Origin of the sequence: Nocardioides sp. Root190 (assembly GCF_001428565.1) — a bacterium.
Lineage (GTDB): Bacteria > Actinomycetota > Actinomycetes > Propionibacteriales > Nocardioidaceae > Nocardioides.
The window spans coordinates 857154-911121 of sequence record NZ_LMIA01000010.1 but is presented as its reverse complement, the minus strand read 5'-3'; the positions used below and the strand labels follow the sequence as shown (position 1 = coordinate 911121).

Annotated in this window: 60 protein-coding genes and 1 riboswitch (1 of these 61 running past the window's edge); of the genes, 26 read left to right on the top strand and 34 right to left on the bottom strand. The window is 71.1% G+C overall.

What is annotated here, in order from left to right:
• Nucleotides 1-161 precede the first annotated feature (161 nt).
• Complete coding sequence (locus ASE01_RS17145; RefSeq protein ID WP_056754620.1) at nucleotides 162-803, top strand: hypothetical protein; 642 nt, start codon at nucleotides 162-164, stop codon at nucleotides 801-803.
• A 36-nt stretch (nucleotides 804-839) separates the two neighbouring features.
• On the opposite strand, the gene ASE01_RS17140 is transcribed toward ASE01_RS17145, so the two are convergent.
• Together ASE01_RS17140 and ASE01_RS17135 are read right to left on the bottom strand one after the other, a co-directional pair.
• Entirely contained in the window at nucleotides 840-1172 is a 333-nt protein-coding gene (locus ASE01_RS17140) for a 4a-hydroxytetrahydrobiopterin dehydratase (RefSeq protein ID WP_056754618.1), read from the bottom strand.
• A gap of 28 nt (nucleotides 1173-1200) precedes the next feature.
• Nucleotides 1201-3051, bottom strand: coding sequence for an amino acid transporter (locus ASE01_RS17135; protein ID WP_235536062.1), 1851 nt, complete (start codon nucleotides 3049-3051; stop codon nucleotides 1201-1203).
• A 101-nt stretch (nucleotides 3052-3152) separates the two neighbouring features.
• On the opposite strand from ASE01_RS17135, the gene ASE01_RS17130 reads away from it, so the two are divergent.
• The 3 genes from ASE01_RS17130 to ASE01_RS24835 are packed head-to-tail and all read left to right on the top strand — an operon-like array spanning nucleotide 3153 to nucleotide 5399.
• On the top strand, nucleotides 3153-4205 hold the full coding sequence (locus tag ASE01_RS17130; RefSeq protein ID WP_056754613.1) for a DUF4118 domain-containing protein: 1053 nt from the start codon (nucleotides 3153-3155) through the stop codon (nucleotides 4203-4205).
• A complete protein-coding gene (locus ASE01_RS17125; protein ID WP_056754610.1) occupies nucleotides 4202-4885 on the top strand; it encodes a response regulator in 684 nt (227 codons plus the stop codon). Before ASE01_RS17130 ends, ASE01_RS17125 begins: the two co-directional genes overlap by 4 nt.
• Before the next feature lie 37 nt (nucleotides 4886-4922).
• Complete coding sequence (locus ASE01_RS24835; protein WP_056754608.1) at nucleotides 4923-5399, top strand: acyl-CoA thioesterase; 477 nt, start codon at nucleotides 4923-4925, stop codon at nucleotides 5397-5399.
• Between the two features lie 11 nt (nucleotides 5400-5410).
• Here ASE01_RS24835 and ASE01_RS17115 read toward each other — a convergent pair whose 3' ends face one another.
• From ASE01_RS17115 to ASE01_RS17105, 3 genes are read right to left on the bottom strand one after another with little or no spacing between them, the layout of a single operon-like run.
• Nucleotides 5411-6475, bottom strand: a complete 1065-nt coding sequence (locus tag ASE01_RS17115) for a PDR/VanB family oxidoreductase (protein WP_056754604.1) — start codon at nucleotides 6473-6475, stop codon at nucleotides 5411-5413.
• Nucleotides 6472-7362: a metal-dependent hydrolase gene (locus ASE01_RS17110; RefSeq protein ID WP_056754602.1), complete on the bottom strand. Its 891-nt coding sequence runs from the start codon at nucleotides 7360-7362 to the stop codon at nucleotides 6472-6474. The genes ASE01_RS17115 and ASE01_RS17110 overlap by 4 nt, the downstream gene beginning before the upstream one ends.
• On the bottom strand, nucleotides 7359-8228 hold the full coding sequence (locus ASE01_RS17105) for an alpha/beta fold hydrolase (protein ID WP_056754599.1): 870 nt from the start codon (nucleotides 8226-8228) through the stop codon (nucleotides 7359-7361). The genes ASE01_RS17110 and ASE01_RS17105 overlap by 4 nt, the downstream gene beginning before the upstream one ends.
• Nucleotides 8229-8307: 79 nt before the next feature.
• On the opposite strand from ASE01_RS17105, the gene ASE01_RS17100 reads away from it, so the two are divergent.
• On the top strand, nucleotides 8308-9495 hold the full coding sequence (locus ASE01_RS17100; RefSeq protein WP_235536061.1) for a zinc-binding dehydrogenase: 1188 nt from the start codon (nucleotides 8308-8310) through the stop codon (nucleotides 9493-9495).
• Between the two features lie 12 nt (nucleotides 9496-9507).
• On the opposite strand, the gene ASE01_RS17095 is transcribed toward ASE01_RS17100, so the two are convergent.
• The 5 genes from ASE01_RS17095 to ASE01_RS17075 form a co-directional block, all read right to left on the bottom strand.
• A complete protein-coding gene (locus ASE01_RS17095) occupies nucleotides 9508-10119 on the bottom strand; it encodes a TetR/AcrR family transcriptional regulator (protein WP_157537430.1) in 612 nt (203 codons plus the stop codon).
• Nucleotides 10116-10844 carry a DUF4184 family protein gene (locus ASE01_RS17090; RefSeq protein ID WP_056754593.1) on the bottom strand — a complete coding sequence of 243 codons (729 nt, stop codon included), beginning with the start codon at nucleotides 10842-10844 and terminating at the stop codon, nucleotides 10116-10118. The genes ASE01_RS17095 and ASE01_RS17090 overlap by 4 nt, the downstream gene beginning before the upstream one ends.
• Nucleotides 10845-11134: 290 nt before the next feature.
• Complete coding sequence (locus ASE01_RS17085; RefSeq protein ID WP_056755007.1) at nucleotides 11135-11440, bottom strand: DUF1905 domain-containing protein; 306 nt, start codon at nucleotides 11438-11440, stop codon at nucleotides 11135-11137.
• A gap of 20 nt (nucleotides 11441-11460) precedes the next feature.
• The gene (locus tag ASE01_RS25030; protein ID WP_235536060.1) at nucleotides 11461-12720 is read right to left on the bottom strand and encodes an ankyrin repeat domain-containing protein; all 1260 of its coding nucleotides are present in this window, start codon (nucleotides 12718-12720) and stop codon (nucleotides 11461-11463) included.
• Complete coding sequence (locus tag ASE01_RS17075) at nucleotides 12717-13700, bottom strand: SMP-30/gluconolactonase/LRE family protein (RefSeq protein ID WP_056754590.1); 984 nt, start codon at nucleotides 13698-13700, stop codon at nucleotides 12717-12719. Before ASE01_RS17075 ends, ASE01_RS25030 begins: the two co-directional genes overlap by 4 nt.
• A 111-nt stretch (nucleotides 13701-13811) precedes the next feature.
• Between ASE01_RS17075 and ASE01_RS17070 the strand changes: the two genes are divergently transcribed.
• Together ASE01_RS17070 and ASE01_RS17065 are read left to right on the top strand one after the other, a co-directional pair.
• Nucleotides 13812-14993, top strand: a complete 1182-nt coding sequence (locus ASE01_RS17070) for a sensor histidine kinase (RefSeq protein ID WP_056754587.1) — start codon at nucleotides 13812-13814, stop codon at nucleotides 14991-14993.
• On the top strand, nucleotides 14990-15616 hold the full coding sequence (locus ASE01_RS17065) for a response regulator (protein ID WP_056754584.1): 627 nt from the start codon (nucleotides 14990-14992) through the stop codon (nucleotides 15614-15616). The genes ASE01_RS17070 and ASE01_RS17065 overlap by 4 nt, the downstream gene beginning before the upstream one ends.
• Before the next feature lie 5 nt (nucleotides 15617-15621).
• Here ASE01_RS17065 and ASE01_RS17060 read toward each other — a convergent pair whose 3' ends face one another.
• On the bottom strand, nucleotides 15622-15912 hold the full coding sequence (locus tag ASE01_RS17060) for a hypothetical protein (RefSeq protein WP_056754581.1): 291 nt from the start codon (nucleotides 15910-15912) through the stop codon (nucleotides 15622-15624).
• Between the two features lie 70 nt (nucleotides 15913-15982).
• Nucleotides 15983-17044 (bottom strand): oxygenase MpaB family protein, encoded by a 1062-nt coding sequence (locus ASE01_RS17055; protein ID WP_056754578.1) that lies wholly within the window; start codon nucleotides 17042-17044, stop codon nucleotides 15983-15985.
• A gap of 52 nt (nucleotides 17045-17096) precedes the next feature.
• On the opposite strand from ASE01_RS17055, the gene ASE01_RS17050 reads away from it, so the two are divergent.
• Genes ASE01_RS17050 through ASE01_RS17040 form a run of 3 tightly spaced genes read left to right on the top strand, consistent with a single transcriptional unit; the run spans nucleotide 17097 to nucleotide 18670 of the window.
• Nucleotides 17097-17717: a TetR/AcrR family transcriptional regulator gene (locus ASE01_RS17050; protein WP_056754575.1), complete on the top strand. Its 621-nt coding sequence runs from the start codon at nucleotides 17097-17099 to the stop codon at nucleotides 17715-17717.
• Nucleotides 17714-18220, top strand: a complete 507-nt coding sequence (locus ASE01_RS17045) for a GNAT family N-acetyltransferase (protein ID WP_082606168.1) — start codon at nucleotides 17714-17716, stop codon at nucleotides 18218-18220. Before ASE01_RS17050 ends, ASE01_RS17045 begins: the two co-directional genes overlap by 4 nt.
• 57 nt (nucleotides 18221-18277) lie before the next feature.
• Entirely contained in the window at nucleotides 18278-18670 is a 393-nt protein-coding gene (locus ASE01_RS17040; RefSeq protein ID WP_056754998.1) for a VOC family protein, read from the top strand.
• On the opposite strand, the gene ASE01_RS17035 is transcribed toward ASE01_RS17040, so the two are convergent.
• Entirely contained in the window at nucleotides 18637-19296 is a 660-nt protein-coding gene (locus tag ASE01_RS17035) for a dihydrofolate reductase family protein (protein WP_235536058.1), read from the bottom strand. The genes ASE01_RS17040 and ASE01_RS17035 overlap by 34 nt on opposite strands.
• A 46-nt stretch (nucleotides 19297-19342) precedes the next feature.
• Here ASE01_RS17035 and leuE point away from each other — a divergent pair, with 46 nt between their 5' ends.
• Nucleotides 19343-19999, top strand: a complete 657-nt coding sequence (leuE, locus tag ASE01_RS17030; RefSeq protein WP_056754995.1) for a leucine efflux protein LeuE — start codon at nucleotides 19343-19345, stop codon at nucleotides 19997-19999.
• Nucleotides 20000-20002: 3 nt separating this feature from the next.
• Here the strand turns inward: leuE and ASE01_RS17025 are convergent, their stop codons facing one another.
• Both ASE01_RS17025 and ASE01_RS17020 read right to left on the bottom strand, forming a co-directional pair.
• The gene (locus tag ASE01_RS17025; protein ID WP_056754569.1) at nucleotides 20003-20926 is read right to left on the bottom strand and encodes a cation diffusion facilitator family transporter; all 924 of its coding nucleotides are present in this window, start codon (nucleotides 20924-20926) and stop codon (nucleotides 20003-20005) included.
• Nucleotides 20926-21300 carry an ArsR/SmtB family transcription factor gene (locus ASE01_RS17020; protein ID WP_056754566.1) on the bottom strand — a complete coding sequence of 125 codons (375 nt, stop codon included), beginning with the start codon at nucleotides 21298-21300 and terminating at the stop codon, nucleotides 20926-20928. Before ASE01_RS17020 ends, ASE01_RS17025 begins: the two co-directional genes overlap by 1 nt.
• 203 nt (nucleotides 21301-21503) lie before the next feature.
• On the opposite strand from ASE01_RS17020, the gene ASE01_RS17015 reads away from it, so the two are divergent.
• Genes ASE01_RS17015 through ASE01_RS17005 form a run of 3 tightly spaced genes read left to right on the top strand, consistent with a single transcriptional unit; the run spans nucleotide 21504 to nucleotide 25023 of the window.
• Nucleotides 21504-23651, top strand: coding sequence for a putative bifunctional diguanylate cyclase/phosphodiesterase (locus ASE01_RS17015; protein WP_162260306.1), 2148 nt, complete (start codon nucleotides 21504-21506; stop codon nucleotides 23649-23651).
• A complete protein-coding gene (locus ASE01_RS17010; RefSeq protein WP_056754560.1) occupies nucleotides 23648-24208 on the top strand; it encodes a diguanylate cyclase domain-containing protein in 561 nt (186 codons plus the stop codon). Before ASE01_RS17015 ends, ASE01_RS17010 begins: the two co-directional genes overlap by 4 nt.
• Nucleotides 24209-24231: 23 nt before the next feature.
• Nucleotides 24232-25023, top strand: a complete 792-nt coding sequence (locus tag ASE01_RS17005; RefSeq protein ID WP_056754557.1) for a hypothetical protein — start codon at nucleotides 24232-24234, stop codon at nucleotides 25021-25023.
• On the opposite strand, the gene ASE01_RS17000 is transcribed toward ASE01_RS17005, so the two are convergent.
• A complete protein-coding gene (locus tag ASE01_RS17000) occupies nucleotides 25011-25637 on the bottom strand; it encodes a TetR/AcrR family transcriptional regulator (protein WP_056754554.1) in 627 nt (208 codons plus the stop codon). The two genes, ASE01_RS17005 and ASE01_RS17000, sit on opposite strands and share 13 nt — an antisense overlap.
• 144 nt (nucleotides 25638-25781) lie before the next feature.
• Between ASE01_RS17000 and ASE01_RS16995 the strand changes: the two genes are divergently transcribed.
• From ASE01_RS16995 to ASE01_RS16980, 4 genes are read left to right on the top strand one after another with little or no spacing between them, the layout of a single operon-like run.
• Nucleotides 25782-26582: an SDR family NAD(P)-dependent oxidoreductase gene (locus tag ASE01_RS16995; protein WP_056754551.1), complete on the top strand. Its 801-nt coding sequence runs from the start codon at nucleotides 25782-25784 to the stop codon at nucleotides 26580-26582.
• Between the two features lie 2 nt (nucleotides 26583-26584).
• The gene (locus tag ASE01_RS16990; protein ID WP_056754549.1) at nucleotides 26585-27727 is read left to right on the top strand and encodes a DUF5938 domain-containing protein; all 1143 of its coding nucleotides are present in this window, start codon (nucleotides 26585-26587) and stop codon (nucleotides 27725-27727) included.
• A gap of 11 nt (nucleotides 27728-27738) precedes the next feature.
• On the top strand, nucleotides 27739-29289 hold the full coding sequence (locus ASE01_RS16985) for an acyl-CoA synthetase (protein WP_056754546.1): 1551 nt from the start codon (nucleotides 27739-27741) through the stop codon (nucleotides 29287-29289).
• Between the two features lie 31 nt (nucleotides 29290-29320).
• A complete protein-coding gene (locus ASE01_RS16980; protein WP_056754543.1) occupies nucleotides 29321-30298 on the top strand; it encodes a zinc-binding dehydrogenase in 978 nt (325 codons plus the stop codon).
• Nucleotides 30299-30318: 20 nt separating this feature from the next.
• On the opposite strand, the gene ASE01_RS16975 is transcribed toward ASE01_RS16980, so the two are convergent.
• From ASE01_RS16975 to ASE01_RS16950, 6 genes are all read right to left on the bottom strand, one after another.
• Nucleotides 30319-31254, bottom strand: a complete 936-nt coding sequence (locus tag ASE01_RS16975) for a hypothetical protein (protein WP_157537428.1) — start codon at nucleotides 31252-31254, stop codon at nucleotides 30319-30321.
• 113 nt (nucleotides 31255-31367) lie between these two features.
• A complete protein-coding gene (locus ASE01_RS16970) occupies nucleotides 31368-32276 on the bottom strand; it encodes an amidohydrolase family protein (protein ID WP_082606132.1) in 909 nt (302 codons plus the stop codon).
• Nucleotides 32273-32914 carry a (2Fe-2S) ferredoxin domain-containing protein gene (locus ASE01_RS16965; protein WP_056754539.1) on the bottom strand — a complete coding sequence of 214 codons (642 nt, stop codon included), beginning with the start codon at nucleotides 32912-32914 and terminating at the stop codon, nucleotides 32273-32275. The genes ASE01_RS16970 and ASE01_RS16965 overlap by 4 nt, the downstream gene beginning before the upstream one ends.
• The gene (locus tag ASE01_RS16960; RefSeq protein ID WP_235536057.1) at nucleotides 32914-33723 is read right to left on the bottom strand and encodes an ABC transporter ATP-binding protein; all 810 of its coding nucleotides are present in this window, start codon (nucleotides 33721-33723) and stop codon (nucleotides 32914-32916) included. Before ASE01_RS16960 ends, ASE01_RS16965 begins: the two co-directional genes overlap by 1 nt.
• Complete coding sequence (locus tag ASE01_RS16955) at nucleotides 33720-34799, bottom strand: FecCD family ABC transporter permease (RefSeq protein ID WP_082606131.1); 1080 nt, start codon at nucleotides 34797-34799, stop codon at nucleotides 33720-33722. Before ASE01_RS16955 ends, ASE01_RS16960 begins: the two co-directional genes overlap by 4 nt.
• Nucleotides 34799-35788: an ABC transporter substrate-binding protein gene (locus tag ASE01_RS16950; RefSeq protein ID WP_056754536.1), complete on the bottom strand. Its 990-nt coding sequence runs from the start codon at nucleotides 35786-35788 to the stop codon at nucleotides 34799-34801. The genes ASE01_RS16955 and ASE01_RS16950 overlap by 1 nt, the downstream gene beginning before the upstream one ends.
• Before the next feature lie 59 nt (nucleotides 35789-35847).
• Nucleotides 35848-36056: riboswitch (cobalamin riboswitch) on the bottom strand.
• A 36-nt stretch (nucleotides 36057-36092) separates the two neighbouring features.
• Here ASE01_RS16950 and ASE01_RS16945 point away from each other — a divergent pair.
• On the top strand, nucleotides 36093-36608 hold the full coding sequence (locus tag ASE01_RS16945) for a dual specificity protein phosphatase family protein (RefSeq protein WP_200958869.1): 516 nt from the start codon (nucleotides 36093-36095) through the stop codon (nucleotides 36606-36608).
• Nucleotides 36609-36629: 21 nt separating this feature from the next.
• Here ASE01_RS16945 and ASE01_RS16940 read toward each other — a convergent pair whose 3' ends face one another.
• Entirely contained in the window at nucleotides 36630-37322 is a 693-nt protein-coding gene (locus ASE01_RS16940) for a DUF305 domain-containing protein (RefSeq protein WP_162260305.1), read from the bottom strand.
• A gap of 89 nt (nucleotides 37323-37411) precedes the next feature.
• Here ASE01_RS16940 and ASE01_RS16935 point away from each other — a divergent pair, with 89 nt between their 5' ends.
• Nucleotides 37412-38935 carry an LVIVD repeat-containing protein gene (locus tag ASE01_RS16935; protein WP_056754529.1) on the top strand — a complete coding sequence of 508 codons (1524 nt, stop codon included), beginning with the start codon at nucleotides 37412-37414 and terminating at the stop codon, nucleotides 38933-38935.
• 32 nt (nucleotides 38936-38967) lie between these two features.
• On the opposite strand, the gene ASE01_RS16930 is transcribed toward ASE01_RS16935, so the two are convergent.
• The 3 genes from ASE01_RS16930 to ASE01_RS16920 form a co-directional block, all read right to left on the bottom strand.
• Nucleotides 38968-40605 (bottom strand): hypothetical protein, encoded by a 1638-nt coding sequence (locus ASE01_RS16930; RefSeq protein WP_056754526.1) that lies wholly within the window; start codon nucleotides 40603-40605, stop codon nucleotides 38968-38970.
• Between the two features lie 27 nt (nucleotides 40606-40632).
• On the bottom strand, nucleotides 40633-40857 hold the full coding sequence (locus ASE01_RS16925; protein ID WP_056754523.1) for a hypothetical protein: 225 nt from the start codon (nucleotides 40855-40857) through the stop codon (nucleotides 40633-40635).
• Between the two features lie 69 nt (nucleotides 40858-40926).
• On the bottom strand, nucleotides 40927-41412 hold the full coding sequence (locus tag ASE01_RS16920) for a CAP domain-containing protein (protein WP_056754520.1): 486 nt from the start codon (nucleotides 41410-41412) through the stop codon (nucleotides 40927-40929).
• 155 nt (nucleotides 41413-41567) lie between these two features.
• Between ASE01_RS16920 and ASE01_RS16915 the strand changes: the two genes are divergently transcribed.
• Complete coding sequence (locus ASE01_RS16915) at nucleotides 41568-42248, top strand: hypothetical protein (RefSeq protein ID WP_056754517.1); 681 nt, start codon at nucleotides 41568-41570, stop codon at nucleotides 42246-42248.
• A gap of 1 nt (nucleotide 42249) precedes the next feature.
• Here ASE01_RS16915 and ASE01_RS16910 read toward each other — a convergent pair whose 3' ends face one another.
• Nucleotides 42250-43473 carry a PucR family transcriptional regulator gene (locus tag ASE01_RS16910; RefSeq protein WP_056754515.1) on the bottom strand — a complete coding sequence of 408 codons (1224 nt, stop codon included), beginning with the start codon at nucleotides 43471-43473 and terminating at the stop codon, nucleotides 42250-42252.
• A gap of 107 nt (nucleotides 43474-43580) precedes the next feature.
• Here ASE01_RS16910 and ASE01_RS16905 point away from each other — a divergent pair, with 107 nt between their 5' ends.
• Nucleotides 43581-45065: a flavin-containing monooxygenase gene (locus ASE01_RS16905; RefSeq protein ID WP_056754513.1), complete on the top strand. Its 1485-nt coding sequence runs from the start codon at nucleotides 43581-43583 to the stop codon at nucleotides 45063-45065.
• Nucleotides 45066-45081: 16 nt separating this feature from the next.
• Here the strand turns inward: ASE01_RS16905 and ASE01_RS16900 are convergent, their stop codons facing one another.
• Nucleotides 45082-47121 carry an MMPL family transporter gene (locus ASE01_RS16900; protein ID WP_056754510.1) on the bottom strand — a complete coding sequence of 680 codons (2040 nt, stop codon included), beginning with the start codon at nucleotides 47119-47121 and terminating at the stop codon, nucleotides 45082-45084.
• Between the two features lie 70 nt (nucleotides 47122-47191).
• On the opposite strand from ASE01_RS16900, the gene ASE01_RS16895 reads away from it, so the two are divergent.
• Nucleotides 47192-47656, top strand: coding sequence for a MarR family winged helix-turn-helix transcriptional regulator (locus tag ASE01_RS16895; protein WP_056754506.1), 465 nt, complete (start codon nucleotides 47192-47194; stop codon nucleotides 47654-47656).
• A 15-nt stretch (nucleotides 47657-47671) separates the two neighbouring features.
• On the opposite strand, the gene ASE01_RS16890 is transcribed toward ASE01_RS16895, so the two are convergent.
• Nucleotides 47672-48139 carry a winged helix-turn-helix transcriptional regulator gene (locus ASE01_RS16890; protein WP_056754505.1) on the bottom strand — a complete coding sequence of 156 codons (468 nt, stop codon included), beginning with the start codon at nucleotides 48137-48139 and terminating at the stop codon, nucleotides 47672-47674.
• An 87-nt stretch (nucleotides 48140-48226) separates the two neighbouring features.
• On the opposite strand from ASE01_RS16890, the gene ASE01_RS16885 reads away from it, so the two are divergent.
• A complete protein-coding gene (locus ASE01_RS16885) occupies nucleotides 48227-48916 on the top strand; it encodes an SDR family oxidoreductase (RefSeq protein ID WP_056754503.1) in 690 nt (229 codons plus the stop codon).
• Here the strand turns inward: ASE01_RS16885 and ASE01_RS16880 are convergent.
• The 3 genes from ASE01_RS16880 to ASE01_RS16870 form a co-directional block, all read right to left on the bottom strand.
• Complete coding sequence (locus ASE01_RS16880) at nucleotides 48906-49292, bottom strand: VOC family protein (protein WP_056754499.1); 387 nt, start codon at nucleotides 49290-49292, stop codon at nucleotides 48906-48908. The genes ASE01_RS16885 and ASE01_RS16880 overlap by 11 nt on opposite strands.
• A 146-nt stretch (nucleotides 49293-49438) precedes the next feature.
• The gene (locus tag ASE01_RS16875; RefSeq protein WP_056754496.1) at nucleotides 49439-49675 is read right to left on the bottom strand and encodes a hypothetical protein; all 237 of its coding nucleotides are present in this window, start codon (nucleotides 49673-49675) and stop codon (nucleotides 49439-49441) included.
• Nucleotides 49676-49820: 145 nt separating this feature from the next.
• Nucleotides 49821-50660 (bottom strand): sigma-70 family RNA polymerase sigma factor, encoded by an 840-nt coding sequence (locus ASE01_RS16870; protein WP_056754980.1) that lies wholly within the window; start codon nucleotides 50658-50660, stop codon nucleotides 49821-49823.
• 129 nt (nucleotides 50661-50789) lie between these two features.
• Here ASE01_RS16870 and ASE01_RS16865 point away from each other — a divergent pair, with 129 nt between their 5' ends.
• Both ASE01_RS16865 and ASE01_RS16860 read left to right on the top strand, forming a co-directional pair.
• Nucleotides 50790-52184, top strand: a complete 1395-nt coding sequence (locus tag ASE01_RS16865; protein ID WP_056754493.1) for an APC family permease — start codon at nucleotides 50790-50792, stop codon at nucleotides 52182-52184.
• Between the two features lie 9 nt (nucleotides 52185-52193).
• Complete coding sequence (locus ASE01_RS16860; RefSeq protein ID WP_056754489.1) at nucleotides 52194-52697, top strand: hypothetical protein; 504 nt, start codon at nucleotides 52194-52196, stop codon at nucleotides 52695-52697.
• Between the two features lie 24 nt (nucleotides 52698-52721).
• Here the strand turns inward: ASE01_RS16860 and ASE01_RS16855 are convergent, their stop codons facing one another.
• Together ASE01_RS16855 and ASE01_RS16850 are read right to left on the bottom strand one after the other, a co-directional pair.
• Complete coding sequence (locus tag ASE01_RS16855; protein ID WP_056754486.1) at nucleotides 52722-53288, bottom strand: dihydrofolate reductase family protein; 567 nt, start codon at nucleotides 53286-53288, stop codon at nucleotides 52722-52724.
• A gap of 55 nt (nucleotides 53289-53343) precedes the next feature.
• On the bottom strand, nucleotides 53344-53968 hold the 3' portion of the coding sequence (locus ASE01_RS16850) for a hypothetical protein (protein WP_056754480.1). Its footprint extends 305 nt past the window's final position; 625 of the gene's 930 nt are visible here — the last part of the coding sequence; its start codon lies beyond the right edge, outside the window; its stop codon occupies nucleotides 53344-53346.

Genomic DNA, 53968 nt, shown 5'->3' with positions numbered 1-53968 from the left:
CCACGACGAGAAACCCCGCGTCAGCACTGACGATTCTCCACCATCGTGCCGCATTCCGTGGTCGGGGTGATGCACATCGCCCCGGCGGACGGTCCCGAAGAGTCCTCTCCTCGCCGGGGTGCGTGCGAGAATCGCCCTTTGCCGATGACAGGAGCCCCCGGATGTCCACCGAGGCCGCTGCCGTGCGCTATCCCATGCCGACCGTGATCAAGACGGCCGACATCCTGGCCAAGGGTCTGCTCGTCCTGCTGCTGCTGCTCGCACTGGTCGACCCCGACGGCAGCAACCTGCGCAACAAGGCCGCCGAGGCACGCGCGATCGGCTACCCCTTGGCGTCGTTCACGATCCCGATGATCTGGTTGCTGGTCTGGAAGGAACGCGCGTCGTTCCCCTGGCTGCCCGACCTGCTGGTCACGCTCACCTGCTTCACCGACATCCTCGGCAACCGGATGGACCTCTACGACAAGATCGTCTGGTTCGACGACCTGATGCACTTCGCGAACACCGGCCTCATCGCCGCAGCGGTGATCCTGCTGACGCTGCACCGCACCGCTCCCCGCTACCGCGTCGTCGAGCGTGCGCTCGCCGTCGGCGCGACGGCGGCGATCGCCTGGGAGGTCGCGGAGTACTACGCCTTCATCAACGGGCACGCCGAGCGCGCCTTCGCCTACACCGACACCCTGAGCGACCTCGGCCTCGGCGTGATGGGCTCGGTCGTCGCCGCGCTGGTGATCCACGCCCTGTGGAGCCGCGGCCACCTCTCCGAGACGGCCCCCCAGCTCGAGCACAACGGGCTGCGCTGACCAGACCGCGCTGACCCGATCGCGCTGACCAGACCGCTACCAGGACTGGACGGCGGACGGGTCCGCGCCCACACCCAGCTCCGCGGCGGCCGCCGAGATGGCGCGACACAACGCGACGTCGGCCGTGGTCAGCGACCTCGTGTCGTGGGTCGAGAGGCGCACCTCCACGACGGCGTACCGGAGGATGACGTCTGGATGGTGGTCGGCCTCCTCGGCGAGCCGGCCGATCTCGTTGACCAGGCGGAGCCCGGTCGCGAAGTCCCCCGTGCGGAACAGGCCGAACGCCTGCTCCTCCAGGGCCCTCCAGTCCCCGAGACCCTCCTCGTTGCTGAACTGCGCAGCGCTGACGACTTCATAGTTGCGGCCCATGCACCGAACCTACGCCGCTACGACGCAGCTACCCAGCGTGGATGTGTGGTCGACGGCGGTGGTCGGGCTCCGCGCGCCGCAGGACCTCACGGGTCAGCGGCGCGACCTCCCCCGCACCGAACAGCAGGAAGCGGGCGAACTGGGTGAGCGGGTTGCCCTCGGTCCACTCGAAGTAGACGTGCGGTCGGACTCCGGACTGCTCGCGCAGGTCGAGCGCCAGTGCGGCCAACGCGTTGGGGATCGTCGAGGCCCGGACCGTCAGCACGCGGTACTCGCCGTGACGGACCGAGCCGACGACCTCGATCCGGCTCTCGAAGTCGGAGTAGTCGTCGACCACGACCTCGACGAAGACCAGGTCGCCGCCGTTCGCCAGGTCGTGCGCATCGACGATGTGGCGGACCTTCGCCCGGTAGGCGCCCGCGTCGGCATGTGCGGGGTCGTGGGCGACGAGCCGGAGGGTACGCCGTGCGCAGTCGCGCACGAAGACCTCCGCCCGGGCGTCGTAGGTGATCTCGGTGGTCCGGAGCTCGAGGGACCGGGTCAGCCGCGACAGGAGCGAGACGACGACGATCGCGGCGATGAAGCAGGCTCCGATCTTCAACCCGTCCGGGCGCTCCTTGATGTTGTCCAGGGTCGTGTAGGTGAAGACGAGTGCGATCGCCGTGAACGCGACGGTCCAGCCGCGTTGGCGCGCCTTGCGGGCGGCCAGGGCGACAGCGACGCTGGCGGAGGTCATCAGCACCAGCACCCCGGTCGCATAGGCACCGCCCTGTGCGTCGACGTCGGCGTCGAAGATCCAGGTGATGAGGAAGGCCGTCGCGGTCAGCACGCAGACCAGCGGGCGCACGGCACCGGCCCACTCCGGCGCCATGCCGTAGCGCGGAAGGTAGCGGGGGATGAGGTTGAGCATCCCGGCCATCGCCGAGGCGCCGGCGAACCACAGGATCAGGATGGTCGAGAGGTCGTAGGCGGTCCCGAAGACGTCACCGAGGCGGAGGTGCGCCAGGTAGGCGAGCGCGCGCCCGTTGGCCTGGCCGCCCTCCTCGAACTCCGCGGTCGGGATCAGCAGCGCGGTCACGAAGCTCGAACAGATCAGGAAGACGCTCATGATCACGGCAGCCGTCGTCAGGAGGCGCTTGGTGTTGCGGATCCGTTCAGCCGGGCTCATCGGGTCGTCGTCCGGTGAGCCGCGCACATGGCTCATCACCGCGACTCCCGTCTCGAAGCCGGACATGCCGAGCGCGAGCTTCGGGAAGAGGGTGAGCGAGACCGCGATCATCAGTGCGATGTTGCCGTGCTCGGTGGTGAGGGCAGCCGTCCAGTCGGTCACCACGTGGCCGTTGCGAAGGACCTCGACGATGCCGACGCCGATCACCACGACGTTGAGCGACAGGTAGACGATCACCAGCGCGACGGCCAGGCCGATCGCCTCCCGGAATCCCTTGAGGAAGACCGCCCCCAGCAAGGAGATCAGGCCCAGCGTGATCCACAGCTCCTGCCCGTGCAGCGCCTCCGGGACATGGGGGTTCTCCACCACGTGGGCGCTGGCGTCGGCCGCCGACAGGGTGATCGTGATGATGAAGTCGGTCAGCGCGAAGCCCAGCAGCGCGAGCACGAACACCTTGCCGCGCCACCGCGGGAGGAGCCGCTCCAGCATCGCTATCGAGCCCTGACCGTGGGGACTCTCCTCCGCCACCCGCCGGTAGACCGGCAGGGCACCGAGGAGGGTCAGCAGGACCAGGACGACGGTCGCGAGCGGGCTGAGCAGTCCGGCGGCGAGGAAGGCGATCCCTGGTTGGTAGCCGAGGGTCGAGAAGTAGTCGACACCGGTCAGGCACATCACCTGCCACCAGGGGCGGGTCGTCGTGGAAGTGGTCACCGGCCCATGGAACTGCCGTGAGGAGCCCCGCGGGCGTGGCCTAACAGAGCCCTAACGCCGACGTGGCGCACCCATCACCCGCGACCCAGCAGAATGGCTGGGTGAGCACCCTGAGCCGACGACGCCGGTTCACCGGCTTCGCCGCAGCCGTCGGCGCGCCGATCCTGCTCCTGCTCGTCCTGCTGCCGCTGCGCGACGACCTCAACCTGGCCAGCGACGTCGCGCTCTTCCTCGTCGTGGTGGTGCTCTCCGCGCTGGTCGGTGGCCTGCGGCCGGCTCTGCTGGCAGCGCTCGTCGGGACGGTGGTGCTGAACTTCTGGTTCACCGCACCCTTCCAGACCTTCACGATCAGCGACCCCAACAACGTCGTGGCCCTCTTCGCCTTCGCCGGGGTCGCCGCGATGGTCGGCTGGGTCGTCGACCTCGCCTCCCGGCGGGCGGCAGCGGCCGCCGCTGCTGCGGAGATCGAGGCCGCGGACCGGCTCCGGACCGCACTCCTCGCCGCCGTCGGCCACGACCTCCGCACGCCGCTCGCCGTCGCGAAGGCCTCGGTGTCGGGCCTGCGCAGTCCTGACGTCTCCCTGGATCGCGCCGACCGGGACGAGCTGTTGGCCACGACCGACGACGCGCTCGACCGGCTCACCGGCCTGGTGGGCAACCTGCTCGACATGAGCCGGTTGCAGGCAGGGGCGATGCCGGTGCGACCCCGCTCGGTCGCTCTCGGCGAGGTCCTGTCCCGGGCACTGGACGACCTCGGCGTGGCACCGCGCGGGGTCGTCCTCGACGTCGCCGACGACCTCCCCGCCGTGGTGAGCGATCCGGGCCTGCTCGAGCGGGTGCTGGTCAACGTCATCGCCAACGCGCAACGGTTCAGCCCGCCCGACCGGCCGCCGCTGCTCCACGCCGTCGCGCACGAGGGCCGGGTCGAGGTGCACGTCGTCGACCACGGTCCCGGCATCGCGGCCGAGGACCGCGAGCGGGTGTTCCGGCCGTTCCAGCGTCTCGGCGACACCGACAGCACCACGGGGATCGGCCTGGGCCTGGCCGTGGCGCGCGGCCTGACCGAGGCCATGGGCGGGACGCTGACCCCACGGCGTACCGACGGCGGAGGGACCACGATGGTGCTCAGCCTCCCTGCGGAGCCGTCGTCGTGAGCCGGGTCCTCGTCGTCGACGACGAGCCGCAGATCGTCCGCGCCCTCGGGATCCACCTGCGCGCCCGCGGCTGGGAGGTCCTCACCGCCGGCGACGGCACCGAGGCCCTGGCGATCGCCGAGTCGACGCAGCCCGACGTGGTCGTCCTCGACCTCGGACTGCCCGATCTCGACGGTGTCGACGTCATCGCCCGGCTGCGTCGCCGCTCCGCCGTACCCGTCCTCGTGCTGTCCGGTCGCAGCGACAGCATCGACAAGGTGGACGCCCTCGACGCAGGTGCCGACGACTACGTCACCAAGCCGTTCGGGATGGACGAGCTGATGGCTCGCCTCCGTGCGCTCGTACGTCGTGGGCAGGCCGAGGACCAGCCGGCGGATGCTGCTGCAGTGGTGTTCGGCGACGTCACGGTGGACCTGCTGGCGAAGCGCGCGAGCATCGCCGGCGGCGAGGTGCGGCTCACCCCGACCGAGTGGCACCTGCTGGAGGTGCTGCTGCGCAACCCGGGGCGGCTGCTCAGCCAGCGCCAGCTGCTCACCGAGGTGTGGGGGCCCGGCTACGAGACGGCGCACGGCAACCTGCGGCTCTACATGGGTCAGCTGCGCCGCAAGCTGGAGCCTGACCCGGCCCGACCGGTGCACTTCCGCAACGAGCCCGGGATGGGCTACCGGTTCGAGCCCTGAGCGGCAGCGCCCCGGTCGGCACTGGGAGGATGCGGTCGTGAGCAGCGTCTTCGAGTGCGAGATCCAGTCGCGTCTTCGCGACGTCAACCTCGGCGGCCACGTCGACAACGTCGAGGCCCTGCGGGTGCTCGACGAGGCGCGACTGCTGTTCTTCCGCTTCGCACCCCTGACCGACGACGAGCGTCCCGGACTGTTCCGGGACGTGCCGGCCGGGATCGCCGAGCTCGTCGGCTCCCAGCGCATCGACTACAACGCCGAGATGCGCTTCGTCGCCTACCAGCCCTTCCTGGTGCGGATCTGGGTCAGCCACGTCGGCCGGTCGTCGTTCTCGATCTCCTACGAGCTGCGCGTCGCACCCGACCACGAGCCGGCGATCCTCGCCGAGTCGTCCCTCGTCTTCTGGGATCCCGCTGCGGGCTCGTCGTGGCCGATCACCGATGAGGTCCGGGCCACCCTCACGGCGTACTCCGCCGCGCCGGTCACCCTGCGCAACCGGCCCACCGACCCGGCCTGAAGATCCGGGGCCTAGAGATCGAGCGTCAGGGTCCCGCGGGCGCGTGAGACGCAGGCGGCGAGCTGGTTCTCGCGCTGTTCGGCGCCGAAGCGGTCCCGGTGCTGGACCTCGCCGGAGACGACCTGCACCGGACAGGTGCCGCAGAAGCCCTGGCGACAGGAGTACGCCGTCGCCGGCCGCACCTCCAGCAACGCCGCCAGCAGGGTCTGGTCGCCAGCGACCTCGAAGGTCTCGCCCGTGCGCGCGAGCTCGACCGTGAACGGCTCGCCGCCGACCACCGGCGGCGCGGAGAAGCGCTCGGAGTGCAGCGCCTCCACGTTGTCGGCGGGCACCTCGGCCCGCAGGGCGTCGATCATCGCGGGCGGGCCGCAGCAGTAGAGCGCAGCGCCGGCGGGCGCGCGGGCGACGATGGCCCGCGGGTCGGGAACGCCGCGCTCGTCGTCGGGCCAGATCTCGACGCGGTCGGGGAACGTCACGGCCAGGGCCTCGACCTCGGCGAGGAAGGCCATCGAGGCGCGGTCGCGGCCGGCGTACACGAAGCGCCAGTCGTCGCCGTGTGCGACGGACAGCCGCACCATCGGCAGGATCGGGGTGATCCCGATCCCGCCGGCGACGAAGAGGTACGACGGCGCGGCGATGAACGGGAACGCGTTGCGCGGACCCTTCAGCACCAGTTCGTCGCCGATCTTCAGACCGTGCACCTCGGACGAACCGCCGTCCCCGTCGGGGATCCGGCGCACCGCGATGCGGTAGCGCGACCGGTCGGCGGTGTCGCCGGTGAGGGAGTACTGCCGCAGCAGCCCCGACGGCAGGACCACGTCGACATGGGCGCCCGCCTCCCAGGCGGGCAGGCGCGGCCGGCGCTCCGGATGGGCGGGCACGAGATCGAGGGAGAGCACCCCGTCCGCCTCGAGGGCGCTGGCCTCGACGCGCACGAGGATCCGGCGGTCGACCGCGTCCACCTCCGGGCGGCGCTTCGCGGTGAGGCGCAGCATCCGGATCCAGCCGTCCGTCAGGTGCTCGACCGCGCGGTAGAGGCTGCTGTCGGGGACCGGCGGCTCGGTGCCGAGGGTCATCGCCCGTCGGCAGCGAGCGCCGCGGGGGAGGTCGCGAGGTAGGCGACGGCCTGGCTGGTGGAGCCCTCCTGCCGCGGGTGGTAGGTCGGCTTGGCGTAGCGGAGGATCGGGATGACCAGCCCGCCGATGCCCGGCAGGATCCCGCGCCGCGCCCCGGACATCCAGCTGCGCACGACCGGGAGGTCCCGGTCCTCGAGGGTCGGGTCGTTCTCGATGAGGTGCCGCACGCTGCGGATCCAGAGGTAGAAGATCCCGAAGACCGCCAGCCCGTAGGCCCGCATCCGTCGTACGTAGCGGCCGTCGAGGTGGTCATAGAGCTCGAAGGCGACGTGGCGGTGCTCGACCTCCTCGGCGCCGTGCCACCGCAGCAGGTCGAGCATCCGCGAGTCGGCGCCGGCCTCGTCGAGGGCCGGGGAGTTGAGGATCCAGTGTCCGAGGAAGGCAGTGATGTGCTCGATGCCGGCGATCAGCGCAACCTTCTCGACCAACCACTCCTCGGCCTGCGCGCCGGTGAGGTCGCGGTCGCCGAGCAGCCGGTTGAAGACGTGCTCGATCTCGCCGACCATGTCGGTCGTGTCGAGACCGTGGGCATCGAAGTAGTCCGCCACGCCCTGGTGGGCACTGGCGTGCATGCCCTCCTGGCCGATGAAGCCGAGCACCTCCTCGCGCAGGCGCTCGTCCTTGATCATCGGCAACACCTCGGTGAAGGTCTTCACGAACCACCGCTCGCCCTCGGGCAGCAGGACGTGCATGACGTTGACCAGGTGAGAGGCGAAGGCCTCGCCGGGGATCCACCGCAGCGGCAGGCCGGCCCAGTCGAAGACGACGTCGCGGGCGTGGAGCGCGACCTTCTCCGGCTCGCGCAGGGCCTCACGGCGGGCACTCACGCCGACACCTCGGCCCCGATGAACTCGCGGACCAGGCCGGCAACGAGCGCCGGGCGCTGGGAGACCACCCAGTGGCTGCCGGTGACGTGGTGCACCGTCAGGTCGCGGACGTACGGCGCCGGGGCGCCCGCCTGGAGCTCGGGCCGCACGTGGTGGTCGCGCTCGGGCGCGATGACCTGCACCGGCAGGTCGACCTGCGGCGGCACCGGCCGCAGCATCCGGCGAGGGAAGTTCGCGCGGTACAGCTCGATGCCGTTGACCGTCTCGGCCTCCCCGCGGTCCTGCTGGGCCGTCGTGGGCGGCTGGACCTCGCGGTCGGCAGCGGCCGAGTGGTCGACGAGCCGACCGATGACGCCGCGCCGGGCGCAGAGCTCGGGCAGCACCGGGGCCATGAAGAGGCCGACGTAGTAGGACGCCAGCAGCTGGCGCAGGCGCGGAACGGCGCCCGCGGCGTTGTTGCGGAGCCAGGCCGCGGCGTGGTCGAGGGAGGGTCCGGAGATGCTGGTGAAGGTACGGATCCGGGGCCCGAGCCGGTCGGCGGTGAGTCCGTCCCAGACCTGGATCGAGCCCCAGTCGTGGGCGACCAGGTGGACGGGGGTGTCGGGGCTGACCGCGTCGATGATCCGACCGAGGTCGTCGACGAGCTGATCGATGCGGTAGCCCCGGCGCGAGGTCGGGACCCCGGACTCGCCGGATCCGCGCACGTCGTAGGCCACGACGCGGAAGTCGGTGGCCAGCTCGGCCATCACGCCGTCCCACACGTGGTGGTTGTCCGGGTAGCCGTGCACCAGCACGACGGTCGGCGCCTCGGGGCGGCCCTGTTCGAAGACCGCCAGCTGGAGGCCGTCGCTCGTGTCGACTCTCATGGACGTCTCGCTCCTCGCATCACCGGACAGTTATATTGCTACGGAAGCGTAGCAATGGCGTGAGGTCAAGGGGACTGTGATGCAGATCAAGGCCGGCACAACGAGCTCGAACCCGACGATGCGGGCAGCGACCTGTACCGGCGGCGAGTTCGCCGTCGAGCAGGTCCCGCTCCCCGAGCCGGGGCCCGGGCAGGTCCTCCTGCGGGTGGTGCGCACCGGCATCTGCGGCTCCGACCTGCATGCCCGCCAGCACGCCGACCAGCTCGCCGACGTGGCCGACGCCCTCGGCTACCCGACGCTGATGCGCCCGGCGGACCGGGTCGTGATGGGCCACGAGCTGCTCGGGGAGGTCGTGTCCTACGGGCCCCGCACCCGCGGCCGCTGGAAGCCCGGCACCCGGATCGTGGCCCTGCCGATGGTCCGCAACGGCGAGGACATCCACATGGTCGGCTTCGACACCCGCTCCCCCGGTGGCTTCGCGGAGTACGTCCTGGTGCAGGAGGTCTTCGCCTTCGCCGTCCCCCGCGGCGTGCCCGACGACCTCGCCGCCTTCACCGAGCCCCTCGCCGTCGCCTGGCACGCCGTGCGGCGCGGAGCGGTCGGGCGCAACCAGCCCGCGCTCGTGATCGGCTGCGGGCCGATCGGCCTCGCCGTGATCCTGATGCTCAAGGCCAAGGGCGTGAAGACCGTCATCGCCTCCGACTTCTCGCCGGTACGACGCGACCTCGCCCGCCGCTGTGGTGCGGACGTGGTCGTCGACCCGCGCGTGGACGAGCCGTGGACGGCGTACACGCTCGAGGGACCGGTGGGCTCGCTGCCCGACTACGCCCGCTTCGGGATGGACGCGGTCGGGCTGATGCGTCGCGTCCCGCTGCTGCCGTGGGGTCGGCTGATCCGGGCCGGCGAGACGCTCGGCGTCGCGCCGAGCGGTCCGGTCGTGTTCGAGTGCGTCGGGGTGCCCGGCGTCCTCGACGAGATCTACGCGAAGGCGCCGCTGCGCAGCCGCGTGGTCGCCGTCGGCGTGTGCATGGAGCCGGACACGGTGCGGACCGCGTTCGCACTCAACAAGGAGCTCGAGGTGCGCTACGTCTTCGGCTACGACCCCGAGGAGTTCGAGCACGCCCTCGACCTGATCGCCTCCGGGAAGGTCGACCCGTCGCCCCTGCACACCGGCACCGTCGGGCTGCGCGACCTCGCTGCGGCCTTCGACGGCCTCGCGGGCGCCGAGGAGCACGCGAAGATCCTGGTGGACCCGACCCTCGTCTGAGCCCCGGACGAGTCAGGCCTCGAGGACCGAGCGGACGATCTCGACCGCGAAGTCGCTCATCAGCTCGGCCGTGTAGTCCTCGGGCCGGTCGAGGATCAGTCGCGCGCCCATCTCCATCGCGCCGACGAACAGGTGCGCCAGGAGCACCGGATCCATCGGTCCCGAACGGCGGAAGTCCATCGCCCACTCACACAGCACCGTGAACTGGGCGATCATGAAGTCGCGGGTCTCACTGAACCGCAGCCGCGCGCCCTCGGGCAGGTTGTCCGGGGTCAGCAGGAGCCGCCAACGGATCGGGCTGTCGCGAACGCCGGCGAAGAAGGTCTCCACCCCGGTCCTCGCCAACGCCACCGGGTCATCGGTGTCGGTGTCCGTCGGGAGCGAGTCCAGCATGAGGGCGAGGCCTCGGTCCTGCTCGCGGTCGATCAGCGCAGCAAGGACGGCGTCGGCGTTCGGGAAGGCGCCGTACACGACCGGCTTGGTGACCTTCGCGGCCTCGGCGACGGCCTCCATCGTCACGCTCGCCACGCCACCGGTCGCCGTGAGGGCGAGCGCGGTGTCGAGGATCTGCTCGCGCCGTTCGGCCGGAGGCATCCGCGGGGCATAGCTCCGGCGACTCCTCACGGGGCGGACACTACCGGGCGCGCCACCCAGGCGACCGCGACCGCGAGCACGACCACGCCGAGCGAGACGATCCCGACGACGGCCGCGTGAAAGGCCGCCAGACCGAAGGGTTCGTCGAGGATCCGGCCGACGAAGGTCGCCACCGAGCACACGCTCGCGAGCCCGACCGCGGCCGGGAGGGTGAGCACCGGGAGCCGCCGGGGCCTGCTGGGTCCGAGCACGGGCCGGCGCAGGATCACCAGGATCGCCGAGCCGAGAACGACGACGCCGATCGCGCCACTGGCGTACTGCGCCCACTGCTCACCCCGCAGCGAGCCGTGCTCCTCCTGCAACCACGGGATCAGCCGCACCCCCCAGCGACCGCTGTGGGTGAAGGCGTCCCACACGACGTGCGTGATGGAGCCGACCACTGCCGCCAGTGGGGCCAGGATCCAGGCCTGCCGGCCGATCCGCGCCCGCCCCGGCAGGCGGTCCCGGAACGCGGACGGCGAGGTGTCGACGAGCGCATCGCGTCCCCACAGGTCCCAGAACGCCAGGAGTACGAGGGCGATCGCGAGGTCGACGGTGAGGATCCCGAGCACGCTGTGCGTGAAGCCGTAGATCCCCCACGACTGCGAGAACACGGGGAGGTCGGGCGCCATCGAGCCGATGACCATCGCCGACAGGGGGAGTCCGAGCCCGCGCAGGGGCAGGACGGCCGCCGGGTGGGCGATGGTGACGGGCACGCGGTCAGGGTAGGTGACGGCAGGCGTCGATCCCGCGCCTGTCGTTGGTCGAGGAGGTCGCTCAGCGACCGTCTCGAGACAGGGTGACCCGGTGCCGGAACCCGGACACGAGCAGGCGGGTGCAGCACGGCCAGGGGTCTCGAGACGGCCGCGGGCGGCCTCCTCGACCAACGGTGGCTGGTTCCGGCACCGGGTCACCGGGTCTCGAGACGGCCGCGGGCGGCCTCCTCGACCAACGGGCCACGACAGCACAACCCGCCCTCCGCCGTACCTCCTCGTCGCTGCCTCGCTCAGGTGCGGCGAACCAGACCCATCGACGCGGTCAGCACGTCACCGAGCTCGATGCCGGCAGCGCGTCGTACGACGACCTTCAGCGGCACCAGGTAACGCCCGTCCTTGGGGAACAGCGCGGTCGTGAAGTCGACGTCGCGGATGCGGACCCGGACCGCGACCTGGCCCCAGTACTCCTGGCCGCGCGCGGCCTCCTTGACGTCGTCGCTGTCCTCGACGGGTACCTCGAGGAAGTAGAACGGGGCGGGGCCGCGCCACTCGACGACCGGGCCGGTGACGGTGAAGTCCAGCTGCTCCGACGACATGGGGACCATCATCGCCCAGGTCACCCCCTCAGCAGGGCGACGATCGCGTCGTACCCACGCTGCTCGGCGTGCTGCAGCGGCGTCACCCCGACGTGGTCGGCGATGGTCCGGTCCACGCCGGCGGCGAGCAGGATCCGCACGATGTCCTGGTGGTCCTTCCCGCCGTCGCCGAGGATGATCGCCTCGAGCAGTGCGGTCCAACCGAGGTCGTTGACGTGATCGAGGTCGACCGCCGTCTCGACGACGCGGCGCACGTAGCCGACGTGCCCGCGCTCGCTGGCCGGGATCGGTGAGAGCCCGCCGAACCGGTTGCGGATGGTCAGGTCCGGGTTCGCAGGGAGCAGGGCCTCGAGCATCGCGACGCTGCCGGTGACGCCCGTGACCAGCCACGGGGTGTCGTGCCGGTCGTCGAGGGCGTCGGGATCGGCGCCCATCGCGACCAGGACCTGCGCCACGGCGACGCGATCGTGCGTGCTCGCCAGCAGGAGTGCGGTGCGCTGGTGCCCGTCACGCGCCTCGATGTCGGCGCCGGCGCGGAGTGCCACCGCCACACCGTCGGCGTCGCCGCGCTCGGCGGCACGCAGGAGCGCGGCGTCCGGATCGGCAGGGGGTCGTGCGTCCGTCACGGTGCTCAGGATCCTCTCCAGTCGGTCGAACCCGCGCTCGCGGGCCATCTGGAGCGGCGTCAGTCCCGCCGACGGCGAGACCCGGTCGAGCTCGACGCCGCCTGCCGCCAGCACCCGCACGGTCGTCGCGTACGACGCCGTGTCCGCGCCGAGCCACACCGCCTCGTGGATGGCCTGGTAGCCGATCCGGTTGACGTGGTCCCGCTCGATGCCGGCGCGCAGCAGCTCGCCCACGACCAGTCCGTGGCCGCGTTCGGCGGCCCGGATCAGGCCGGTCCCGTTCCAGCTGTCCTTGTCGTCGATGCGGGCGCCGTTGCGCAGCGTCAGCCGCAGGAGGTCGAGGTGGCCCTCACTGGTCGCGACGAGGTACGCCGACTGGCGGGTCGCGTCCTGGGCGTTGACGTCAGCCCCCCGGCGGACCAGACGCCGGGCCAGCGGGACGTCGTCGGCCCAGGCCGCCTCGCGCAGCTGCCGGTCGAGGTCGGCCTGCTCGGCGGGTGCCGGTGTCGGGTCCGCGGCCTGACTGCTGGCCGGGCGCCCCGCCGGGCGCCCCGCAGGGCGATCCGCCTCCCGCTCCACCGCCGCCGGATCGCCACCGCCGCACGCACCCAGCACCAGTGCCAGCGGCAGGGCCGCCAGGGCCGTCCGCCTCATCGCGTCGGATCCGTGATGACCTCGTACGGACCCGACGCCACCGCCTCGTCGAACTTGCTGTCGACGTACAGGATCCGGCCCCGCAGGGCCTTCGCGGTGGTCAGCACCCGGTCGGGCGAGGTGGCGCGTTGGGCGACCAGGACCGCCCGACGTCCGTCGTGGGTGAGCCGGAGGGTCGCGATCATGCGGCTGAAGTTGCGCACGACGCTCAGCTGGTTGCCACGGCGGACCAGTCCGTCGGCGTCGACCAGGTCGGCACCGCCCGTGCTGACCTCGGTGGCCGTGCGGGTGCGGACGTCGAAGCGCCACAACGTCCCGACGTTGCCCTGGGCCACGACGAACGCGCGGCGGTCGGCACTCAGCACGATGCCGCCGAGGTTGAAGCCCGCCCGGCGCTCGACGACGTCGGTCGCGTCGGCCCACAGGCTCGCCTGCCAGCCACCTCGTCCGGGCGCGACGCGGAAGACCTGGGCGTCGTTGGAGTTGGTGAAGTAGGCCGCACCGTCGGGGCCGATCGCCACGTCGTTGAGGAAGACGTCCGTGCCGGGCGCCCGCAGCGCAGCGAGCAGGTCGCCGTCCTTGCTGTAGACCCACAGGTCGGGCCGACCCGTGCCGATGCCGTTGGGCCCGCCCGCGACGTAGACCCGGCCGAGCCGGTCGACCGTGATGCCACGCGCGGTCCAGCGACCGTCGGTGCCGTCACCGGGGATCCACTCGCGGGTCTGCGCGGTGCCCACCGAGCCGCGGTGGATCTCCCCGCCGGTGACCTCGCTGACGTAGAACCGGCCGCGCAGCTCGTCGGCCCCGATGCCCTCGAACTTCGAGCCGGCCGGGTTGACGGCGCTGACCGCGTCCCCCGTGAGGTGGTACGACGAGGGGCTGGCCAGTCCCAGGGAGCTCGCGGACGTCGTACCAGCGAGGCCGACACCGGTCGCGACGGCGGCGAGGAGGAGGGGCGTGAGGAGGTGGTTTCGCTTCATGGCTCCACCCTGCGCGGCCGCGGACCCTCCGGTCGTCGGGCAGCTGGCCACTCCGCGATGGCCAATTGGCTGATGCCGGGATCCGCCCCGGCTCCCTAGGCTGGCCGGATCATGTCCCTCCCCACCCGCCCCGGCGAGCACGGCATCCTCGCTCCCGCCGCCCGCCTCGACCGCTGGCTGCTCGCCGTCCTGGTCGTGCTGCTGGTGACCTGCGCAGCGAGGTACGTCGACCGGCACGACCTCGACCCCACGGGGGTCGCCGTCCTGACGGGTGCCGTCGTGCTCGCCGCCGCCTATGCGACGCGCGGCCTGCTGGCCGGACGGCCCTGGTGGCCGACCGCCTGGGTGCTCGCCATGGTCGCGCTGTGGAGCGCCCTCACCGTCGCGGCGCCGTCGTTCGCCTGGTGCGCGGTGCCGGTGGCCTTCGCGGTGCTGCAGGTCCTCGCCTTCGAGTGGGCCGTGGCGACCGTCGTCGCGATGACGGTCCTGCTGAGTGCCGCGTGGGGGCGGATCACCGACGGCACGGACCCGGTGCAGGTCGCGGGGCCGATCGGCGTCGCCCTCGTCACCGTGCTGGCCTACCGGGCGCTGGACCTGGAGTCGCGGGCCCGTCAGCGCGCGCAGGCCGAGCTCGGCGCCCTCGCCGAGCGCACCCGACTCTCCCGCGAGATCCACGACTCCGTGGGACAGGGACTCTCCAGCATCAACCTGCTGCTGCAGGCGGCCGACCGGGCCTGGGAGTCCCAGCCCGCCGCGGCCCGTGGCCACGTGCAGACGGCGGCCGCCACAGCACGCGACGGCCTCGACGAGGTCCGCCGCGTGGTGCGCGACCTGGCGCCGGCGGACCTGACCGACGACACCAGCGGCGCCGCCCTGGTCGACGCCCTGCGCCGGGCCGCTGCCGAGTCGGCGCTGGGACTCGACGTGGCGGTGCGGGTCCACGGCGACACGGTGCCGGTCGTCCCCGACGTCGCGGCAGCACTGGTGCGCACCGCTCGCGGCGCACTGGCCAACGTCCGCGAGCACGCCGACGCCGGTCGCGTCGCGCTGACGTTGACCTACCAGGTCGACGAGGTCGTGCTCGACGTCCGCGACGACGGCCGCGGCTTCGACCTCCCCGCTCCCGACCGGCCGGTGCGGGCCGGCGGGACACGCGGCCGCGGGCTCGCCGGGATCCGGGAGCGTGCCGCCGCCCTCGGCGGACGCGCCGAGGTCGAGAGCGCGCCCGGCGAGGGCACCACCGTCTCGGTGAGCTTCCCGCTCGACGAGTCCCCCCGAGGAGGACGCCCGTGATCGGGATCGTGCTGGTCGACGACCACCCCGTGGTGCGCGCCGGCCTGCGCGCACTGATCGACGGCCAGGCCGATCTCTCCGTGGTCGGCGAGGCCGACGGCCTCGACGCGGCCCTCGCCGTCGTCACCTCCGAGGGGCCTGACGTCGTCCTGATGGACCTGAGCCTGGGCACCGGCAAGGCCGGTGGTGCCGCGGTGACCGCCGCACTGCGAGCCCTGCCCGCACCCCCTGAAGTGCTGGTGCTGACGACCTACGACACCGAGTCCGACATCCTGCGTGCGCTGGAGGCCGGCGCCCGCGGCTACCTGCTCAAGGACGCCCCGCCGGACGAGCTGTTCGCCGGGATCCGGGCCACCGCGCGGGGCGAGACCGTGCTCTCGCCGTCGGTCGCGGCGACCCTCGTGCGTCGTACGACGCCGGGGGCCACGACGATCACCGAGCGCGAGGTCGAGGTGCTGGAGCTGCTCTCCCGCGGCCTGGGCAACAAGGAGATGGCGCGCGAGCTGTTCGTGTCCGAGGCGACCGTGAAGTCCCACCTCTCGCACATCTACACCAAGCTCGGCGTCGACACCCGGGCCGGTGCGGTGGCCGCTGCGATCGAACGCCGGATCATCCGCACCTGAGAGGGTCAGCCCTTCTCGACCGCCGCGAGCACCCGGTCCAGCGTGGCCTTGAGCTCAGGGACCTCGTCGAGCAGGACGAGCTTGTCGTTGAGGTCGCCGAGCAACGTCTGGACCTGGGTCAGCACGTCGCGCGTGTCAGCCAGCGTCGCGTCGACCGTGGCGAGCTTGGTGTCGACACCACTCAGCGTTCCGCCCACCGTCACGAGGGTCGTGTCGACGTTGACGAGGGCGACCTCGGCGTTCTTGAGCACCTTGTCGGCACGCTTGAGGACGTCGGCGACGGGGTTGAGGCCCACGGGTTCTCCTTGGGTACGACGGCAGGGTCGGCGCCACTGTGTCAGGCCCGGTCCCCGCAGCGGGGGATCTTCAGGCCAGCTTGCCCAGGACGCTCTCGGATTCGAGAAGTCCGGCGTCGCTCGGGGCCTCGCCACGACCGAAGACCTTCTCGTGCTGCTTCGCACGCCAGGCGAGGTGGGCCTCGGCGGGCCTGTCGTAGCCGTACCTCGCGCGTGCCTCGGCGGGGGTGAGCAGCTCGGGGTTCGTCGGCGCGATCCCGAAGAAGGCAGGTGCGACGACCGGCACCGTGCTCGGGGAGAGCAGTCCGAGGACCCGCAGCTGCAGGCGCTTGCTCAGCGACATCACCGCGAACGTCGCACGGAGGACCGGGCGCGCCAGCAGGTCGAGCGCCCGCGGCTGCTGCACGTCGCCCATCTCGCGCATCCATCGCGGCAGCGTCGCGATGACGCCGGCCCGGAAGAAGGTGCCAACGACCCAGCGCACGGGCCTGAGGACGAGCGGGACCTCGTCGATGAGCTGGTTGACGTCCATCAGGTGCGACATCGCACGCTGCGCGATCGGCGACCCGGACATCACCGGACGCATCCGCTCGTAGTAGGCGTGCAGCTCCGCGCGGGAGCGCGGCACGTCGGCCGGGTCACAGGTCTGGAACTCGGCGGCCAGGGCGCACTCCGCCCAGTACTGCGCCTCCTCGGCCTCGGACAGCTTGCCGGGGCCGAACATCTCGTAGGCCTTGAGCACCGAGTGCCAACCGGTGACGAGGATCCACAGCTGCGAGTCGGGGTCGTTGGCGTCGTACCTGCCGCCGCCGTAGGGCTCGATGCCGATCGCCTTGCTGTGCACCTTGACCAGGACGTCGGCGACCCGGCTGGTCGTGCGACTGTCGCCGAAGGCGATCAGAGCGAAGTAGTGGATGGTTCGGTCGTACCTCGTCCTGGGCCGCAGGTAGATGTCCTGCGTGCGGTCGACGGAGGCGACAAGGTTGGGGTCGAGCTCCTCCACGACCACCGCGCGACTGAAGCCGATGGTGAGCGAGGTCGGGTAGCCCCAGACCTTCCAGGCCACGGACTCGGGTCCGAAGAAGCCGTAGTCCTCGAGCGGGGTGATGTCCCGGTGGGTGCGAAGCGCCATGGCACCAGAATGCTACAGTTGTGTAGTAAATGGAAGACCCTAAGGTTCAGATGTGACAGCGTCCGAGACGACGGCCCGCAAACGGCGGCCCTACGCCGCCCGCGTGCCCATGGCCCAGCGCCGCGAGCAGCTGCTCGACGCGGCGCTGGCCATCATCGACCGCGACGGCTACGACCGGATCTCGATCGACGCGATCGCCAAGGAGGTGGGGGTCACCCGGCCCGTCGTGTACGGCGCCTTCGACGACCTCGGCCAGCTCCTCGGTGCTCTGCTCGACCGTCAGCAGGAGCGCGCGATCACCCAGCTGTACGCCGCCCTGCCGCTCGATGCCGTCGGCAGCTCCCCCGTCGAGCTGGTCGAGCGTGCGGTGCCGGCGCTGCACGCGATGCTGCTGGCCGACCCGATGACCTGGCGCGCCATCCTGCAGTCCGGCTCCGGTGTCCCCGAGGCCGTCGGCCGCCGTGTCGACGGCGACCGCACCCGGGTGCTCGCCACCGTCGAGCTGATGATCTCCTCCGCGTTGCCGCAGGACTACGACGCGGAGCTGCTCGCCCATGCCGTGATCGCGCTGCTCGAGCACTTCGGCCGCCTCGTCCTGGCCGACCCGGAGCACTTCACCGCCGAGCGGCTCGCCACCAGCGCGCGCACGATGATCGGCGCGTGGCTCCCGTGACGGCGCCGGAACCCGCGACACCAGCGGTCCGGCTGGCCGGGCCGCAGGACGCCGCCCTCGTCGGTCGACTGCTCTTCGACTTCAACACCGAGTTCGAGACCGCGACCCCCAGCGCGGAGGAGTTCGCGGACCGCTTCGAGGACCTGCTGGCGCGCGAGGACGTGCTGGTCGTGCTCACCGAGGACCCCCGGGCGAGCGCGGGCACGGCGACCGGGTTCGGCTACCTCACACTGCGCCCCACGCCGTACGGCGACGGCCCGCTCGCCCAGCTCGAGGAGCTCTACGTCGTCCCCGCCCTGCGTGACCGCGGCATCGGCACGGCGCTGCTGACCCGCGCCGTCGCCGAGGTGCTCGCCCGCGGGGCGATCGAGATCCACATCAACGTCGACGAGGTCGACACCGACACCCGCCGCTTCTACGAGCGGCACGGCTTCACCAACATCGAGCCCGGCGAGGACCACCGGATGCTCTGCTACCTGCGCGAGCTCGACCCGCCCGGCTGACAGTCTCGACGGACGGTGCCGACCTACGGTGTCGGCGCTCGGGTGCACGCTGGCCCCATGACCACCTCCACTGGCACCTCCCCCGTCACCGAGCTCCTCGCCTTCTGCATCGACACCCCCGACGCAGCCCGGCTCGCCCGCTTCTACGCCGACCTCACCGGTGGCGAGGTCACCGGCGAGTACCCCGAGTACGGCTACGCCTCCGCGGCCGTGCTCGGCAGCACCCTGAACTTCCAGACCGTCGCCGACTACTCGCGTCCGGAGTGGCCCGGCCAGGAGCACCCCCAGCAGTTCCACCTCGACCTGCGCGTCTCCGACCTGGACGCGGCGACCGAGCTCGCGGTCGGTCTCGGGGCCTCCGTGGCACCGGTGCAGTCCGAGGACGCCACCTGGCGGGTCATGGTCGACCCCGACGGTCACCCGTTCTGCCTGTGCCCGCCCGCCGAGTAGGTCAGGTGGGTGACGTGCGGGGTGTGCCGCACGCTCACCGGCACCAGGCCGATCGCCGGCACCCCCTCGAACAGCCGTGACCCGCCCGCCGACGCCGCCAGCCCGGAGGTGTTCGGCGTGACGTGGTGGCGCAGCTCGTCGAGCAGGCCCGCCGCCAGGTAGGCGTTGACGGTGGAGGCACCGCCCGCGATCGAGACGTTGCGTTCGCCGGCCGCCTCCCGCGCCCGGGCCAGAGCAGACTCGATGCCGTCGGTGACGAAGTGGAAGGTCGTGCCGCCGTCCATCTCGAGCGGCGCCCGCGGGTGGTGGGTGAGCACGAAGACGGGGGCACGGTACGGCGGCTCCTCGCCCCACCACCCCCGCCACGCGAGGTCCCAGTCGCCCCGGCCGGGACTGAACATGTTGCGCCCCATGACGTAGGCACCCGCGTCGAGGATGGCGCTGACCTCGGCCCGGTTCTCCTCGCCGTGGTCGAACATCCAGGCATGCAGCGGGCCCTGGTCGAAGTCCCCGAACGGGCGCTCCAGGCACTGGCCGGGACCGGCGCCGAAGCCGTCGACGGTGGTGGAGATGTCCGCGCACACGATGCCCATGCCGGGTCGACCCGGCGCCGGCGGCAAACTCATCGCCCAGTCGGATCCTGCGGCGGATCCTGCGTGGGAGGATCGACTCGTGCTGGGCATCACCGACCTGTCGACGTACCTCGTCGGGCTGATCCTGATCATCCTGCTGCCCGGCCCGAACTCCCTCTACGTCCTGTCCGTCGCCGCCCGTCGCGGCAGCCGCGACGGCTACCGCGCCGCCGCCGGCGTGTGGACCGGCGACGCGGTCCTGATGACCCTGTCGGCGGCCGGGGTGGCCTCGCTGCTGCAGGCCAACGACGTGGCGTTCTCGATCGTGAAGTGGGTCGGCGCCGGGTACCTCGGCTACCTCGCCTTCACCATGCTGCGCGGCGCCTTGCTGATGTGGCGGGCCCGGCACCGAGCGGTCCAGGCGATCGCCGAGGGCGCCCCGCCGCCGGTGCCGAACGAGCGGCCCTACCGCCGCGCGCTCGTGATCAGCCTGCTCAACCCGAAGGCGATCCTGTTCTTCGTCGCCTTCTTCGTGCAGTTCGTGGACCCGTCCTACGCCCACCCGGCACTGTCCTTCCTCGCGCTCGGGGCGCTCGCCCAGGTCGCCAGCGTCGCCTACCTCTCGGCGCTGATCTTCGGCGGGACCCGCCTCGCCGCGACCTTTCGTCGACGGCGCGCACTCTCCGCGGCCGGCACGTCCGCCGTGGGCGCGATCTTCCTCGGGTTCGCGGTCAAGCTCTCGCTCGCGCACTCCTGAGGCTCACCAGGTGACGGCGTCGCAGTGCGACGAGCGGTCCCCCTCGACCTGGAGCGTGGCGTGCTCGATGTGGTGCCGGTCGCGGAGCACCTGCTGACCGGCCCGCAGCGCCGCACCCGCATCAGCACCCTCCGCCAGGACGAGGTGGGCGGTCGCGACGTTCATCCCCGACGTCAGCATCCACACGTGCAGGTCGTGGACGTCGCGCACGCCGGGGACCTCGGCCAGGCAGGCTGCGACGGCGTCGATGTCGAGACCGGCGGGCACGTGCTGTCCGAGCACGGAGAGCACCTCCCGCCCGAGCACGACCGCGCGGACCGCCACGAAGGCGCCGATCAGGAAGGCCACCACCGTGTCCCAGGCCCCGTTGCCGGTCGCCACAATCAGCACGCCCGCGACCAGCACGCCCACGCTGCCGGCGGTGTCGGCGACCACCTCGAGGTAGGCACCCTTCACGTTGATCGAGTCCTTCGCCCCGGCGCGCAGCAGGAGCAGGGCGATCAGGTTGACGACCAGGCCAAGCAGACCGACCAGGAGCATCGGCCCGGTCTCGACCTCGACGTCGGTGCCCATCCGTGCGACCGCCTCGATCACGACGTACACCGCGACGCCCAGCATCATCAGCGCGGCGAGGCCGGAGGCGAAGACCTCCGCCCGGTAGGAGCCATAGGTACGCCGCCCGGTGCTGTCGGCGCGGGTGGCGATCTTGGTCGCGACGAGCGCCGCCCCGAGCGCGACCACGTCGGCGGCCATGTGCCCGGCATCGGAGATCAACGCCAGCGAGCCGCTGATGATGCCGACCACGAGCTCGACGACGAAGAACGCGGCGATCAGGCAGAAGGAGATCGCCAGGCGCCAGCGGTGCCGCCCGCCGGCGTGGCCGCTGGCCGCGGCCGGTGCGTGTCCGTGCCCGTGTCCGACGCCCATCACCACTCCTCGTCGCCGTGCAGCGCCGCGGGACCGAAGTTCGCGGAGAGCACGACGGCCTCACCGGTCGCCTCCAGCAACCGCTCGGCTGCGCGCAGGACCTCGGCCGTGGCGCGGGGATGGGCCAGGGAGAACATCGAGGCCCGTCCGCTCGGTCGCGAGACCACCAGACCGCAGTCGCGCAGGCAGGCGAGGTGCTTGGAGACGGTCGACTGTGCGAGCCCGAGGTGGTCGGTGAGGTCGACGACCCGGTGCTCGCCGAGGGCGAGGTGCTGCAGGATCGCCAGCCGACTGGGGTCGCTCAGGCCGTGCAGCAGGCAGGCAGCCGCCACCAGTGACTCGACCTCGCCCCGGGACTCCGCTTTCATCGCCATATGACGATGAAAGCACCGTTGGGCGACGCCGGTCAATCCCGGAGCAAGGTAAAACATCTGCCGACATGGCCTCACGGTGCGCTCCGGTGTCCTACCGTCGAGGGTGGGGAAGGGAGGCCCCGTCGGGGCCCTCTGGTGCGACGAGCCGCTTGCGGTGGTCGGAGCGGGGGGCTGCTGTTGCGTGCACCCGGCGGGCGAGCGACATGCGAGTGACATCCGATGGCGAGCGTCGACGGACCCGTGAGGGCGTCCGCAGTGGACCCCCTCTCGACGAGATCCTTCCGGCGGGCACCTCGGAGGAGGCCGAGCGCCTCCGCCTGATCCTCGAGGCGACTCCCAACGCCATGGTCATGGTCGACCGCACCGGCGGCATCGTGCTGGTCAACGCCCAGGCCGAGGTGCTCTTCGGCACGGGGCGTGCGGACCTGCTGAGGATGAACGTCGAGGACCTCGTCCCGCGGCGCTCGCGCGACGCCCACCACGACTACCGCCGCCGCTACTTCGCGGACCCGTCCGCCCGGCCGATGGGCATCGGCCGCGACCTGTACGGCGTGCGCAGCGACGGCGTCGAGGTCCCCATCGAGATCGGCCTGAACCCGATCACGATCGGCGAGGAGCCCTTCGTGCTCGCCTCCGTCATCGACATCAGCGAGCGGCTGGCGACGCAGACCGCCCTGGAGACGTTGAGCCGTGACTCCCTGCGCCGCAGCATCCTGGCGAGCATGCCGTGCAGTGTCGTCGCGACCGACCTCGACGGCCTGATCGTCGCGGCGAACCCGGCGACCGAGCGGCTGCTGGGCTACCTGGAGACCGAGCTCGTCGGACAGCCCGTGGGGTGCATCTACGCCGTGGACCACGGTCGGTCGCTGCGACTCCACGCGAGCGGCGACGAGCGGGAGCTGGAGTACCGACGCCGCGACGGCTCGACGGTGGCCGTCGGCGAGGTGATCAGTCCGGTCACCGACGAGGACGGCGAGGTCACCGGCTACCTCGCGATCGGCTTCGACATCACCAAGCGGCTCGAGGTGCAGGCCGAGGTCACCTACCTCGCCAACCACGACGCCCTCACCGGACTGCCCAACCGCACGACGCTGACCAAGCACCTCGTCGACGCCATCCACCAGGCCGAGCGCCTCGGCGAGCGGGTCGCGCTGCTCCTGCTCGACGTCGACCACTTCAAGCGCGTCAACGACTCCCTGGGCCACCACGTCGGCGACCGGCTCCTGCTCGAGCTCGCCGAGCGGCTGGTCGAGACGACCGGCGAGGGTGACCTCGTGGCCCGCCTCGGCGGCGACGAGTTCGTCGTGGTGTTCAGCGGGCTCAGCGAGCTCGAGGACGTCCGTGCCCGCGTCGACCGGATCGCCGCCGCACTGCCCGGCGCGGTGACCGTCGACAACCGCGAGGTGCTCGCCACGGCCAGCATGGGCTGCGCCGTCTACCCGGACCACGGCAGCTCGCCGGCCCACATGCTCAAGAACGCCGACATCGCGATGTACCGCGCCAAGGCGGCAGGCCGCAACAACGTGCGCTGGTTCAACCCGTCGATGATCGCCGACGGCAACGACAAGCTGGTGCTGTCCTCGGCCCTGCAGCAGGCACTCGACCGTGGGGAGCTCACTGTCGCCTACCAGCCCCAGGTCGATCTCGGCACCGGGCGGCTGATCGGCTTCGAGGCACTGTCGCGGTGGGACTCGCCGACCCTCGGCATCGTCCCGCCCGACCGCTTCATCCCGGTCGCCGAGGACAGCGGCCTGATCGCCCAGCTCGGCGAGCAGGTGCTCCGTCAGGCCTGCAAGGACGCCGTCGTCCTGCGCGAGGAGTTCGGGATCCCGCTGCGGATCGCGGTCAACGTCTCGCCCCGCCAGTTCTCCCGCAGCACGTGGCTCTCCGAGGTGGAATCGGCCCTCACCGACGCCGGTCTCGACCCCGCCGCGCTCGAGCTGGAGATCACCGAGGGCGTCCTGATGGACGACGACCACGACGTCCACGCCGTCCTCGACGGGCTCAAGGCGATCGGTGCACGGATCGTCGTCGACGACTTCGGGCAGGGCTACTCCAGCCTCGCCTACCTGACCAGGTTCCCCGTCGACAAGCTCAAGATCGACCGCGAGTTCGTCCGACGGATCGCCACCACCGATGCCGATGCCGCGGTCATCGACGCCATTCTCGCCATGTCCCACGCCCTGGGCATGACGGTCGCTGCCGAGGGCGTGGAAACACCTGAGCAGGTGCTCTACCTGCGTGAACGGGGCTGTGACGAGGCCCAGGGATTCCTGTACGGCGAAGGCGTGCCACTGGTCCGGGTCCACGACGCGGTCGCCGCACTCGTGAACGGAAGGACCAACCGATGAGACTCGACCCGGCACCACACGACACCGCCCCCTCGCCCCTGTACGACGCCGTCACGGGCCTGCCGAACCGCGACCTCTTCCTCGACCGGCTGACCATGGCCCTCCACGGCGGCGAACGCACGGGTGATGCGACCGCGGTCGTCCTGGTGCGGGTCGACTCGGCCGACATCGCACTCGACGGACCGCCGGTGGCCGACATCGAGCCGGTGCTGCAGGGCATCGCGGAGCGGCTGCTCGGCGCCGTCAGGTCCTTCGACTCCGTGGGGCGCCTCGACACCCGGACGTTCGCGATCCTCTTCCAGGGCCGGATGGACGAGGAGATGTTGCGGATCCTCGCCCGGAGGGTGCTGTTCGAGCTCAGCCCACCCGTCCAGCTGCGACTTCGCCAGTACTTCATCATGGCGCGGCTCGGCGGCACGACCGCGGAGCCCGGCTTCGACAACCCCGAGGCACTGATGGAACGCGCCGCCGACGCCCTGCTCGAGGCCGAGCGACCGGAGTCCGAGCTGTTCGTGTTCCACGACATCGACAACGCGGCGGTGCCCCACCCGTCCTGAACGGGGGCGCCTATCCTCGTCCCGTGCTGATGCGACCGGTCGAGCTCGAAGCGATCCGCCGGGGCGAGATCGACCTCGCCTTCCGCCGGTGGGACCGACCGCGGGTCAAGGTCGGCACCCGACTCCGCACGGCCGTCGGCCTGGTCGAGGTGGTCAGCGTGGACCAGGTCCCCCTGTCCGCCCTGCGCGCCGCGGACGCCCGCCGCGCCGGTGCGGCCTCCCTCGCCGCACTGAAGGAGGCTCTCGCGCCGCGGGCCGAGCGGCCTGTCTTCCGGATCGGCGTGCGTTTCGCCGGCACCGATCCCCGCGAGACGCTGCGCGACACGGTCCCGGAGCCTGCGGAGGTCGCCACGATCCTGACCGGCCTGGACCGGCTCGACGCCGCCTCGCCCATCGGCCCGTGGACCCGCGCCACGCTGCGGATCATCGACACGAACCCCGAGGTCCGGGCGCCCGAGCTCGCCGCCCAGCTGGACCGGCCGACCCCCGAGTTCAAGCGCGACGTGCGCAAGCTCAAGGAGCGCGGGCTCACCGAGTCACTGGCCATCGGCTACCGGCTCTCCCCGCGCGGGGAGGCCGTGCTCGACCACGAGGACGGGTCGCGCGAGCGCGCCCCTCGTCGTACGGGAACTCCCTTGCCGCGCACCATCGGCGCGCCCGCGACCCGCGCGCTGCGGCTCGTCGACGTGCACACCCTCGAGGACGTCACCGCGTGGACGCGTCGCGACCTCGCCGCACTGCACGGTGTCGGACCGATCGCCCTGGACCGCCTCGACGCGGCGATGTCGCCACTCGGGTTGCGCTACCGCGACTGAGCGGGCAGCAGCACCATCGGCATGAGGTCGCGGACCTGCGTGCGCAGGCCGTCGAGCACACCCTCCTGCTCGCACAGGTGGCCGAGCAGGGCCTGCTGGAAGAGCCCGTCGAGCACGCCGTAGGCGACGTGCGGCGTCATCGCCGGCGCGCGCCCCGACAGCTCGGCGTAGGTGCTGACCACGCGCCAGATCATGTCCTCGAGGGTCTGGTCGATGCCGAGGACGGCCTCGCGCAGGTCCGCCTCGAACATGCTCTGCGAGCGCAGGTCGTACCAGAGGCGGTGCATCGGCGCCTCCTCCACGATCGTCTCCACGAGCTTGTCGGCAAAGGCGGCGACCAGGCCCTCGGGCGTCGTCGAGTCGGCGACGACCCCGTCGTAGCGGTGCACGCAGGTCGCCTTGTACTGCCGGACGCAGTAGACGATCAGCTCGAGCTTGTCGTGGAAGTAGTAGTGGACGACGCCGTGGGAGAACTCCGAGTTGTTCGCGATCTCGCGCAGGCTCGCCCGCGCGTAGCCGAGCTCACCGAGGGTCCGCAGGGCGGAATCGGCGAGGGCGCGGCGTCGGTCGTCGTGCTTGTCAGCAGGAGTACGACGCACCGTGGCAGTCGTCATGGGGCCTGAGGTTACCCGCTCCCGAGGCGTTTGTGGCCGGGTGACAAGAGAAATCTTGACGGTTGTCCAGAAAAGTCTTGACAGTCGTCAAGGCAAAGGAGTTGTGTGGCGTGCATCACCCCACCGACGAAGGAGTCGCTTCCCATGACGACCGCAACGACCTCAACCGAACTCGCCGGGCGCACGGCCCTGGTGACCGGTGGCGCCCAGGGCCTGGGCAAGAAGTTCGCCGAATTCCTCACCGCGGCGGGCGCGACCGTCGTCATCGCCGACCTGCAGGACGAGAAGGGCAAGGAGGTCGCCGAGTCGATCGGCGGCACCTTCGTGTACCTCGACGTCACCGACGACGCCTCGTGGGAGGCCGCGGTCGCGCAGGCCGTCAGCGAGGTCGGCGGGCTCGACATCCTGGTCAACAACGCCGGCATCGAGATCGCGAGCCTGTTCATCAACCTGGACGCCGATGTCGCCCGCCGGATCTTCGACGTCAACGTCGTCGGCACCTCGCTCGGCATCAAGCACGCCTTCCGGACCATGGGCCCCGGCGGCGCCGCGGGCAAGGGGGGATCGGTGATCAACGTCGCCTCGGTCGCCGCGCACATCGCGTTCCCGGCGCTGTCGCAGTACTCGGCGTCGAAGTCGGCCGTCGACCGGATCACCCGGGTGGCGGCGATGGAGGCCGGCAAGCTCGGTCTCGGCGTACGCGTCAACTGCGTCGCTCCCGGCCTGATCCCCAACGAGATGGGCGCAGGCCTGGCCAACGAGCTGACCGGCATGGGTCTCTTCGAGTCGGCCGAGGCTGCTGTCGGGCAGGTCGTCGAGCTCACCCCGTCGGGTGGGCTGGCCACCGAGGAGGACATCGCCGAGGCCGTGGTCTTCCTCGCCTCCGACCGCTCGAAGTTCATCAATGGCGTCGACCTGTCGGTCGACGGCGGAATGGGGATGTGACCATGACTGACACCAGCGCTTCCTCCAAGCCCGTCATCGTCTACGGAGCGTCCGGCTACACCGGCCGACTCATCTGCGAGTACCTCCGCGAGTACGGCGTCCCGTTCATCGCCGCCGGGCGCGACGAGGGCAGGATCAAGTCCTCGATGGAGGCCAACGTCCCCGGCATCGAGACCGCCGACTACGAGATCGTCCAGGTCGAGCACGACGTCGCCTCGCTCACCGAGCTGTTCAGCGGCGCCTCGGTCGTGTGCAACACGGTCGGCCCGTTCAGCAAGTACGGCCCCGAGGTCGTCGAGGCCTGTCTCGCCGCCGGCACCCACTACCTCGACACCACCGGCGAGCAGGACTGGCTGATCACCTGCGACGAGAAGTACGGCGCCGACTTCGCCGCCGCCGGGCTGCTCCTGTCGCCGGGCATCGCGCAGATGTACACGACCGGCGAGATCGCCGCCGAGCTCTGCCTGGAGAAGCCGGGCCTCGACTCCCTCGACATCGCGGTCTTCTGGGGCGGTTCTCCCACCATCGCCTCGACCCAGACCATCCTGGTCAACGCCGCAACCTCGAAGGCCCACTTCCTGGCACAGAACGCCTACGTCGAGTTCGATCCGACGCAGGGTCTGGTCCCGCTCGTGGTGCCCGGGCAGCACGAGCTCGCGCTGTCCCTGCCGTGGGGCGGCACCTCGCACCCGGTCTGGTACCGCAAGGACCCGCGGGTCGCGAACTGCAAGGCCCAGGGCGGTGTCTTCAACGCGGCGCTCATGCACGGGGTGCCGCAGATCGTCGCCGGCGCCATCGAGGCGACCAAGGACATGTCCGAGGAGGACCGCGACGCGACGCTGACCGCCACCGCCGCGCAGGTGATGAACCAGATGCCGCCTCGCGAGAACCCCCGTCTGAACAAGTCGCTCGACTCGGTGCACGCCTCGGGCCCGCTCGGTCGCGCCCACTGCGTGATCCACGGCAACCAGAACTACAAGCAGACCGGCCTCCTGCAGGCCTATGCGGCGTACTCCCTGCTCCAGCAGCCCCCGCTGCGCGTCGGCTTCGCGTCCGGTTGCAAGGCCTTCGGCCACCGCGAGCTGCTCGGCCAGCTGCGCGCGTTCGGACTGGTGTCCGAGCCGGTCATCACGGTCGAGGGCTGAGGGGGCGTTCGGTGCGTCTGGTCGACTACCTGGACAAGGGTGCGTCGCTGGGGGGCGACGCGCCCTGCCTGGTCTGCGACGGGCAGACGTGGACCTACGACGAGGTCCGCGACCTCGCCGGCAGGGTCGCGTCCGCCCTCGTGGGCCACGGCGTACGGCCCGGGGACAAGGTCGCGATCCTGTCCTCGAACGACCCGATCGCCTTCACGTGCGTCTTCGGGATCAGCCGTGCAGGTGCGGTGTGGTGCCCGATCAACCCGCGCAACGAAGCGAGCGAGAACCGTGAGCTCCTCGATCTCTTCGACTGCTCGGTGCTGATCTTCAAGGCCGCCTATGCCCCCCTGGTCGACCAGATCCGCGCCGAGCTGCCGAAGGTGACCACGCTGGTCTGCCTCGACGAGGACCTCGAGTGGGCCATGGGCTGGGAGGAGTTCCTCTCGGCGGGGACCGACCCCGTCGACCGGCTGGCCGAGGACGACCTCGCGCTGATCGTCGGCACCGGTGGCACCACCGGGCGCCCCAAGGGCGTGATGCTCGACGGCACCAACATCGAGACGATGACCGCGCTGACCCTGATGGGCTACCCGTGGCCCGATCCGGCAGCGACGGGAGGCACCCGGCCGACGTACCTCGCCCTGGCGCCGCTCACCCATGCCGCGGGCGTGCTCTGCTTCCCGGTGTTGACCCAGGGTGGCTCGATCGTGGTCATGCGCCAGCCCGACGTGGGGGCCTTCCTCACGGCGGTGCAGGAGCACCGGGTGACGCACACGTTCCTGCCGCCGACGCTGATCTACATGGTGCTCGACCACCCCGACCTCGAGTCGACGGACCTGAGCAGCCTGGAGTGCTTCTGGTACGGCGCCGCACCGATGTCGGCGCGCCGGCTGGAGGAGGCGCTCACCAGGATCGGACCCGTCATGGCGCAGCTCTTCGGGCAGACCGAGGCGCCGATGATGATCTCGATGATGTCACCGCGCGACCACTTCCGCGCCGACGGGACCATCGCCCACGAACGACTGTCATCAGCGGGGCGGCCGGCTCCGCTGGTGACGGTCTCCATCCTCGCCGACGACGGCACGCCCCTGCCGCAGGGCGAGCGCGGGGAGATCGTGGTCCGCAGCTCGCTGGTCATGCGGGGCTACTACAAGAACCCCGAGGCGACCGCCGAGGCGTCGGCCCACGGCTGGCACCACACCGGTGACATCGGCTACCTCGACGGTGAGGGATTCCTCCACATCGTCGACCGGGCCAAGGACATGGTGATCACGGGCGGGTTCAACGTCTACTCCACCGAGGTCGAGCAGGCGTTGATGGCGCACCCCGCCGTCGCCGACTGCGCCGTCGTGGGGTTGCCGGACGAGAAGTGGGGCGAGCGGTTGACGGCCGTCCTCCAGCTGCGACCGGGCCAGAGCGTCGACCCGCACGACGTCCAGGCGTTCGTGAAGGAACGCATCGGGAGCGTGAAGACGCCCAAGCAGGTGGAGGTGTGGCCGGACCTGCCGCGCTCCAAGGTCGGCAAGGTGCTCAAGACGGAGGTCAAGGCCCAGCTGTCACAGATCTGAGTCCGCTTGCACACCGCGCCATGCTGGAGTCATGCGCGCTGTGATGCACCACGAGTTCGGAGACCCTGCTGACGTCCTCGGTGTCGAGGAGATCGACGTCCCCGAGCCCGGCCCCGGCGAGGTGCGCCTGCGGACCCTGCTCGCGGCGATCCACAACCACGACCTGTGGACGATCCGCGGTTCCTACGGCTTCAAGCCCGAGATGCCGGCCCGCGCCGGCACGGAGGCGGTCGCCGTGGTGGAGGCGGTCGGCGAGGGTGTCGACCACCTCGCCGTCGGACAGCGGGTCGCCAGTGGCGGCACCTTCGGTGCGTGGGCCGAGCAGTTCATCGCCCGCGCAGGAGGGCTGATCCCGGTCCCGGACGGACTCTCCGACGAGGTCGCCGCCCAGCTGGTGTCGATGCCGTTCAGTGCGATCAGCCTGCTCGAGTCACTGGACCTGGCGCCCGGCGACTGGCTGGTGCAGAACGCTGCCAACGGCGCCGTCGGCCGGATGGTCGCGCAGCTCGGCGCTGCGCGCGGCATCAACGTGGTCGGCCTGGTCCGGCGCAGCGCCGGTGTCGAGGAGCTCGCCGCCCACGACATCGGCCGCATCGTCGCGACCGACACCGACGACTGGGCCGAGCATGTCCGGGCGATCGTCGGTGACGCACCGATCAAGGTCGGCGTCGACTCGGTCGGCGGCCGGGCCAGCGGCGAGGTGCTGTCCCTGCTCGCCGAGAGCGGCACGCTCGTGGTGTTCGGCGCGATGCAGTCGCCCACCATGGAGATCTCCTCGGGCGACGTGATCTTCAAGCAGGCCACGGTGAAGGGCTTCTGGGGCAGCACCGTCAGCCGCACCATGCCGGCAGACCAGCGCCGGGCGCTCTTCGGTGAGCTGATCCAGCGGATCGGCGAGGGCTCGCTGACCCTGCCCGTCGACACGATCTACTCCTTCGACGAGGTGCGCACCGCCGCCGCAGCCAACATGGAGCCCGGCCGCACGGGCAAGATCCTGCTGCGTCCCTGACGCGCGGGTCGCGGACCGACCTACTTGGCGACGTACCCCTTGAAGACATGGACGCCGTCCTTGGCCGCGGACGACGTCGCGCGGTTGGTGTTGAAGTACAGCCGCCCGCCGCTCGTGCCGACGCCCTCGATCTCGAACTTCTTGTACGCCGACGAGGTGATCCGGAAGGAGAGGTCCCTGGCCGAGGTGAGGCTGCCGGTCGTCGAGGCCGCGACGTTGCGGTAGACGAGCACGACGCTGCGGTTGGCCTTGGTCAGCGGGTAGTAGAGGACCTTCTTCGGGGCGTCGTAGAAGAAGCCCTGGTTGCTGAACGTGTCGAGGTCGGAGACGGTCTTGCCGTTCACCAGCGCGCCGACGACCTTGAGCGTGAACGCCTTGGTGAGCGCGACCGTGCCCGAGTTGGCCCGCAGCGAGATGCCGCCGCGATAGACCTGACGCCCGCTCTTGAAGAAGAAGTTGATCCGGCTGCTGGTCACCGAGACCCGGCTGATGCCGGAGACCGCCCTCGTCGAGCCGCTGAGCTTGACCGCGTAGGAACCGACCTTGCGGTAGGTCGTGCCGTCGTAGCGCAGCTTCACCAGCTGGGCACCGCTCGACCTCATCGTGACGACGAAGAAGTGGTGCTTGCCGTCGATGTCGACGATCGTCATGTCGTTCGCGTGTCCGAGCCAGGTGTTGTACGACGTGCCGTTGGTGCCGTTCTTCATCACCACGCGCGCGCCGGTCTTCTTGTTCACCCGGTAGATCACGGAACGGTCGTCGTTCTGGCTGGTCCGGGTCTTGATCGAGTAGAGGTAGCTCGCCCCGGCGGCGAAGCCCTGCGCGCCGGTCGCGCCGCTCGCATCGGGCGTGCTCGCGACGTCGGAGTAGGTGTTGTAGTAGGCCGCGTTGGCCGGCCCGGCCAGGCCGACGAGACCGGTGACGAGGGCCACCACGATCGCCAGACGTGTGCTCAACCGCATGTCATCTCCCGAGAATCGCCAGCTGCCACGCGGGTTCGCGGGCAGGTCGACCCTAGATCGCGACAGCCGTCCGCGCCAAGAGGCGACATGTCGACATGTCTCTTTGTCTACGTCGCCTGAATGCCGAGCAGGCGTGCCGCGTTGTCCCGCAGCACCCCCCGCGACCAGTCGTCACCGAGGCCGAGCTCGAGGACGGCATCGACCGCTTCGACGTACGGATAGGGGATGTTGGGGAAGTCGGACCCGAAGAGGATCCGCTCGCCGAGGGTGACCAGGTCGGCCCGACGACCGGCGGGGAAGGGTGAGGTCTCCTCGGTGAACCGGGTGAACGCCATCGTCGTGTCGAGGTGGACGAGGGGGTGCTCGAGCGCGAGGTCCAGGAAGTCCCCGTAGTCGGGCAGGCCGAGGTGGGCGATCACCAGCCGCAGGCCGTCGTGCCGCCGCAGCAGCTCGGCGGCCGCGGCCGGTCCCGTGAACCGGCCGGGCGCCGGGCCGTGCCCGACGTGGATGACGACGGGGGTCCCGGTCGCCGCGAGCAGGGACCACACGTCGTCGAGCAGCGGGTCGTTCGGATCGAAGTCGCCCACCTGGACGTGCACCTTGAAGATCCGCGCGCCCCGACCGATCGCCTCCTCGACGTACGACGCCGCGCCGGCCTCGGGGAAGAAGGTCGCCGAGTGCAGGCAGTCCGGGTGCTCGGCCGCGAAGTCCGCGCACCAGCCGTTCAGCCACTGCGCCATGCCCGGCTTGTGGGGATAGGCCAGGGAGGTGAAGTGCTCCACGCCGAGCGAGCGCAACGTCGCGACGCGCTCGTCCGAGGACGTGCGGTAGGCGATCGGCCACGGACGGCCCGTGAGCGGTCCGGCCTGGTCGAAGTAGTCCCAGACCTTCGCCATCATCCGGTCGGGCAGGAAATGCGTGTGCACGTCGATGATCCCCGGCAGGCCGAGACGATCGAGGCGTTCGCGCACCTGCCGGGCCTCGTCGGGCGGAACGATCTGCGAGCTCGCGGTCATGCTCGATTCTCGCCCAGCGCTCGTGGCAGCCGGCGCTCGACCACCGGATCGCCCGCCACGACGTGCTCCCGGACGATCCGCCGCGCGCACGAGGCATCGACCCCGCCGTACCAGACGTCCTCGGGATGGACGACGACAACAGGCGCCTGGTTGCAGGGGAACAGGCACCCGGTCTGGGTGACGAGCACGTCGTCGTCGCCCAGGCCCTGCACGCGCAGCTCGTCGTCGACGGCGCTCGCCGTCAGGGCCGAGCCCCGCGCCGAGCAGCGTGGACCGCGACAGACAAGGACGTGGTGGCGATGGCCCGGGACGTCCTCCCATGCGGGCGAGGCGAGCGGCGCCTCCGTCCCGCGCACCGCGCGACCGCTGACCACCACCTCGACCTCGGGATGGGAGCGGCGCCAGTGCCCGGCGACGCGACTTAGCCAGGACCGGGCCGTCGGTGCGCCCAGTCCCAGGCCGACCAGCTCGACACGGGTGGCCCCGGCTGCGGCGAGACGGTCCAGCTCGTCGGCCAGGCTGGGCGAACCCAGCTGCAGGTAGGCCACCGACGACCCCGTGGCTGCGGCGATGTCGTCGAGCTCGGCGGCGTGACGCGCCGCGTCGGCACCCAACGGAACCAGCACCGTCGCACGCATCAACGGGCCCGCTCGTCGTGCCACACCACATGCAGTCGGCCCGAGTGCTCGTGCGTTCCGACGGTGGCCTCGACGCCGTAGACGTCGTCGACGAGGTCCGAGGTCAACACCTCCGGCGGCGCACCGGCAGCGACGACCCGGCCGTCGCGCAGCACCACGAGGTGGTCACAGAAGGCCGCGGCGAGATCGAGGTCGTGCAGCGCGGCGATCACGGTCAGTCCGAGCTCGCGGACCGTGGCGAGCAGGTCGATCTGATGGGCGAGGTCGAGGTGGTTGGTCGGCTCGTCGAGCATCAGCACGCCCGGCTGCTGCGCGAGAGCGCGAGCGAGCTGCACGCGCTGCCGCTCGCCGCCCGACAGGGTCTGCCAGTCCCGGTCGACGAGGTGGGTCACCTCCGCGAGACGCATCGCCTCGGCGATCTCCTCCGCACCCTCCTGTCGCCCCGCCGGCCATCGACCGCGGTGCGGAATCCGGCCGAGCTCGATCACCTGGCCGGCCGTCAGTGGAAGGTTCGTCGACGAATGCTGCTCCAGGACGGCGATCCGGCGCGCCCGGGTGCGGGCCGACATGTCGTGCACGTCCTCCTCACCGAGGCGCACGCTGCCGCCCGCGGGCCTGCGCAGGCCCGCCATCACGTGCAGCAGCGAGGTCTTGCCTGAACCGTTGGGACCGAGCAGGCCGGTCACCGTGCCCGCCGGGCAGTCGAGTGACACGTCGTGCAGGATCCGGCGATCGCGCACGCCCCAGCTGAGGTCGCGGACGGTGACGCCGCCCTGGCTGGTCATCTGGCCGGTCTTCAGGCCGGTCATCTGGTCCTCGACTCCCGTCGCAGGAGGTAGGCGAACACCGGGGCGCCGATCACCGCCGTGACCACACCGATCGGGATCTCCTGGCCCTCGACGAGCGAGCGTGCGGCCGTGTCGGCCCAGATCATCAAAATGGCGCCGGCCAGTGCGCTGAGCGGGAGCAGTCGTCGGTGGAGCGGCCCGCACACCAGACGGATGACGTGGGGGACGACCAGCCCGACGAAGCCGATCGCACCCGTGTACGCGACCAGGCAGGCCGTGAGCAGCGCGGTGCCGACCATCAGGAGCCAGCGCACCCGGCGGATCGAGACACCGAGCGAGGACGCCGAGGAGTCACCGAAGGCGAACGCGTCGAGGTCTGCCGCACACGCGACGATGACGAGCAGGGCGAGGAGCGCCACGACGAGCAGCACCACGGCGCTCGACCAGCGGACGCCGGCCAGGGAGCCCATCGTCCAGGCGAGCACCCGCCGGGCAGCGTCGTGGTCGCCGCTCATCATCACCACGAAGGAGGTGTAGGCACCGCAGATCTGGCCGATCGCCACCCCGGCGAGCACGGTGCGCGCAGGTGGCAGGTCGCCGGTCCGGCCCGTCGAGAGGGTGAGCACGAGCGCCAGGGCGCCGAGTGCACCGACGAAGGCGCCGATGCTGAGGGCAGGGCCTCCGGCCATGCCCGCCACCCCTGCTCCGAGCACGAGCACCGACACCGCGCCGACCGTCGCCCCACCCGAGATGCCCAGCAGGTACGGGTCCGCGAGGTCGTTGCGGGTCAGTGACTGCAGGACGGCACCCGCGATGGCCAGCCCGGCTCCGGTCGCTGCGGCTCCGACGATCCGCGGCATCCGCAGCTGCCACACGATCCGGTCGTCGATCACCGTCACGTTGTCGATGCCCGCGCCGAAGCGACGCAGCACCACGGCGACCACGTCCCCGACCGGGACGTGGACCGAGCCGATCCCGACGGCCAGCACCACGGAGGCCAGCAGCGCGACCGACAGCAGCGCGCCGCTCACCCACCCGCCCGGCGTACGACGTCGGACCGGCGGCACGGCCTCCACGGCCTCCACGGCCTGCAGCATCAGCGCAGGTCGGCCAGCTGGGCACCGACCGCGAGTGCACCGTCGGCGAGCCGGACGCCCGGCGTCGTCTCGGAGAACGGCAGCACGACGTAGGCCTTTGCCTTCACCGCACGCAGGTTCTTCAGCACCGGGTCCTTCTCGAGCAACGCGATCTTGTCGTCCGCCGTCGACCAGCTGGCGTCGGCCAGGACGATGACGTCCGGGTCGGCCTTCACGACCTGCTCCCAGCTGATGTCGGCCCAGCCACCCTCGAGGTCGGCGAACAGGTTGGTCGCACCGACCGCATCGAGGATCAGCTGGGGGCCGCCCTCGCCCGCCCCGGCGAACGCCGTCTTGTCACCGGAGTCGAACCAGAAGACCTCGAATCCCTTGCCCGGGGCGGTCTTCTCGAGCTCGTCGAGCTGCGACTGCTGGGTCTCCTCGAGCGCATCGGCGCGGTCCGGGACGTCGAACACGTCGGCCACGGTCTCGATCTCGTCCCATACGGAGTCGAAGGAGACGTCGGCGCTGGGCTTGTTCTCCCCACACCCGAACAGCGAGAGGAAGGAGCCGATGCCGAGGTCGTCGAGCTCGGCCTGCGGTCCGGCGGCGTCATCGCCGAAGGCACTGGCGTAGGAGCCGTAGACGAAGTCCGGGTCGGCCTTCAGCAGGGTCTCGTTGTCGGGGTACTCCTCGGAGAGCACGTCGACGGCGTCGTACGCCGCCTTCCACTTCTCGGGGACGGCGTCGTCGAGGTAGCCGGTGCCGATCATGCGGTCCTGGAGGCCGAGGGCGAGCATCACCTCGGTGGCGCCCTGGTTCATGGTCACGGCGCGCTCGGGCGGCGCGGCGATGCTCGAGGTGTAGCCGCAGCTGGTGGCCTCGACGGGGTACGCGTCCCCGCCGGCCTCCTTCTGGTCGGCCTCGGGTGCGCCGGCGCAGCCGCCGAGGACAAGGGCCAACGGGAGGGCCAGCAGGGCAGAGGAAGAACGGGTCGGACGCGACGTCACGGGTCACTCATTTCGTTCCGAGGCTCTTGCGCGAAGCCTGCGTGGGTGGGGGGACGCAGACCCGGAGGTCCACGGCCAGCAGGTCTTCGGACTCGGGATCCACCGGACGGAGCGCCTTCCCAGGCTCCGTCAGCCGAGTGTCTGCTGCCGTCGCCCAGTGGCTTCGTGCTCCGCCCGTCACCCTCACCGCTGCGCGTCAGTCCCGGACTCTCACCGGGTTCCCTGACCCACGACAAACGTGAGTACGACTGGCGGGGCGGACGCTAGCAGACCGGTCCCAGCCGCGGGATGGGACCATGCGGGCGTGCTGTGCCACCGCTGTTACGCCGACCCCGCGCTGATGCCCGACTGCGCGGCGTGCCGCGGCAGCGGTCGAGCGACCCGGATCCCGCTCTGCGACGAGCCGTGGAACGAGGTCGTGCCGGGCCTGTTCCAGGGCGGCCACGACGTCCTCTCCCAGGCCAGGACCTGCGTCGTCGGTGACGAGTTCGACCTCGTCATCAGCATGGTGACGCGCGCCGGGTACGGCCCCGCCGACGGCGTCGAGCACCACGTGCTCCGCATGGCCGACGCCGCCGTCGACCAGGGCATCGCCCGTCGCGTCGCCGAGCTCGCGGGCGTCGCCGCCGCCGCGGTCCGCGACGGCCGGAGCGTCCTGGTGCGCTGCTCGGGAGGCCTCAACCGGTCGGGCCTGATGGTCGCGAGCACGCTGGTCGAGCTCGGTCACGACGTACCGTCCGCGATCGACCTCGTCCGCCGGGCGCGGGGTCCCTGGGCGCTGACGAACCCGATGTTCGTGCGGCACCTGCACACGCTCTGAGCGGCTGCCCCACCCGCAGGCCTACAGCCGCGCGAGCAACGTCCGCATCCGCTCGGCCTCCGCGCCCTGCCCGACCACGATGTCGTTCGCGATCTCGGTGACCTGCACGTCGGATCCCTTGACTGCGACGACGTCGGCCATGTCGATGGCGCCCTGGTGGTGCTGGATCATCCCCTCGAGGAAGAGCCGGTCGAACTCGGTGCCGCTGGCGTCCTCGAGCGCCTGGAGCTGCGCGGCGGTGAGCATGCCGTGCATCGTCGCGTGACCGTGCTCGCCATGGTCGAAGTCGGAAGGTGCATCACTTGCCGAGGGCACGGCGAGGTTGCGGTCGCTGAGCCAGGCGCCCATCGTCAGGATCTCGGGTCGTTGGGAGGCGAGGATCCGGCGCGCCATCGACTTGACCGCCGGCGAGAGGGCGCGTGAGGGAGCGAGTTCCGACATGGTCAGCGCCTGCGCGTGGTGCGGGATCATCATCTGCATGAACGCGACGTCGTCGTGGGCGAAGGCGGCGTGCTCGGCCGTCTCCCCGGGCGCGAGGGTCGAGGCGTCCTCTCCCGGGCCGCCGGGCTGGATCACCGCGGGCGAGCTCGCGGCGTCGGGCTCCCGGGAGTCCTCCTTCTCGAGACATCCGGTGAGCGAGAAGGCCGTCAGGGCGGCGACGGCGAGCGTCGCGACCATGCGGTGGACAGGGGAGAACGACCGAGACCGAGACACCGAGAAGCTCCTCGAAAGGGGTTGTGGGAAGTCCTCACCATAGGCGAGAGTCGAAGCTCGGATCCTCATCCAAATTCTCGGGAGTGAACATGTCGATCCCTGTCCCCCTGCGCCTGCGCAGACTCGGCGTCGCCTCATTGGGCGTGCTCGCCCTCGGCGTGACAGCCCTGACCCAACCTGTCTTCGCCCACGACGACACCGATGCCCAGGAGCCCCCGGCAGCCCAGTGCCCACCCGGCCAGCAACGCAGCGCAGAGAAGGCCGGCGACAACTTCCGGCTCTCCTGCCAGCCCGGTCAGGACCTGGCCCGGCTCGACGACACCGACGCGGTGCTCGAGCCCGGCGAGGTCGACAAGAGCCGCAACATCGACCTCCTCGCGAACCTGCCGAAGTCCGGGCCCTTCGCAGCCGAGGGGTCCTTCCAGACCGACCTCGCGTTCCAGGGCAACTACGCGTTCCAGGGCAACTACGACGGGTTCACGGTCTACGACATCCGCAAGCCGCAGAAGCCGCGCATCGTCACCCAGGTCCTGTGCCCCGGCTCGCAGAACGACATCTCCGTGTACGACGACCTCCTGGTCCTGAGCGTCGACTCGAGCCGCAGCAACAACACCTGCGACAACGTCGGGCAGTCGGCGACGATCAAGGAGTCGTGGGAGGGCATCCGGGTCTTCGACATCAGTGACCCGACCGAGCCCGAGTACGTCGCGGCCGTCGAGACGGCCTGCGGGTCGCACACCCACACGCTCGCCCCGTCGAAGAACCGGCGCGACCTCTACGTCTACGTGTCGTCGTACTCCCCCAACGCGAGCTTCCCCGACTGCCAGCCGCCGCACGACCAGATCAGTGTCGTGAAGGTGCCGCTGCGCTCTCCGGAGGACGCAGCCGTGGTCAGCACCCCGGTGCTGTTCCCCGACGGCGGCAACCCGTCGGGCGGCTACTCCAGCACGACCTCGGGCTGCCACGACCTGACGGCCTACCCCCGCAAGGACATCGCGGCCGGCGCCTGCATGGGTGACGGCGTGCTGATCGACATCTCCGACCGGGAGAACCCCGTGGTGACCGAGCAGGTGCGCGACACCGAGAACTTCGCGTTCTGGCACTCCGCGACCTTCAACAACGACGGCACCAAGGTCGTCTTCACCGACGAGCTCGGAGGCGGCGGTGGCCCGACCTGCAACCCGACCGTCGGCGAGGTCAAGGGAGCCGACGGGATCTACGACATCCGGCGCGGCAAGCTGGTCTTCCGCTCCTACTTCAAGATCCCGCGGACCCAGGCCAACACCGAGAACTGCGTGGCCCACAACGGCTCGCTGATCCCGGTCAAGGGCCGCGACATCATGGTGCAGGCGTGGTACCAGGGCGGGATCTCGGTCTGGGACTTCACGAACTCCGCCAGGCCGAAGGAGATCGCGTACTTCGACCGCGGCCCGCTCTCGACGGAGCGGCTCATCCTCGGCGGATCGTGGTCGGCGTACTGGTACAACGGCCACATCTACTCCAGTGACATCCAGCAGGGCCTCGACGTGTTCCGCGTCCGGGACCCGCGTGTCGCACCGGCCCAACGGGTCCGGCTCGACGAGCTGAACGTCCAGTCCCAGACGTCGTACTGATCCGTCTCCCGTCTCCCGGCCCTCGGGCCGGATCAGCCGGTGTCGCGCACCCTCACCATCCCGGCGAGGGTCGCGACGTACACCGAGCTGTCCGGTCCGAGGGTGACGGCGGCGTAGTTGTTGTTGAAGAGGATCCCGATGCCGGTACGCACCTCGAAGGCGAGCCTGCCGGTGCGCGCGTCCATCGCGGTGAGGTACCACGCGTTCACGCCCCAGGGGCTGGACTTCTTCGTGTAGGCGTACACGAGCCCGTTCGCCAGCGACGCCTTCGCGACCGAGGTCGGCGCGGCGATCTCGTTGGTCCACGCCGTCGAGCACGTGCCCGTGTCCGGGTCGACCTCGACGCGCGCGAAGCCGCCCGGCGTCGCGCGGCCCAGGATCGTGCGCAGCGGGCTGGAGTAGCCGTGGTTGTTCTCGACCACGACAGCGTTGCGGTCGACGAGGACCAGTGAGTTCTCCGTCGCGCTCTCGTCGTCGCCGAAGACGGGCTCGCGGCAGACCAACGCACCGTCGGACTGGCGGTGGAACTGCACGTGCATGCGCGGCTCGGCGTTGTCGGTGATCGCGACCAGACCGCCGGGCATCAGCGTCGGGGTGGTGCCGCTGCCCTGACTGAGCTGCCCCGGCTTCACCTGCGAGCCACGGTCGTAGGGCTGCTCCCAGACCGTACGGATCCGGCCGCGGACTGCACGCAGCTTGACGAAGCGGTGCGTGGTGACGGCATACAGGCCGCCGTCGGCACCGACCGAGACGGAGTTCACGATCTCCTCGCCCAGCTCGAGGACCGGCGAGGGCTCGTCCGGGGTCGAGCCGGACGGTGCGAGTCCGACTCGGCCGTCGCGGGTGACCCACCACGTGCCCTGGTCCCGCCAGTCGGGCATGAGCGCGATCAGGCAGTCCTCGGCCGGGATCTCGTCGGTGAGGTCGACGGCGGTCTCGACGTGCAGGGCGGGCTCGCCGCGGGCGTCGCTGGTGCTGACGGTGAGGATCCGGCGGTCCGTGGTGGCGAGCACGGCGCGGTCCTCGGCGTCGAGGTAGAAGTAGGCGCCGCCGCAGAGGTTCTCCCACGGCTTGCGTCCGCGGCCGTCGCCACGCTCCGGCAGCACCAGGGTTGCCTGCGGTGCCATCGAAGCGGGATCCAGGACGTGCATGATCGCGCCCCGGAGGTTGCCGCACAGCGCGATCAGGCGGCCCGCGGAGTCGAAGGCCAACGTCGCGCACTCCTTGACGCCGAACCACGCGGTGTCGACCTCGGGGTCCAGCCCGAGCGGGCCGGCACCGGCGTAGGCATCACTGGACCAGCCGTCGTTGTGCATCGCCGAGCGGCCGTTGGCCGCCAGGCTGGGATGCTGGGGAAGGGTGATCTCGATCGGCTGCGCGGAGACCGGGCTGCCGGCGTACGACGGCGTGACCAGGGCACCGGCACCGGGCGGGATCGGGAGGCGACCGTCCGGGACCAGCACGACCACCAGCACGACCGCGGCGATCGCACCCACCCATGCGAGGAGCACCCGTCGGGTCGGGCGCAGCCACTGGCGCACCCGCGGGAGACCGAGGCAGGCCATCGCGAGCAGCAGGACCCACGGCCCGAACGCCCACCACAGCAGCAGGACCCCGAGGAGGGTCAGGCTCCGGACGAAGCGCGCTGGGTTCCCGCGGTCGGCCGCCATGGCCGCCACCCTAGGGACACGGCGACCTCAGCGGACGTGGAACCCCAGGGGTCGTACGGCGGTGTCGCCGGGGCGGGTGCCGATCCGCCACTCGGCGAAGGTGGTGCGCAGGTCGAGGTCGACGTCCGGGTTGGCCCGGGCGTACTCGTCGACGACGTGCTCCGGGTCGATCCGCTGGCGCTGCTCGATCAGCCTGCGGTAGGCGACGAACTGTCGCAGGGTGTACGCCTTCGATGCATGATCCCGAGTCATGGCCCCCACGGTATCTCGCACCGGTGCGCGCGTCGACGCGGCGGGTTGGCCCGGCGACCGACCCGCCGGTCAGGGCGCGCGGAAGACGACGCTGACGTAGACGGTGCCGTCGTTGTCGCGCCAGGCACCGACGCCGGCGTTGCGGAACCGCTTGGTCAGCAGTACGTCGCGGTGACTCCCCGAGCCCATCCAGGACCGGACGATCCTGCTGGCGTCGCGGAAGCCGCGGCCCCTGCCGATCACCTCGCCGACCATCGTCGCGTCGCAGCCGGACAGGGCGTTGCGCAGGCCCCCGAGGTGCACCAGGACGTCGTTGACCGCCATCCGCCGGCTCCTCGACTCGGCGTACCGGTCGACGCAGCCGCCAGCGCGCAGGGGACGGAGCCCGCGCGCGGTCCGGCGCAGGTTGATCTGCCGCAGGACGGCGCTCTCGTAGCTCGCCGGCATGGCAGAGACCGACTGCGCGGCAGCCGGCGGCTGCTGGACGGTGGTGGAGGCCGTCAGGGCGGTCGTGGCGATCAGCCCGGCCGCGGCCGAGCGGAGGAGTGTGCTCATGAGTGGGTCCCTTCCGAGATGGTTCCCAAGGTGCGTCCCCCGCTTCCTTGCACAGGGGAGTACCCGGCTCCCGGAACCTGATCCCTGGACCGACAGCGATCTCGACGCCAACGACGGATTCCGCTGAGGGCAGCGGGCGGTGGCAGGCTGAGGTCGTGCACGAGCAGGAACATGGTTGCGGATCGGCGGCCCCGGCCCCGGCGGCGACCGGCCCCGGATCGACCAGCGAACAGCTCGCGGCCTGGCTCGAGGGGCTCGGCCTCGACGACCACCTCGGCGCGGCAGGACTCCCCTCCTTCGAGCGCGACGGCGACGGCGCGGCGCGCTGGCGCGACCCGAGCACGGGCAAGGCCCTGGGCGAGGAGCAGCTCGCCAGCCTCGACCGGCTGCTGCACAGCGAGGGTGACGAGTCCGCGCACGCGGTCCCTCTGGCGCTGGTGCAGCTGCGCCGACAGGCACAGGTCCGCGCTGCCCTCCTCGCCTCGCCGTCGCACGACTACGCCGGCCTCGCGACCCTGCGCGGCGCCTCCGAGAACGCCACCCGCTTCGCCGTGCACAAGGCCGCCGAACGGCGCGCCCTGCTGGTCGTCCAGCAGGACGGGGCCACGCTGGTGCCCGCCTTCCAGCTCGACGCGACCGGCGAGCTGCGTCCCGAGCTGGCAGCCGTGCTGGAGCCGCTCCTCGCCTCCGGCATGGACCCGTGGCAGGTGTGGACCTGGCTGACCCAGCCGGCCGGACTGCTCGGCGGCGGCGTCCCGCACGAGGTCGCCCGCGACCCCGAGGAGCTCGCGATCGTGCAGCACGCGGCCGTACGGCTCGCCGAGCGCGCTCGCTGACTCAGCCGGAGGCCCGCCAGCGCAGCACCTCGAGCGCGACGGCGACGCGCAACGGGTCCTCCGCCAGCGGCCGTGGCAGCAGCTCGTCCGCACGCGCCAGCCGCCTCAGGACGGTGTTGCGGTGGGTGAAGAGCTGCGTCGCCGCCGTCGAGGCGTTGCCGAGCGCCGCGAGGTAGACCCGGATCGTCTCCAGGACCTCCGGCGCCGCGCCCGCGAGGTCGCCGAGCACCCGGTCGACGAACTCCTCGGCCCGCGCCGCGTCCCGCGTGACCAGTGCCGCCAGCTCGACCTCGGCGAAGGTCACCATCGGCTCGGTCGTGCCGAGCCGGGCCACCAGGCGTCGTACCTCCAGGGCGTCCTGGTGGCTGCGACGGAAGCCTTCGACGTCGCGGGCGGGGGTGCCCACCGCGACCCTCACCTCGGGCGTGCGGGCCAGCAAGGCGCCGAGCTGGTCGCGGTCGGGCAGGCCGGCAACGGGCAGCCACACCCACAGCGTCCCGGCGGAGGCAACGACCGTGAGCCGCTGGCGCGCGCCCGCCGCGCGCATCAGTGCCTCGGCGACCCGCTCCAGCTGGCCCAGGTCGGCGGAGCGGTCGAGGGTCCACACGACCGCCGCCGTGTGCGGCCCGTCGAGCCGGTGGGCCAGGACGCTCTCCGCGCGGGAGCGCGACACCGGGGCGCCCTCCAGCAACAGGGTCACCAGGTCGCGCCGCTCGGCCTGGGAGCCGCGGGTCAGCTCGTCGCGCTCGCCGGCCATGCGGTCGGCGACCGCGGCGATGGTGCCGTCGACGAAGTCGGTGATCGAGGCGGCGGAGACCATCAGGACCTCCTCGAGCACGTCGACGTCGCGGGTCAGGCCGAAGCAGATCTGCATCCAGGAGCGCCAGGCGACGTTCTGCCCGGTGCGGTAGGCGTCCAGGCCCACCTCGTCGAGCCCGCGCCGGACCAGGTCCCGGGCGACGTCGAGCTGGACGGCGCTGGTGTTGGGCGGCACCCGGTCGCCGGGCGCGCGCACGTTGGCGGTCGCCCAGGCGAAGAGGTTGTCGAAGTTGGCCCGACGGATCGCGTCGGCCAGCGCCGGGTCCGCGGCGATCTCGACCGTCGAGGGAGCCGACAGCGTCGCCTCGTGGACCGGACCGACCCACTGGTCGGGTGCGGAGACCGCCAGCTCGGCCGCCTGCCGGATCAGGTCGCGCGCCTCCTGCGTCGGGTCCTCCCAGGTCATGGGGCCGACGATAGACCAATCCACGTGGTGCAGAGTGCACCATCGCATCCTTGGAAAGGTGGAATCAGCCCTGCCCACGTACGTGCCGGGCCGCGCACCATGGAGTCATGACCTCCAGCCCTGAGCACCTCGACGTCCTCGTCATCGGCGCCGGCATCTCCGGCATCGGTGCGGCCCGGTACCTGCTCACCGAGCGCCCGGGCACCACCTTCGCCGTGCTCGAGGCGCGCGAGGTGTCCGGCGGCACGTGGGACCTGTTCCGCTACCCCGGCATCCGCTCCGACTCCGACCTCCACACGTTCGGCTACGAGTTCAAGCCGTGGACCGACCCCAAGGCGATCGCCAGCGCGGACAAGATCCTCGACTACCTGCGCGACACCTCGCAGGAGTACGGCATCGAGCCGCACATCCGCTACTCCCACCGCGTGCTCAGCGCCGCCTGGTCGAGCGAGTCGGCGCGATGGACCGTCCAGGTCGAGCGCGGCGACACCGGCGAGCGGTTCGAGCTGACCGCCGGCTGGATCTTCGGTGCCACCGGCTACTACGACTACGCCGAGGGCTTCACGCCCCACTTCGAGGGGCGTGAGCGGTTCGCCGGGGAGGTCGTGCACCCGCAGGCCTGGCCCGAGGACCTCGACTACGCCGGCAAGAAGGTTGTGGTGATCGGCTCCGGCGCGACCGCGGTGACCCTGGTCCCGTCGATGGTCGCCGGGGGCGCGGAGCACGTCACGATGCTGCAGCGGACGCCGACGTACATCATGCCGGTGCCCTCGGAGGACAAGCTGGCCAACGGGTTGAGCAAGGTGCTCGGCGAGGAGCGTGGCTACGCCGTGGCGCGGCGCAAGAACATCGCCAAGCAGCGCCTGGTGTGGTCGTTCTGCCAGACCTTCCCGAAGACGGCGCGCACCCTGATCCGCACCGTCAACGCCAAGGCGCTGCCCGAGGGCTTCGACGTCGACACCCACTTCAACCCGCCGTACGACCCGTGGGACCAGCGCCTGTGCGCGGTCCCCGACGGCGACCTGTTCCGGAGCATCCGCGAGGGCCGCGCGTCGGTCGCCACGGACCGGATCCGCACCTTCACCGAGACCGGCGTGCTGCTGGAGTCCGGCGAGGAGCTCGCCGCCGACGTGATCGTCACGGCGACCGGCCTCAACCTGCAGCTCTTCGGCGGCGTCGCGATCAGCGTCGACGGCGTCGCGATGCACGCCCCCGACCACGTCGCCTACAAGGGCATGATGCTCAGCGGCGTGCCGAACCTGGCGTTCGCCATCGGCTACACGAACTCGTCCTGGACGCTCAAGGTCGGCCTGCTCTGCGAGCAGTTCTGCGCCCTGCTGGCCCACATGGACGAGCACGGGTACGACGCCTGCGTGCCCGAGGCACCGGCGATGGAGACCCGTCCCCTGCTGGACTTCGCGGCCGGCTACGTGCAGCGCGCCATCGACGAGCTCCCCCGCCAGGGAACGAGCGGCCCGTGGCGGATGTCGATGAGCTACCGCGAGGACGCGAAGTCGGTGCGCGGCGGTGCCGTGATCGACGAGTTCCTGCAGTTCTCACGGGCGCGGGTCACGGAGACCCAGCCCGCCTGAGCCCGCCTGGTCCGCATCATCGCGGGATGGTGCTCGGCCACCAGAACCGGTCACCGAGCAGCAACGCCAGCGCGGGCACCAGGACGGTGCGGACCACGAGCGTGTCGAGCAGGACACCCAGACAGACCACCAGTCCCAGCTGGGCGAGCACCACCAGCGGCAGCACGCCCAGCACCGCGAAGACCGCGCCCAGCAGGATGCCGGCACTGGTGATCACGCCGCCCGTGGCGGCCAGCGCGCGGAGCATCCCGGCGCGGGTGCCGTGGTCGCGGGCCTCCTCGCGGGCCCTGGTCACCAGGAAGATGTTGTAGTCGACGCCGAGGGCGACCAGGAACAGGAACGCGAAGAGCGGCACCGACACGTCGAGCGCGCTGAAGCCGAGCGGCCCGGTGAAGATCCACCAGGACAGCCCCATGCTGGCGCCGTACGTCGCGAGCACGGTGGCCACGAGCAGCACCGGCGCCACGATCGAGCGGAGCAGCAGCACCAGCGCGAGCAGCACGATCCCGAGGATCACCGGCAGGATCAGCCCGCGGTCGCGGGACGCGCCGTCACGTTCGTCGAGGGCGACCGCCTCCTCGCCACCGACGTGGGTGTCCTCGAAGTCCGCGACCGCTGCGCGCAGGTCGCCGACCGCCGACCGGGCCGAGGCCGAGCCCGGCTCGGCATCCAGGATCACGTCGATGCGGGCCAGGCCACCTCCTTCGGCGGTGATCCGGGCGGAGTCGACACTGCCGTCCTGCTCGACGGCGGCCAGCACGGCCGCCGGGTCGTCGCGGGTGAGGACCTCCGTGGGGCTGGAGGTCCCGGCCGGGAAGGACTCGGCCAGCCGCTCCGCCGCGGCGATCGCCTCGGGCTTCTCCAGGAACTGCTCGGACCTGCCCAGGCCGGTCTCGACGCGGAACAGACCGACCGCGAGTGCGGCGAGCACCAGCGTCGTCCCCACCACGAGCAGGGCTGGCCGGGCCTCCACGACGGAGCCGACCCGGCGCCACAGGGAGGGTCGCTCGGCGAGGGCGACTGCGCCGACGCGCGGCGTACGCGGCCAGAAGACCCAGCGTCCGAACAGGACGAGCGTCGCGGGCAGCACCACGAGCACGAAGAAGGCGGCGACCACGATGCCGATCGCGCAGGCCAGGCCGAGGCCGCGGGTGCTCGGCGTGAGGGACAGCAGGAGGGACAGCAGTCCCAGGACGACGGTCGTCGCGCTGGCCAGGACCGGTTCGAAGGTACGACGCAGTGCAGCGGCCATCGCGCGGTGGCGCGACTCCTCGCGGCCGAGCTCGTCGCGGTAGCGGGAGATGAGCAGCAGGGCGTAGTTGGTGCCCGCACCGAAGACGAGGACCGACAGGATCCCGACGGTCGACTCGTTCCAGGCGACGTCGAGCGCCGCCATCACCCGGGTCGCGAGGATCGCAGCAAGCCGGTCGGCGATGCCCACGACCAGCAACGGGACCAGCCAGAGGACCGGGCTGCGGTAGGTGATCACGAGCAGGAGGGCGACGACGCCGGCAGTCGCGAGCAGGAGGCGGGTGTTGGCGCCGTCGAACACCTTCGCGAGGTCGGCCTGGATCCCGGCGGGACCGGTGACCTGGGCGTTCACGCCGTCCGGCACCTCCCGCTCGAGGGTGGTGCGCAGCTCGTCGACGGCGTCGATGGTGTCGGTCGCGGAGGCCGCGGCGACGGGGACGACGACGAAGGCGGCGGTCCGGTCCGTGGCGACGGAGAGCTGCTGCGGAGCCGCCCCGACGGCGCTCACGGCCTGCTCGATGTCAGTGACCTGGTCGGCGGTGAGCTCCTCGTCCGCGTCGAACAGGATGATCGCGACGTCCTGGTCGTCCTCGCCGGACTTCTCACCCAGCTCGGTGGCCAGCTGGGTGGCCAGGGTGCTGTCGAGGTCGCGGGGCAGGGAGTCGGTGGGCCGCTGGTCCCGCTCACCCTCCCCCAGGAAGCCGATCAGGACCAGGGCCAGCAGCAAGGGCAGGACAGCGACCACAGCGGCGGCGCGGCGGGCGGTGATCGCAGTCGCGAAGCGGAGGGGAACGTCGGCGGGCATGGGAAACTCCATCGGCGAGGGGAACGACGTACTATCCTTAAGGTACTTGATAGTTAAGCAGGTGAGACAATTGTCCGAGCGACCGTGGCACGCGTCGCCGACCCTGCTGACCCTGCGCAGCCTGCTGGAGGCCGGGGTGAAGGTGCGTCACGTCGTCGGACGTCGAGCGAGCCTCAGCGAGGTCGAGCTCGCCACCCTCGAGCAGCTGAGCCATGGTCCGACCGGACCTGCCGCCCTCGCCCGCGAGCTGGACGTCACCAGCGCCGCGGCCACCGGGATCGTCGACCGCCTCAGCCGCCGGGGCCACCTCGACCGGGTGGCCGACCAGACGGACCGGAGGCGCACCCAGCTGCACCTCACGGACTCCGGCCGGGGCGAGATGCAGCGTCACCTGCTGCCGATGTTCCAGGGCCTGGCCCGGCTCGACGCGGAGTTCTCCGACGCCGAGCGGGCCGTCGTCGAGCGCTACCTGCGCGGCGCGCTCGAGTGCGTCGAGGCGGTCATCGACCACCCACCCGCGGCATCGCCCGAGTAGCCGCATCCCCAACGGTCAGCGCGAGCGGACCCGCAGCTCCACGTCGTCCGATTCCAGCTGGTGCCCACCCGCGCAGGTCGCACGGACCTCGACGGCCTCACCGCATCCGGCGTGCACCACGTCCACGCCGGGTGTCTCGCCGGCGTGCCTGCTGCCCCAGGCGAAGAGCGCGAGCACGACAGGCATCAGGTCGACGCCGGCCTCGGTGAGGACGTACTCGTCACGGGTGCGCGTGCCCGCCTCCCGGTAGGGCCGGCGTTCGAGCAGACCGGCCTCCGTGAGCGCCTTGAGGTTCGAGGACGTCGTGGCCGGGGACATCCCGACGCGCTCGGCGAAGTCGTCGAAGCGCGTCGTTCCGTAGAAGGCCTCGCGCATGGCGAGCATCGCGTTGCGCGAGCCCACCAGTCCCATCGCCCGCTCGACCGGACAGCGTCCGGCGGTGGTCCACTGCGTCCGGTCCTGGAGCCGCTCCTCGAGCTTCATGATCTGCCTCACTCCCGATCTGACTTCACTCCGCCGAAGTTATCAGGTAGCGTCTGACTTCAGCAAACAATAGTCAGAGGAGTGAGCATGGAGATCGACGGCCGCGTGGCCCTGGTGACCGGTGCAGGCGGAGGCCTGGGCGCGGAGTTCGTCCGGCAGCTGCTGGAGCGCGGCGCGACGAAGGTGTACGCCGCCGCGCGGCGCGAGATCGACTGGGAGGACGCCCGAGTCGTGCCGCTGCTGCTCGACGTGACCGTCCCCGCGGACATCGAGGCCGCTGCGTCCCTGGCCAGCGACGTCGACCTCCTGCTCAACAACGCCGGCGCATCGGGCGGCGGCTCGCTCCTGACCGATGACCTCGACGACATCCGGGCGACGTTCGAGACCAACGTGTTCGGACCGCTGGCCCTGACCCGTGCCCTCGCCCCGATGCTCGCCGCCCGCGGCGGCGGAGCCGTCATCGACATCCACTCCCTGCTGAGCTGGCTCACCTCCCCCGGCGCCTATGCGCCGACGAAGGCCGCCTTCTGGGGCATCACCAACGCCCTGCGGGCCGAGCTCGCCAGCCAGTCGACGCAGGTCCTCGGAGCCCACTTCGGCTACGTCGACACCCCGATGATCGCTGGTCTCGACGTCGCCAAGTCCGCGCCTGCGGACATCGTCCGCCGGATCCTGGACGCCCTCGAAGCAGGCGACACCGAGGTCCTCGCCGACGAGCTCACGGCCGAGCTGCACGCCGTACTGCCGACACTGACCACCGGCGCCCTCAGGCAGTGACCGTGTCGCCCACACAGAGGATGTTGCCCTCGCTGTCCTTGAACCAGGCGGCGTGGCCCAGGCCGTCGAGCCCGGCGACGTCGCCCTCCCAGGTCACGCCCGGCATCTCGTAGCGCTCGAAGGACACGCCCCTCGCCCGCAGCTCGTCGACCTCGGCGGCGGCGTCGGCGACCTCGAAGTGCGCGACCGTGTGACCGGCCTTGCCGCCGTACTCGGTCTCGTACAGGAAGAACGCGGCGCCGCCCGTGGTCCGGTACGTCAGACCGCCGGGATTCTCCTCGACCGGGGTGAGCCCCAGGGTGTCGGCGTAGAAGCGGCGAGCGCGATCGAGATCGGCTGCCGGGATGTTCGCGATGACCGTGCTGTCCTGCAACATGCTGCCTCCTCGGCGGATGGGTGCGGCCCACCGGTCGAGGCTTCCGAGGGGGCCCCGGCCGGGCCCGTCCGACCAACGTACGCCCGTCGGCGCGCCCGCACCATCACCACTTCAGAGGACGATTCGCTCACTCCGGGCCGATCTGCTCAGTCCTCCGGGAGGGCTGCGAAGGTCGCCTTCATGTCGTTGTACCAACCGAGCGACTTCTTGGGGTGCAGCCAGCGGTACCTCATCTCCTGACGCGCCTCCTGGTGCGCCTCGTCACCGGCCTTGACGACCTCCTTGAGGTGCTTGTCCTGCGCGACGATCACCTCGTCCGCCTTCTCGCCGCGGTGGGCCTGGTCGCACGGGCCGCCGAACTGGCGGCAGGTCATGGTCTTCATGGGTGTGTCCTCTCTCGTTCCGTGTGGGGTGACGTCTGGTCGACGTACGCCGGAGGGTCGGTGTGACCACTTCCGGAAAGATTTCTTCAGCGCGAAGTGCGCGGTTTTCTCCACCCAAGTGCGTGGTTTTCTCCACCCAAGTGCGTCAGCGGCGCTCGTCGCCCTTGCGGCGGGCGACCTGGGCCAGCACGTCGGCGGCAGCACGGAAGTCGATGCGCTGCACGATCCCGTCGGCGATCGTGAAGTCGAAGACCACCCGTGCCTGCCCACGGTCGAACCACGCGGAACCGGCCCGATCACCGACGTACACCGCCAGCGCGGAGTGCGCGGCGCCGTTGAAGAAGGTCGCGATCTCCTGCTGTCCGGCGATCCTGGCCGGCGTCCCCATCAGCACCGCGGCCTCGTCGCCCGCGATGACGGCGTCGGGTGCGAGCAGCTGGACCAGCCGCGAGAAGTCGCCCTCGCGGGCAGCCGCCATGAAGGCGTCGACGACCTCCCAGTCGGCGAGCGGGTCCTCGGAGCGGGGCTGGGCCACCTTGCTGCGGGCACGGGAGGCGAGCTTGCGGGCGGCGACCGGGGTGGTGTCGAGCACGGCAGCGATGGTCGGGAAGTCGAAGCCGAAGCTGTCGTGCAGCACGAACGCCACCCGCTCGCCCGGGCTGAGCCGGTCGAGCACCACCTGCAGGGCGATCCCGACGGTGTCGGCCAGGACGACGTCGTCGGCAGGGTCCGGGGCGTGCTCGTCGAGGTCCGCGTCGAGGTCGGCCTCGGGGATCGGGGTCCGCGCCCGGAGCCGGTCGAGACAGAGCCGGGTCGTCACGGTCGTCAGCCAGGCCGCCAGGTTCTCGATCACCGTGTCGGTGCCGTTCAACCGCAGCCACGCCTGCTGGACGACGTCCTGGGCCTCGGCGGCGTCGCCGAGCACCCGTGTCGCCACGCCCACGAGCCTGGCTCGCTCGGCCTCGAACGCCTCGGTCTGGTCCATGTCCTCACCCTTCCATGTCGACTGCTCCCAGCCCTTCGACGTCGGCGAGGAGACAGGTGTGACCATTCGGGCTCATGGAATCCGGCTTTTCGGGGACCAAGGGGGTCACGTCCACCCCCGGAGGCATCGATGACGGACACCCACACAGCGGATCGCACCGGTCCCGAGGTCGAGCTGACCCGCAGCATCACCGGTCGACTGCTGTTCTTCTACGTCCTGGGCGATGTCTTGGGCTCTGGCATCTACGTCCTGATCGGCTCCGTGGCGGGCGAGGTGGGCGGCGCGTTCTGGATCGCCTTCGCCGTGGGGGTCTCGGTCGCCGCGATCACCGGGCTCGCCTACGCCGAGCTGGCGACGAAGTACCCCCAGGCCGCGGGCGCCGCGCTCTACCTCTACAAGGCGTTCGGCAACCGACCACTCGCCTTCCTGGTGACGGTGGCCTTCCTCTCGGCGAGCTTCGCCGCGGCCGGGTCGCTCTCGGTCGGGTTCGCGCGCTACTTCCTGGAGCTGTGGGACGTCCCGTCGGCGCTCCTGGTCGCACTGCTCTTCCTGCTGGTCCTGACCATCGTGAACTTCATCGGGATCACCGAGTCGGTCGTCATCAACATGGTGATGACCTTCGTGGAGATCTCCGGTCTGGTGATCGTGATGATCATCGGCGTCTGGTACGTCGCCCAGGGTGATGCCGACTTCGGCAGGCTCACCGAGTTCGAGACCACCTCCAGTCCGATCTTCGCGATCGTGGCGGGGGTCGCGCTGGCGTTCTTCGCGATGACCGGCTTCGAGAACGTCGCCAACGTCGCCGAGGAGACCATCGACCCGCACCGCGCCTTCCCGCGCGCGCTCATCGGCGGCATGCTGGCCGCCGGCCTGATCTACGTGATCGTCGCGGCGACGGCCTCACTCGTCGTCGGCGCGACCGGTCTCGCGAAGTCCGAGGCTGCACTGCTGGAGGTCGTCAAGGCCGACATCATCCCGGTGCCCCTGACCTTCATGACCACGCTGTTCGCCGTCATCGCCTGCATCGCGATCACCAACACCACGCTGGTCGCCGTGGTGACCCAGCCGCGCATCCTCTACGGGATGGCGCGCGAGGACGTCGTACCCGGTGTGTTCGCGAAGCTCCACCCGACCCGTCGCAGCCCCTGGGTCGGCCTGATCTTCTCCGGCCTGGTCGTGGCGGCGCTGCTGGTGATCGGCACCCTGGTCGTGGAGGCCGGCGGCGGGATCGACCTGATCGCACGACTGGCGACGGTGACGGTGGTCCTGCTGCTCTTCATCTACTTCCTCGTCATCGCGGCCGCGCTGAAGCTCAGCGGCTCCGACGAGACCGAGCGCACCTTCCGCGCTCCCCGTCCCCTGCTCTTCCTCGGCCTGGTCGGCAACGCCGTGCTGCTCGTGTACGTCGTCGTGGACGACCCGACCTCGGTGGTGTGGTGCGCCGGACTGCTGGCCATCGGTGGCGTGCTGTTCCTGCTCGAGCACTTCTTCGGCCGGCGCGAAGGTGCCGAGACCGCCCAGTAGGCTCGCTGCATGGAGATCCAGCAGCTCGTGAACGCCCTGACGACCGTGCTGCAGGACCCGGTCGCCGAGGACGACTTCGTCTACGGGATGGCCGCCCTGCCTGCCGCTGGCACCGATGTGATGGTCAACGTCGACCCGGAGACCGAGGACCGCGACGAGGTCCCCGTCGCCGACCTGGTCGAGAAGGTGAGGGCCTTCCTCGCGATCACCGCCGACCAGTGGGACCAGGTGCTGACCGACACGATCAGGGAGATCGAGGAGGCCGCCGGCTCCCAGAGCGGTCTCGTCTCCTCAGCCCTGCGCGACGACATCGCCCTCACCTCGTCGGTGGTCTTCGTCGACGCGGTGCTGCTGTCCTTCGTCGCACCGTTGCAGTTCCCCGACGGGATCATCCGGGTCCAGCTCGACGAGAACCTCCGGTTCGAGGACATCGAGGTCGAGATCGAGGGCGTGGAGTCCGTGTCCTTCGAGGGCCTCGACGACCTGCTGGACCACCTCGGCGACGAGTCCTGACGCTCCCTCCCGACCCAGCGGGACTCAGTCGCGTCGTACCCGGTAACGCAGGTGCACGACCTGCGAGAAGACGCGCGTCTCGAGCAGCTCGAGGTCGACGCGCTGCTCGTCCAGCGGGAAGTACGGCAGGCCGCCGCCGACCAGGACCGGCTGGATCCGCATCCGGTACTCGTCGACCAGGCCCAGTCGCGCCGCCTCCGTCGCGAGGGTCGCACCGCCGATCGCGATGACGCCGTCGCCCGGTTCGGCACGCAGGCGCTCGATCTCCTCGGCGAGACCGGCGGTCGCGAGCTGCGCGTTGCTGCCCTCGACACTCGTCAGGGTCCGCGAGAAGACCAGCTTCGGCAGCGCCAGCCACAGCCTGGCGAACTCCTGCTCCAGCGGGCCGAACGAGTCCGCGTTCTCGGGCTGCTCCCAGTAGAGCATCGCCTCGTAGAGGCGACGCCCCATCAGGTGGACGTCGACCTCTCGCACCTCCTCGGTGGTGAAGGTGAAGAGCTCCTCGTCGGGCGCGTTCCAGTCGAAGCGGCCGTCGGGTCCGATGGTGAAGCCGTCCAGTGACTGGCCCAACGAGTAGGTCACCCTGCGCATCACTCGCTCCTCGTGCTCGTGGTCATGTCGGGTGGACTGCCGGCACCGGCCGGACTCATCGGTCCCGGTCGGTTGCGACCTCGGTCCACTTCCACCAGGTGTAGTGGTACTCGCCCTGCTCGACCTGGTACTTCCTGCCGCAGTCACGGCACTCACAGATCCGGTCAGGAACCCACTGCCGCTCGTTGGGGACCCGGTCGAGGATCCGGACGTGCTGCTGGGCCTCCTCCTTGTCCGGGTCGTAGAACTGGTGGGAGGGGTAGGCCGTGCAGAGGCACACCCGCTTGTCGAAGAGCGCGACCCGGTCGAGCGCGTGCGCCAGGTGGGACCCGTTGGAGGCGAGCATGCCGCCGAGCTCGACGTTGGCCGTCGCCCTCTCGATGGCTCGCAACGAGTGCGCCAGCGGGGTCAGGACCTCGGGGTCCCGGGTCTTCATCACCGCCCACAACGCAGGGATCACGCGGTCCTTGTCGCCGGAGAGGAAGTCGGCGACGAGCGGGGAGGTGGTCGCGTACGCGGTGGGTGGCGGGCCCTTCAACCACTGCGACGGCAGCACGAGGACGGCCGCCTTCTTCGTCTCCGCGGCCTCCGCGCTGACGACGAGCATCACTGCGTTCTCGCCACGCGGCCACCACGCGGCGTTGTCCGCGTCGAGGGAGCGCACCAGGCTCGCAGGCGCA

Bases quoted from the DNA above. Each gene is read 5' to 3' on its own strand.
- ASE01_RS17140 (WP_056754618.1), bottom strand. From the start codon at position 1,172: ATGGGCCGCAACTATGAAGTCGTCAGCGCTGCGCAGTTCAGCAACGAG.
- ASE01_RS17020 (WP_056754566.1), bottom strand. From the start codon at position 21,300: ATGGCGATGAAAGCGGAGTCCCGGGGCGAGGTCGAGTCACTGGTGGCG.
- ASE01_RS17000 (WP_056754554.1), bottom strand. From the start codon at position 25,637: ATGACGACTGCCACGGTGCGTCGTACTCCTGCTGACAAGCACGACGAC.
- ASE01_RS16960 (WP_235536057.1), bottom strand. From the start codon at position 33,723: ATGACCGGCCTGAAGACCGGCCAGATGACCAGCCAGGGCGGCGTCACC.
- ASE01_RS16905 (WP_056754513.1), top strand. From the start codon at position 43,581: ATGACCTCCAGCCCTGAGCACCTCGACGTCCTCGTCATCGGCGCCGGC.
- ASE01_RS16855 (WP_056754486.1), bottom strand. From the start codon at position 53,288: ATGCGCAGGGTGACCTACTCGTTGGGCCAGTCACTGGACGGCTTCACC.
- ASE01_RS17040 (WP_056754998.1), top strand. From the start codon at position 18,278: ATGACCACCTCCACTGGCACCTCCCCCGTCACCGAGCTCCTCGCCTTC.
- ASE01_RS17105 (WP_056754599.1), bottom strand. From the start codon at position 8,228: ATGAGAGTCGACACGAGCGACGGCCTCCAGCTGGCGGTCTTCGAACAG.
- ASE01_RS17100 (WP_235536061.1), top strand. From the start codon at position 8,308: ATGCAGATCAAGGCCGGCACAACGAGCTCGAACCCGACGATGCGGGCA.
- ASE01_RS17055 (WP_056754578.1), bottom strand. From the start codon at position 17,044: ATGGCGCTTCGCACCCACCGGGACATCACCCCGCTCGAGGACTACGGC.
- ASE01_RS16870 (WP_056754980.1), bottom strand. From the start codon at position 50,660: ATGGACCAGACCGAGGCGTTCGAGGCCGAGCGAGCCAGGCTCGTGGGC.
- ASE01_RS17010 (WP_056754560.1), top strand. From the start codon at position 23,648: ATGAGACTCGACCCGGCACCACACGACACCGCCCCCTCGCCCCTGTAC.
- ASE01_RS17035 (WP_235536058.1), bottom strand. From the start codon at position 19,296: ATGAGTTTGCCGCCGGCGCCGGGTCGACCCGGCATGGGCATCGTGTGC.
- ASE01_RS16880 (WP_056754499.1), bottom strand. From the start codon at position 49,292: ATGTTGCAGGACAGCACGGTCATCGCGAACATCCCGGCAGCCGATCTC.
- ASE01_RS16885 (WP_056754503.1), top strand. From the start codon at position 48,227: ATGGAGATCGACGGCCGCGTGGCCCTGGTGACCGGTGCAGGCGGAGGC.
- ASE01_RS16925 (WP_056754523.1), bottom strand. From the start codon at position 40,857: ATGACTCGGGATCATGCATCGAAGGCGTACACCCTGCGACAGTTCGTC.
- ASE01_RS16890 (WP_056754505.1), bottom strand. From the start codon at position 48,139: ATGAAGCTCGAGGAGCGGCTCCAGGACCGGACGCAGTGGACCACCGCC.
- ASE01_RS16995 (WP_056754551.1), top strand. From the start codon at position 25,782: ATGACGACCGCAACGACCTCAACCGAACTCGCCGGGCGCACGGCCCTG.
- ASE01_RS16930 (WP_056754526.1), bottom strand. From the start codon at position 40,605: ATGGCGGCCGACCGCGGGAACCCAGCGCGCTTCGTCCGGAGCCTGACC.
- ASE01_RS16990 (WP_056754549.1), top strand. From the start codon at position 26,585: ATGACTGACACCAGCGCTTCCTCCAAGCCCGTCATCGTCTACGGAGCG.
- ASE01_RS16910 (WP_056754515.1), bottom strand. From the start codon at position 43,473: ATGACCTGGGAGGACCCGACGCAGGAGGCGCGCGACCTGATCCGGCAG.
- ASE01_RS16965 (WP_056754539.1), bottom strand. From the start codon at position 32,914: ATGCGTGCGACGGTGCTGGTTCCGTTGGGTGCCGACGCGGCGCGTCAC.
- ASE01_RS16980 (WP_056754543.1), top strand. From the start codon at position 29,321: ATGCGCGCTGTGATGCACCACGAGTTCGGAGACCCTGCTGACGTCCTC.
- ASE01_RS17025 (WP_056754569.1), bottom strand. From the start codon at position 20,926: ATGGGCGTCGGACACGGGCACGGACACGCACCGGCCGCGGCCAGCGGC.
- ASE01_RS16955 (WP_082606131.1), bottom strand. From the start codon at position 34,799: ATGCTGCAGGCCGTGGAGGCCGTGGAGGCCGTGCCGCCGGTCCGACGT.
- ASE01_RS16970 (WP_082606132.1), bottom strand. From the start codon at position 32,276: ATGACCGCGAGCTCGCAGATCGTTCCGCCCGACGAGGCCCGGCAGGTG.
- ASE01_RS16935 (WP_056754529.1), top strand. From the start codon at position 37,412: ATGTCGATCCCTGTCCCCCTGCGCCTGCGCAGACTCGGCGTCGCCTCA.
- ASE01_RS16865 (WP_056754493.1), top strand. From the start codon at position 50,790: ATGACGGACACCCACACAGCGGATCGCACCGGTCCCGAGGTCGAGCTG.
- ASE01_RS17085 (WP_056755007.1), bottom strand. From the start codon at position 11,440: ATGTCGTCGGAGCAGCTGGACTTCACCGTCACCGGCCCGGTCGTCGAG.
- ASE01_RS16860 (WP_056754489.1), top strand. From the start codon at position 52,194: ATGGAGATCCAGCAGCTCGTGAACGCCCTGACGACCGTGCTGCAGGAC.
- ASE01_RS25030 (WP_235536060.1), bottom strand. From the start codon at position 12,720: ATGAGGCGGACGGCCCTGGCGGCCCTGCCGCTGGCACTGGTGCTGGGT.
- ASE01_RS16920 (WP_056754520.1), bottom strand. From the start codon at position 41,412: ATGAGCACACTCCTCCGCTCGGCCGCGGCCGGGCTGATCGCCACGACC.
- ASE01_RS17115 (WP_056754604.1), bottom strand. From the start codon at position 6,475: ATGACCCTCGGCACCGAGCCGCCGGTCCCCGACAGCAGCCTCTACCGC.
- ASE01_RS17075 (WP_056754590.1), bottom strand. From the start codon at position 13,700: ATGAAGCGAAACCACCTCCTCACGCCCCTCCTCCTCGCCGCCGTCGCG.
- ASE01_RS17070 (WP_056754587.1), top strand. From the start codon at position 13,812: ATGTCCCTCCCCACCCGCCCCGGCGAGCACGGCATCCTCGCTCCCGCC.
- ASE01_RS17015 (WP_162260306.1), top strand. From the start codon at position 21,504: ATGCGAGTGACATCCGATGGCGAGCGTCGACGGACCCGTGAGGGCGTC.
- ASE01_RS17145 (WP_056754620.1), top strand. From the start codon at position 162: ATGTCCACCGAGGCCGCTGCCGTGCGCTATCCCATGCCGACCGTGATC.
- ASE01_RS16875 (WP_056754496.1), bottom strand. From the start codon at position 49,675: ATGAAGACCATGACCTGCCGCCAGTTCGGCGGCCCGTGCGACCAGGCC.
- ASE01_RS16900 (WP_056754510.1), bottom strand. From the start codon at position 47,121: ATGCCCGCCGACGTTCCCCTCCGCTTCGCGACTGCGATCACCGCCCGC.